The following is a 56048-nucleotide window of genomic DNA, read 5'->3' as shown; positions in this document are numbered from 1 at the left end:
GCGGCTTCAGCCTCTCCTCGCTGTTCTCCACCCACCCGCCGCTCGAGCAGCGACTCGACCGGCTCGGGATGCTGTCCCGCGAGCTGGGCGAGCAAGCTTAGAGCCATGGGCCTTCTTGACATCCTGCTCGGCCGGAGCAAAGCCGTCCCGCCGAACCTCGACCAGCTCTTCTCGCTGCCCTCGGCCGCGATCACCCTGGACACCGCGGCCGGATACCGGCCGACCGGCAGTGGTTCGGTCTGTTTCAAGGCGGCGGAGGGCGGTGGGTTCTCGACGCTGCGCGCGGAGGTCGACAAGTTGCTCGCCCTCGACAACGGCAAGTTCACCAGCCACACCGACTCGTACGGCTTCACCTGGCTGGTCCGGCAGACGTCCCCCGACGACGTCGAAGGGCTCGTCACCGACCTGCACGCGGTCAACACCTCGCTGGTCGACGCGGGCTTCGGCTCCGCGCTGCTGTGCACGCTGGTCGCGTTCACCAACGGCACCAGGTCACTGGGCCTCGTCTACCTGTACAAACGCGGTTCCTGGTACCCGTTCGTCCCGGTCGGGACGGACCGCCGCGACAACGCCACCGAACTCCAGATCAAGTCCGTCATCGGCACCGACCTGAACTTCGAGCCCGACCTGAGCCGCTGGTTCCCCGTCTACGGCGCCCCCGGCCTCTAACCCTCCGGGACAACCCCCCACAGGAAGGGATATCCCCGGACTTCGGGGGTTGCCCCTTCAAATTCCCAATGGGCAACCCCCCACCCGAGCAGGCAACCCCCGACCCGAGTGGGCAACCCCTGGACTGAGGGGTCATCCCCCGAGTTCGGGGGTTGCCCGTTCGGATTCTCGATGGGCAACCCCTCAGTTGAGGGGGCAAGCCTGGGAGTAAGGGTTGCCTTGCCGGACCTAGGTCACACGGACCGTGGTCGGTGGGGTTAGGTGGAGCACGTAGCCTTGGGGTATGCCTCCTACTGCTGATCAGGTCACCGCGGCGCTCGGTGGTGTGCTGGATCCGGAGATCAAGAAGCCGATCACGGAGCTCGGCATGGTCGAGTCCGTCGTCGTTCGTGACGACGGCGTGGTCGCGGTCCGGATCCTGCTGACCGTCGCGGGCTGTCCGATGAAGGACACGCTGCGGCGCGACACCACGGCCGCGGTCAGCAAACTCGACGGCGTCACCGGGGTCGAGATCGACCTCGGGGTGATGTCGGCCGAGCAGCGGGCCGCCCTGCAGACGCAGTTGCGCGGCGGGGTGGCGGAGAAGGAGATCCCGTTCTCCCGGCCGGACTCGCTGACCAAGGTGTTCGCGATCGCGTCCGGCAAGGGCGGTGTCGGCAAGTCGTCGGTGACGGTGAACCTCGCGGTCGCGATGGCCCGGCAGGGGCTGTCGGTCGGCGTCCTGGACGCGGACATCTACGGTCACTCGGTGCCAGCCATGCTCGGCGTTGCGGACGAGCGGCCGACCGCGGTGGACGACATGATCATGCCAGTGCCCGCGCACGGCCTGAAGGTGATCTCGATCGGCATGCTGAAGCCGAAGCGCGACCAGGTGGTCGCCTGGCGCGGGCCGATCCTGGACCGCGCGCTGGTGCAGATGCTCGCCGACGTGTACTGGGGCGACCTCGACGTCCTGCTGCTCGACCTGCCGCCCGGCACCGGGGACATCGCGATCTCGGTCGGCCAGCGGCTGACCAGCGCCGAGGTGATCGTGGTGACGACACCGCAGGAGGCCGCCGCCGAGGTGGCCGAGCGCGCCGGGACGATGGCGCAGATGGTGCACCAGCGAGTCGCCGGCGTGGTCGAGAACATGTCATTCCTGCCGTGCCCGCACTGCGGTCCGGAGCACCGGATCGAGATCTTCGGCACCGGCGGCGGGACGCGGGTGGCGGAGACGCTGTCCGCCCGGCTCGGGTACAACATCCCTCTGCTGGGCGAGATCCCGCTGGACGAGCGGCTGCGCAGCGGCGGCGACCTGGGCAACCCGCTGACTGCGGCGGCCCCGGACGCTCCGGCGGCGCAGGTCCTCGACCAGATCGCAGCCAAGCTCGGCGGACGCCCACGTGGCCTCCTCGGCCGCCAGCTCGGCCTCTCCCCCGTCGGCCGCTGACCGCCCTCCTGGTGTTGACTTGGCCGGGTGCCGATCCCTGCTGAACACCCGGTCCTGACCGACGGCGTCGTGACGCTGCGCGCTCCGCGGCCTGACGACGTCCACGGACAAATCGAACGCCACCGCGAGAAGCGTGGGTTCGACGAGCACGACGCGCGCCGCTGGATCGGCTACGGGATCACCGAAGCCTGGAAGACCGGCGAGCGGCTCGTGTTCGTGATCGAGTATCAGGGCCGGTACGCCGGTACTGCCGCACTCAAACCCGATGCCGACGGCACCGCGCGGCTGCACTACGGCCTGTCGCCATGGGCTCGTGGCGCCGGCGTGATGAGCCGGGCGGTGCGGATGCTGCTGGAGTTCGGGTTCGAGACGTGTGGCTTTCACGTCATCCACTGGTGGGCGCGGGTCGGGAACTGGCCGTCGCGGCGGGTGGCGTGGGCCACCGGGTTCCGGTTGGGCGAGACGATCCCTGGGCTGGCCGAGGAAGACGGCCGGCGGGTCGACGCCTGGACGGGGTGGATCGGGCCGTCGGATCCCCGCAAGCCTCGTACGCCGTGGTTCCTGCCACCGGTGCTGGAGACGCCACGGTTAAGGCTGCGCAGCTGGCGCGAGGACGAGATCCCGCGCATCATCACGGGCCGGACGAACCAGGCGACGGCTCACTTCCTGCCGTTCGTACCCCAGCCGTTCACCGCCGAGGACGCGCGCTTCTGGCTCAAAGACCTGGCCGAGCAGGCGGCAACCGGCCGGCGCATCAACTGGTGTCTGGCGGACGCTGAAACCGACCAGGGCCTCGGCAACCTCACCCTGTTCAACATCGACCGCGACGCGGTGCGCGCCGCCGAACTCGGCTACTGGGCCCACCCCGATGCCCAGGGCCGCGGCGTGATGACCGAGGCGATCGAGCGAGTGGCACGCTGGTACTTCGCCCCCGAGGCCGAGGGCGGACTGACCGGCCGCAAGCTGCTGATCCGCACCGCTGCCAGCAACACAGCCGCCCGCCGCGTCGCTGAAAAGGCAGGCTTCCAACTGGCCGGCACCGAACGCGAGGCCTTCCGCCTGGCGACCCACCTGGACGACAAGGTCACCTACGACCTGCTCGCCACAGACTTCTCCAGCTGAGAGTCAGGTCGACTCTGGGTCGAAGGGGGCTCGCTGGCCGGCGGGGAGGCGTTGGGGGGTGTCGGAGAAGTCGGGAGTGCTGAGGGGCTTGTCGTCGAAGTCGTCGGTGCCCTCGAGCAGGTGCTTGCGGACGAAGTTGCGCGGATTCAGGTCCTGGATGTCGAGGTCGGCGAACTCCGGGCCGAGCTCGTTGCGCAGGTCGTTCTGCGCGTTGGTGACCATCTGGCGGACCTGGCGCAGCAGCCGGCCCGCCGTCCGGGCGAACTCCGGCAGCCGATCCGGGCCGAAGACGAGCACGGCGACGATCCCGATCACCACCAGCTCGAGTGGCCCGATGCCGAACATGTCCCCACCTCTCTGCACGTCGTCTGCGACGGCGACCAGCGTAGCCGCACCTTGGTGACACCGCCTGCCGGGTCAGCCGAATCCGGACAGGTCCCGGTGTCTCGTCGTACCCGGGAAGTCAGCCGGTCTGCTGGCCGAGGGTGACGGTGGCCTGGCGGGCCTTGCCGCCGCGCTCGTAGACGAGCCGGACGTTCTCACCCGGCTGGTGGGTGCGGATCGCCACGATCAGCTCCTCGGCGCTGACGACCACCTGGTTGTTGATCGAGGTGATCACGTCACCGATGCGCAGCCCCGCGCGTAACGCCGGGGATCCGGCGTCCACCCGGCTCACCCGGGCGCCACCCTCGAACTGCATGTCGACCTGCGCGCCGATCACCGGGTACGTCGCCTGCCCGGTGGCGATCAGTTGTTGCGCGGTCCTCCGGGCCTGGTCGATCGGGATCGCGAACCCGAGCCCGATGTTGCCGCTCTGGCCCTCGGAGGTACCGCGGACGGTGGCGATCGCGGAGTTCACGCCGATCACCCGCGCGTTCATGTCGACCAGCGGTCCGCCGGAGTTCCCCGGGTTGATCGCGGCGTCGGTCTGCAACGCGCTGATGAACGACTCCTGGCCCGGTTCGTCGCCGTCGGTGGAGACGGGGCGATTCTTGGCCGAGATGATGCCCGAGGTGACCGTGCCGGCGAGGCCCAGTGGGGAACCGATCGCGACGACGTCCTGCCCGACGATCGCGACGTCGGAGCGGCCGAACTGGACCGACGGCGCGTCCAGGCCGACGACCTGGACGACGGCCAGGTCGTACACCGGTGAGCTGCCGACCAGCCGTGCGGTCGACGTCTTGCCCTTCTCGGTGACGATCTGGATCGATCCACCCTTGGCCGCGGCGGAGACGACGTGGTTGTTGGTCAGGATGTGGCCGGCGTTGTCGATGACGAAACCGGAGCCGGTCGCGTTCGTGTTGTCGGAACCCTCGACCTTCAGCTGGACGACGCTCGGCAGCAGGGTCGCGGCGACCGCGGAGACCGAGCCGCTGCGGATCTTCGGGTCCGCACCGGTGCCGACCGGTGGGCCGGGCTGCTCGGCGACCGGGCGGTTGTCGTCCAGCGCGACGATGGTCGCGGCCGCGCCGGCGCCGGCGATCAACCCGATGACGAGGGCCACGGCGGCCGCGATGGAGATGATCCGGTTGCTCTTCGGCGGCGGGGCCGGCGTGTACGCGCGGGCCTGCTGGTGGTGCCAGTCCATCGGCGGGGGCGGCGTGTACGCCGGCTGGTACGTCGGACGCTGGGTCGGCCAGGCCTGACCCGGGTACACCGGCCGGAAGCCCGGCTCCTGCGCCTGCGGCCGCCCGAAGCTCCGCTGCGTCACCGACCGCTGGTTGGCCGTCGGCCCGTGCGTCTGCCGGTACGCCGCATTCTCGCCGGGCGAGGGCAGCGGCGCACTCCCCCCGTCCACCGAAGGCGGCACCAGCGCGGTCAACGGAGCGTCGGCGCCGTTCGGAGAGGGGCCGCCGGCCGCGGTGGGCGAGCTCGACGTGCCGAGCGGGTCGGCCGAGGTCGTCGTACCAGCAGTGTCGGCCGGGAGAACGCGGGTGGGTTCCGCGCTGGGGGTCGGTACTGTCGGCTCGGCGTCGTCGCTGGTCACGGTGCCCGCCTCACGTCGTCGTGGTCATCGATCGGCGGCCGCCGCCCGGGTCGCGGGAGGGACTACCGGATTCGATTATCCCAGCTTCCCCGAAAGCGCACCCATCGGAGTGAGCCACGTCGCGATTTTCGCCAGCCCGGCGCCCACCCGCTGAACCGCGGTGAGCTTGACCGGTACGTCGTGCGGGAACGAGCGGACCACCTGGCCGAGCATGTCCGGGGGCAGGTCGCCGATCAGCGTGTAGACGATCCCGTCCGAGGACCAGACGACGTACGACGGCATCCCGTAGCGCAGGTAGACGCCCGGAGTCTCGGTGGTGCTGAACCCGGCGACCGCGGCCGGATCGAGCGCTCCACGCTGCTCGAAGAGCGAGACATTGAACAGCCCGTCGGAGTACGAGAACTGCAGCGACCCGTTGGCCGTGTCCTTGTGGACGTCGTACAGCTTGAGCGAAGCGGGCAACTCCGGCGCACAGACCCAGCCCTCTGAGCGCAACCCGCCGACCTTGCCGAGCCCCAGCGACTCGACCCCGCTCGGCGCCATCGGCGGGAGGTGCCCGAGGAACTCGGACTCCTCGATCTCCAGCTCGGTGAACACCGTGGCGCGGACCATCGTCTTGCCGTCCACACTGAAAAGCTGCCGCTGCAGCAGCAGTCCGGTCGCCTTGTCGATCCAGAATCGAGCCGCCAGCGTCTGGTCGTCCCGCAACGCCTCCACCAGTACGGCGGCCCGCCCGATGGTGTCCGTGCAGCACTTGTAGACGAGCTGGTACGTCGCCCGCAGCAACGTCAGCGGCCCACCGTCGACAGCGGCGCCCGCGTTCGTCGCGCGCTGCACGAACGCCTTCGCACCGGGTGACGACGAGGAGCCGACCACACTGATCTCGGAGCCTTGGGAGGCCGCGTGGACGACGTCCAGCATTGCCGAGCTCGCGCCCTGTGGTCCCCACGAGGTGATGATCTGCGTGCCGTGGTACGAGACGGTGTCGGGAGCCGCTGCGGCGCGCGCCAGCCAGCTGATCGCCAACGGTGAGTCCTCACGCGAGGCGGTGGGTGGCGCCGCGACAGCGGGTGCGGGCAGGCCGAAGCCGATCAGTGCGGTGCTGACCAGTACGGCGAGCCGGGACAGGCTCACGGGTCAACGTCCTGTCAGGGCCACCGGCTGCAGCGTCGGGCTCAGCCCTGCATACCCAGCCCCGTTGTATGCGTTCAGCAGCGCCACCGGGTCGGTGAACGGCGTGCCACTCGTCGTGGTCGCGTGGTCGGACGAGAAGCTCGCCACCGGCGGCTGCAGCCTCGGCGGCTGCTCCTCCCGAGCCGGATCGCCCACGATGAACGCCGTACCCAGCAGCGACGCGACGGCCGCTGCAGATCCAGCAGCCCCGAGTACGCCGGTCCGCCGCCGCGAACGCGTGGTCCGGGGAGCACCAGGACGAGTGGCACCTGTGCGGGCGGCAGGGAAGACGGACCGCTGTGGAAAGAGCGAGACAGCCGGTGTCAGCACCGGACGGATCTCCTCACGCGGCTCCGGCGAGAACGACGAGACTCCCATCAGCCGCTGCATCAAGTCGGTGGATGGCTCCGGAGACTCCAGGGCCGCCATCCGGGCCTTGAGCCGGCGCTGAGCGTCCACCTCGGCCCGGCACGTGTCACAACCGACCAGGTGGCTCAGAACCTTGTCCCGCGAGTCGTGGTCCAGGGCGCCGTCGACGACCGCGCTGAGCTTGTCCAGAGGGTGCTGCAGCGTCACCGGAACTCACCTCCGGCGCCGAGCCCGTCCGTGGGCGGACCGCCGACCCGCGTCTGCCCCGACCGCGGCGCGCGGTGCTCGAGGTGCTTGCGCAGCATCGAGCGGCCCCGGTGGATCCGGCTCCGCACCGTCCCGAGCTTCACTTCCAGCACGTCGGCGATCTCGTCGTACGTCATGCCCTCGATGTCGCAGAGCACCACGGCGGCGCGGAAGTCCTCCGGCAACGCGTCCAGCGCGTCCTGCACGTCGTGGTCGAACTGATCGGAGTCCAGCTTCTCGGCCGGGCCGACGCCCTTGGCCGGCAGCCGGTCGTGTGCGTCCTCCGGCAGCCCGTCGAACCGGATCCGCTGCTTGCGCCGGGCGCCGTCCAGGAACAGGTTCGTGGTGATCCGGTACAGCCAGCCCTCGAACGTGCCGGGGGTGTACGACGACAGCGAGCGGAAGACCCGGACGAAGACCTCCTGGGTCAGGTCCTCGGCGTCGTGCTTGTTCCCGGTCAGCCGGTACGCGAGCCGGTAGACGCGGGCGGAATGGGTCCGGACGATCTCGTCCCAGGACGGCAGCGCGTCCGGAACCGGCTGGAGCGCAGGCGCCACGGAGGTGTTGGCCGGCTTCACCGCAACGCCTCCCTGGGTCCTCTCGGCAATGAGCGTGAAGGCCATGGTGCCGCGGTCACCGTCCTCTGCGCACGTCGGGAACACCCGGGTTCAACCCTGAGATGCTGGTACGACGGCTCAACGCGGCGCCCCGGCCGGAAGTTCCCGGCCCGGTTGCCGGTCACAGCCTTCCAAGGACCAGACGCGTCGGCGACCACTTTTGTTGCAGCCCTACTTCTCCTCGATCACCGCGATGGGGTCGCCGTCACGGACGACCTCCCCCTCGACGACCTTCAGCTCGACGATGGTGCCGGCCACCTCGGCCAGCACCGGGATCTCCATCTTCATCGACTCCAGGATGACGAGGGTGTCGTCCGCCCCGACCGAGTCCCCGGCCCTGGCGGTGACCTTCAGCACATTCGCCACCAGTTCGGCCACCACGGTGTGACTCAAGTGCGCTCCTCAGTCCTGGATGTCTGCCTCGATCCTAGGCGGTCGGTTCCCGGCCTGCCGGGCGCGGTACGACGCGACCCGGGTGCGACTGGAGCAGGTCGGCGAGCAGAACCGCCGCGGCCGTCGCTCTGCCGCGTTCACGAACACACGCTCACAGTCGGCCGCCGCACACGTACCGATCGCCTCGAACCCGTGCCCAGCGGCGAAACCCGCCAGCCCGAGCGCGGCGGTCGCGGCCAGCCACTGACCCCACGTCGCACCCGGCTTGGCCACATGCAGGTGCCACGGCGATCCGTCGTGATCGGACAGATACGGGCGTACGGCGTACTCCGCCAGCAACTCGTTCAGGATCCGCGCGGCCTCGGCCGGGCCGGCGTGGAACACCGGCCGGAGCCGCTCCCGAACGGCTCGCACCTCGGCCAGGTCGCCCCCGTCCAGCGTGATCGGCTCGGACTCCCCGTGCTCGAGCAGGAACGTCCGGACGTCGCCGGGCTCCTTCAGTTGCTCGGGGTCGAGAGTCCGGGTGTTGACCAGATCCACCGCGAGCCGCACCAGCCGGTCCGGTGTCTGAATCTCCACGCCTCTCCTTCCGTAACGTATTTGATAGCGTAACGCGTAACATCCAATTTTGCGTTACAGGAGGTCTCGCGTGCCCAGCTACTACCTGGCAGCGACCCTCGCCAGGCTTGCCGACGAGATGGTCGCGTTCACGCTCGTCCTGCTCGTGTTGGAACGCACTGACAGTCCCACACTTGCGGGCGTCACCGGAGCCGCCTACGCCCTGCCTGCCGTAGTCACCGGGCCACTACTCGGTACTTGGCTCGACAGGACGCCGTACCGCCGGACCGCGCTCGCAGCCAATCAGGCCGTATTGGCCGTGGTCATGCTCAGCCTGCTGGCAGTGGTCGGCCACAGCGCGCACTGGATGACCCCAGCGCTCGCAGCCGTTGCCGGAGCGACTCTCCCGATGGTGAGCGGTGGTTTCACGAGCATGCTGCCCAGCCTGGTCCCGCAGGCACGGTTGGCTCGGGCCAACTCGTTGGAGGCGGCCAGCTTCGGCGCGGCGACCATCACCGGTCCAGCAGCCGCGGCCACGATCGCTGCGGTTGTGTCCGTGGAAGCCGCTACGCTGGTCATCGTCGTCGCAGCAGCCCTCAGCATCGTCGCCATCACCCGGCTGCCCGCTCTCCCGCCCGCACTGACCCAGCACGAGCCGTTCATGGCCTCCGTCGTCGGCGGCCTGACTCATCTGCTCCGCACGCCGCCACTCCGGGCTTCCACTGTCACGACCACGCTGCTCATGGGTGCTTCCGGCGTACTGCTGATCACCCTGCCACTGCACATGGCCGCGGTAGGCATGCCGAGGTCCGCAGCCGGTTACCTCTGGACCGCGCTGGAGATCGGCAGCGTCGCCACGGCTCTCCTACTCGGACGCCTCCAGACCCGCTGGCGGCCCGAGTACGTCGTCATCGTCACCGCAGCCGCCTCCGGCCTCGCCATGACGACCTGGCCGCTGGCCACGAGTTTCGTAGTCCTCCTGCTCCTCGCTGCCGCAACCGGACTGGTCGAGGGACCGATGCTGCCCGCCATGTTTGCTGCTCGTCAGCAGTACAGCCCCGAGTCTCTTCAGGGCCGAGTCAGCACCACAGCCGCCAGCCTCCGGGTAGGCGCCTCAGCACTGGGCCAGGCCACTGCGGGCCTCCTGGTCCCGGCTCTGGGCACTCACAACGCCCTCCTCGCTGTAGCCCTGACACTCATCGCCGCCGCGGGCCTGGGCCGCCTCGCTGCGCTCTCCAGGAATGTCCCTACGCATGCAAACGCCGCTTGACGCCTGGGTGCACGGCTGGGCCATCTCCCGCGCCACCGCCGCCCGCTGGGGCGGACGCTCAGCGCACCCGTTACCGACGCGGTCAGTCGAGGATGACGGAGCGGGTCAGGCTGCGGGGCTGGTCCGGGTTGAGGCCGAGGGCCAACGCCTTGGCGACGGCGACGCGCTGGGCCACCACCAGGGAGGCCATCGAGTCGAGGTCGGGGTGGTGGACGACCGTGGCGCCGGTGGCGGCGACATCGTGGAGCAGGCCGGCCGGCGGCTCACCGAACACCCAGACGCCGCGGCCGGGCTCAGCGATGGCGATCGGGCCGTGCCGGTAGTCCATCGCCGGATAGGCCTCGGTCCACGCTGACGCGGCCTCACGCTGCTTCAGTGCCGCCTCGTGGGCCAGGCCGACGGTCCAGCGCGTACCGACGTACGTGACCTGCTCCAGCTTCGCGAGCTCGTCCACGTCGACGGTAAGCGCGGTCTCCGCATCGGCAGCCGCCTGCTGGAGGTCCTCCCCCAGTGACGCCCGCAGCAGCGCCAGAGTGGTCGTCGCGAAGCGCGTCTGGACAACGGACTGCTCGTCGGCGAAGTCCAGCAGGATGGTGTGGTCGGCCAGCTCGCTGATCGGCGAGCCCGGGGTCGCGGTGATCGCCACAGTCGGCAGGTCGGTCGCCCGGATCAGGTCCAGCACCTCGGTCGTCGTACCGGACCGGCTGATCACCACCACGACGTCGTACGAACGTCCGGCCGGGAACTCCGAGCCCGCGAACGCGTCGGTCTCGCCCTGGCCGTTGTCCTCGCGCAGAGCGGCGTACGCCATCGCCATGAACCATGACGTGCCACAGCCGACCGCCGCGACCCGTTGACCGGGCTTCGGCAATGCGCCACCGTACTGCGCGAAACCGTCCGAGACCTGCCGCCAGAGGTCTGGCTGAGTGGCGATCTCAGTGCTCACGTAAGGCGTGTTGGTCATGTCGTCTCCGCACTTGTCATGGTCGAAACTGCTCAAAACGTGATCGAATGGTCCAACCGGCCGCCATCCGGCTGACCGATTGTGTGAAGGAGGAGCCCCGGGTGAAGCGTTATGAACGCCTGAACACCTTGCTCGAGTCGCTCGCCGAGAAGGGCGCCATCGACGTCGACGAGCTCGCCGAGCAGTTGCACGTGTCCGCGGCGACGATCCGGCGCGACCTGGACCACCTGGGCAAGCAGCAACTCCTCACCCGGACCCGCGGCGGCGCGGTCGCCAACGCGGTCTCCTACGATCTCCCGCTGCGCTACAAGACTGCTCGTTTCGCCTCGGAGAAGCAGCGGATCGCGCAGGCCGCGGCCACCCTGGTCCGGCGCGGCATGGTGATCGGGATGAACGGCGGCACCACCATCTCCGAGGTGGCGCGCACGCTGGCCACCCGGCCGGAGCTGTCCGCCGAGCACGGCGAGCCCGCGTTCACGCTCGTCACCAACGCGCTGAACATCGCCAACGAGCTGATCGTCCGGCCGCACGTGAAGATGGTGCTCACCGGCGGCGTCGCCCGGCCGCAGTCCTACGAGATGATCGGCCCGCTGTCGCACCGGATCCTGGCCGACCTGTCGCTGGACATCGCGTTCATCGGCGTCGACGGGATCGACGAGACCGGCGCCACCGCCCACCACGAGGGTGAGGCGAACATCAACCAGCTGATCGTCAGCCGGGCCGCCAAGGTGGTCGTGGTCGCCGACTCGTCCAAGCTGGGCCAGCGCGCCTTCGCCCGGATCTGCGAGCTGAGCGAGATCGACACGCTCGTCACCGACGCCCAGGCCGACGAGTCCCAACTGGCCGTCTTCAAGGAAGCCGGCATCGACGTCATCCGGTCCTGAGCCGGTACGACGTAGGTCTGCCTGACGCCGCATTTGTGCCGTACCTCCGCTCCGGGGACGAGTTTGCCTGCTGCGGTCGATCATATCTGACTCAAGGCGCAGAGTTATGAGCAAGAGTGCGCAGTCTCCGCGCGGGAGACACCGAAACCGAACCTTGTGCCGCTAGGCTTCGGGTCAGGATGAGTAGCGCAGCGCCAGCACAATGGGCAGAACACTCCGCAGAGCTTCGGGAGGGCATCATCGCCACCGGCATCGACCCGACGTCCTGGGCGTACGCCGAGGACTACACCGGTGAGGACGAAGTCGTCACCGGTGCACGGGCGAGCGCCCAGGACAGCGGCGTCGCCGCGATCGGGCCCGGCACGGCCGCCGCGCTGAGCCTGCTCGCCGCCAGCGTCGGCGCCAAGGCGGTCGTCGAGATCGGCACCGGCACCGGTGTGTCCGGGCTGGCGCTGCTGCGCGGCATGCGCACCGACGGCACCCTCACCACGGTCGATATCGACGCGGAGAACCAGCGACTGGCCCGCAAGACGTTCCTTGACGCCGGCGTCCCGTCGAACCGGTTCCGCCTGATCGCCGGCGCCGGACTGGACGTGGTCACCCGGCTCACCGACGGCCACTACGACCTGGTCTTCTGCGACGCCGACCGGCGCGAGAACACGGCGTACCTGCATGAAGCCCTCCGACTGCTCCGCCCCGGCGGTGTGGTCGCCTTCGCCGGCATCCTGACCGGCGGCCGCGTCGCCGACCCGGCCCACCGCGACCCCGACACCACCGCCCTGCGAGACCTCATCCGCGCCGTCCGCGACGACGACGACCTGGTCTCCGCCCTCCTCCCCACCTCCGAAGGCCTCCTCACCGCCGCCAAGCGCCTCGGCTGACCGCTCCTACGCCGGGTTGTGCCAGGGGCGAGGGTCGTCCCGCAGCAGCGAGTAGACCAGCACGTCTCCGATGGCCATCGTGCTCTCGACCGGCAGTCACACGCCAGCGCTTGGGACGCGCCGGCCACGGATCGGCTGTACCCGGAATCGTCGACCAGGCGGTCCTGAACTGGTGTGATGGGCCGTCAGGTCTGGTGGCCGGTCAGGCGGGTCAGTTCGGCGGTGAGGTCGTGCCAGGCGTCGGTCAGGGGGTCGATGAGTTCGTAGTGGCCGGCGCCCTCGACGCGGATGAAGCGGGCGGTGGGGTGGGCGGTGAAGTACGACTCGGTGATGGTGATGGGGACCCGGGTGTCGGCGGTGCCGTGGATGACGGAGACCGGAGCGATCGAGGGTGGGAGGTGGACCGGGTCGAGGTCGTTGCGGACGCCGCTGCCGATGAAGTCCTGTACTGCGCCGTCGTCCAGGCCCATCCGGTCGGCCATCAGCAGGTCGGCGACCGGGGCCAGCGCGATCACGCCGCGCAGGCGGACCGGGTTGAGCGTCGCGGCTGCCCACAGCACGAGCTGGCCGCCGGCGGAGTGCCCCACCAGCACGTAGCCGGCGTGGACGTCGACCAGGCCGGGCAGGCTGTCGAGCGCCGTACGGATGTCTGACGTGGTGACGTCGGGATCGCCCGGCTCCCGGCGGTACTCCAGGGACAGCACCGGCCAGCCGAGGTCGGAGAGCGCCTCACCGAGCGGCCGGGCATGCATCCGGTCGTACTCCGGCCGCCAGAAACCGCCGTGCACGTAGACGACCAGCGGGCGGTACTCCTTGGCGTGCCAGTAGTCGATCACCTGGTCGGGGTGGTCGCCGTACCGCAACTCCTCATCGGGGTCCCGCGCTTCGCGTGACAGAACCGATCGGTCTTCACTCATCAGACCTCCCGAGATAACGCAGGGCGTTCGTCGACAACAGCTTGTGCTGCTGGTCCGCGGTCAGGAAGCCGGCTTTCCGTACCACCTCCCCGACCGGCCGTTCACCCAGTGGATAGGGATAGTCACTGCCGACCAGAACGCGGTCTTCCCCCACGGTATCCACAAGAAGCCGCAATGGCGCTGATTCGAACACCACTGTGTCGACGAAGAACCGATCCAGATAGTGCGACGGTGGGTGCTCCGAGCAACCACGCACGATGTCGCCGCGCCGGTGCCAGGCGTTCTCCACCCGGCCCAGCCAGAACGCGAAACTCCCGCCCCCGTGGGCGAAACAGATCCTCAGGTACGGCGGCAGCGCGTCGAAGGCACCGCCCAGGATCATGGCCAGCAGCGACAAATGGGTCTCGGCCGGCATGCCGGTCAGCCAGCGGGCCATCCAGCGGTCGAGTCGCGGGCCGCCCGGCATGTCCCACGGGTGCACCAGAACCGGCGTACCGGTCTCGGCGCAGTGGTTGAGAAAGGCAACGATCCCGGCATCGTCGAGATCCTTGTCACCGACGTGGTTGCCGATCTCGACCCCCACATGCCCGGCCGCCAGACACCGGTCCAGCTCGACGCAGGCCGCGTCCGGGTCCTGCAGCGGGACCTGGCAGAACGGGACGAAACGGTTGTCACCGGCAAGCGTCTCCAGGGTGAGGTCGTTGAAGATCCGGGACACCTTGACCGCCTGGTCGGCCGGCCGGTCGTAGGCGAAGAACACCGGCGTCGGCGAGACCACCTGGAGTTCGATGCCGTCGGCATCCATATCGGAGCGCCGGACAGCCGGATCCCACGTCTGCGAGCCGATCGGACGGAACTCCGAATCCCCCACCATGATCATGGCGGACCGCTCGGAGTCGATCCGCAGCCACGGCCACTCCGACCCGCCGCACACTACCGAAAGATCCGGCCACCCCTTCGGCACCAGGTGCGTGTGAACATCAACAGCCATCAGCCTTTACCGCGGTGCAGGGTGCCGCACTTCGGGCAGGTGCGGGCTTCTTCGCTTTCGTAGAAGGCCTTGAAGACCGGTGGCAGGTCGGCGACGATGTCGTTCACCTGCAACTCCACCTCGTGCACGATCGCGTTGCAGCTCTCGCAGTACCAGCGGAACTTCTCCAGCGTGCCCTGCTCCCGGACCCGCTCGATCACCAGGCCGATCGAGTCCGCGTCGCGCTGCGGTGAGTGCGGCATGTTCCGCGGCAGCACCCACATCTCGCCCTCGTTGATGTCCACCCGGGCCGGGCCGTCGTCGGTCATCAGGTCGACGTGCATGGTGCCCTTGATCTGGTAGAAGAACTCCTCGTACGGATCGACGTGGAAGTCGGTGCGCTGGTTCGGCCCGCCGACCACCATGGTGATGAAGTCGTCACCGGTCGGGAACATCTGCTTGTTGCCGACCGGCGGTTTCAGCAGGTGCTTGTTCTCCTCGATCCACTGCGGAAAGTTCGTCGACTCCAGGTTGACCATCACACTCACCTCTCCGTTGAAGCGCGCGGACTGCGTCTGTCAGGGATGGCGGCGACCGCCTGTATTTCGATCAGCAGCTGGGGATGTGGCAACTGATGGACCGCGACGGTGGTCCGGGCCGGCCCGGACTCGTCGAAGAATTCGCCATACACCTCGTTGTACCCCCCGAAGTCGTTCATCGACACCAGGTACGTCGTCACGCTGACCAGGTCCTCGAGCCCGGCGCCGACCGCGCCCAGGATGTCCCGGATGTTCTCCAGTACGGCGCGCGTCTGCTCGCGGATGTCGAGCGACACCGTCCCGAACTCGTCCACCGACGCACCGGCGATCGAGTTGTCCGGCCGCCGGCTCGACGTACCCGACACATAGGCGAACCCGTGAGCGACCTTCACATGCGGAAACCGCCCCCGCGGCACCGCCTTCCCCGCCACCACCTTCGCGTCAGCCACGGGAACACCTTGCCGCACAGCCCGGCACCCGCCAAGTACCTGCGGCGCGGCACACCGGTTTCACCGGCCGCGCCGGTACGGCTCCGATAACATCGGACGCTCGCGGAGTGGGAGCGACGGAAGGCCGGGGGCTGAAGGTGACCGAGAACGACGTCTCCCTGCAGGACCTGATCCGGATCCGGCAGGCCGGAGACTTCGTCGGACGGGCCGAGCCGCTGCGCCTCTTCGAGCAGAACCTGGCCCTGCCGCTGGACGACCCGCGACGCCGGTTCATCTTCACGCTGTACGGCGACGCCGGCATCGGCAAGACGTCGCTCGTCCGCCAGTGGCAACGGGTCGCCCGCAGCCGTGACTACGTCACCGGGTACGTCGACGAGGCGGCGCTGGACGTACCGTCGGCGATCGACCTGCTCGCCCGCAGCCTGGCGGACTGCGATGCCGAGTGCCCGAACTTCACCGGCAAGCTGACGCAGTACCACAAGCACCGGCACGCGGTGGACTCCGCGCCGGACGCGCCGTCAGGGATCTCATCGCTGCTGACCAGGTCCGCGGTGCGGATCGGGTTGCGCGCGGCCGAGGAGATCCCGCTGGTCGGTGCGCTCACCGGCGAGATCGACAAGGACGAGGCCGCGCTGCAAGCCGATCAGGCTCGGGCCTTCCTGGCCCGCAGATTCGCCAAGCATCAGGACGTCGAGCTGCTGTTGTCGCCGGTGGACGTGCTCACCGCCGCGTTCGTGACCGATCTGCAGGCGATCGGGAAGCGCCGGCCGATCGCGCTGTTCGTCGACACGTTCGAGCGGACCGGGCGGTTTCTCAACGACTGGCTGCTGGAACTGCTGGCCGGCCGGCATGGCAACCTGCCGCCGAACATCATCCTCGCGATCTCCGGCCAGCGCCCGCTGGACGCCAACCTCTGGGCCGATTACCTGGGCATCCGGACAGATGTCGGGCTCGAGGTGTTCACCGCCGCCGAGGCGCGTCAACTGCTCGCGACGCGCGGGATCGACGACAACCCGACCGTGGACGTGATCCTGGAACTGTCCGGCTGCCTGCCGGTCCTGGTCGCCACGCTGGCGGAGTCGTCGGCCACGCACGGGACGGCCGAGCTCGGTGATCCGAGCGAGACCGCGGTCGACCGGTTCCTGAAGTGGGAGCCGGATCGGAAGCGGCGCGCAACCGCGCTGTCCGGCGCGTTGCCACGTCGACTGGACCGTGAGGTCCTGGCCGTCACGGGCGGGACCGACGACGACTTCGACTGGCTCCGACGTCTGCCGTTCGTCGTGAGCCAGACCGACGGCTACCGCTACCACGACGTCGTACGAACTCCCATGCTGCGCTCGATCCGCCGGGAGGCGCCGAACGACTGGACCACCCGCCACCACGCCTTGACCGCCTACTACCGGACTCGCCGGGAAGAGCTCGATCTCCAGGACCGCAACGGCTGGAAGGACAGCCGCTGGCGCGACCTCAAGCTGGAGGAGGAGTATCACAAGCTCTGTGCCGTGGGTACGCCGTCACTGCCCAGTGCATTGTTCGGCCTCATCGACGGCTACGGCCGCACCAGCGACACCGCCGCCAAGTGGGCGCAGATGATCACCCAGGCCGGCCAGGACGCAGGCCTGCCCGACGTCCAGAGCCGTGGCGAGCAGCTGACGACGTGGCTCCAGGGCGGCCCGACCGACGAACTCCTGCTGCTGTCCAGCCTCGCCGGAGATCCGTCCCTCGACGATGCCCACCGGGCTGCTGCCCTGGCCGAACGTAGCCAGGTGCACGAACGGCTCGGCGACTACGCAGCCGCCCTGAAGGATCTCGACAAGGCGGACTCGCTCCGCCCTGACGTCCACTGGATCATCGGCTGGCGCGGCGGCGTCCACTACGAGATGCGCAACTACGACCAGGCCCTCGCGGACCTCGACCGCGCCATCGAGCTCGACCCCGGCTACGAATGGGCCATCAGCACCCGCAGCGGGGTCCACCAGGACCTGAGGCAGTACGACGCCGCCCTCGAGGACATCAACCGCGCGGTGGAGATCGATCCGGCCGATGCCTGGTACCTCACGGGCCGCGGTTCCATCCACCACGAACTCGGACGCTACGCCGACGCGCTGGCGGACTACGACCGGGCGCTGGAGCTGAAGCCGGGCGACGCGTGGTTCCTGACGTCGCGCGCCGCCGTCCTTCAGGATCTCAAGAAGTACCCCGAGGCACTCGCCGATCTCGGCCGCGCGCTCGAGGTCGACCCGCAGTACACCTGGGCACTGGCGGAACGAGCCAACCTCTACCGGATGCTGAAGCGCTACCCCGAGGCACTCGCCGACGTCGACCGCGCGCTCGAGAACGATCCGCGGTACACCTGGGCTCTGACCGTTCGCGCGATGATCCATACCGCGACCGACGACCTTCCGCGGGCGCTGGCGGACCTGTCGAGCCTGCTCGCCGACGATCCCGACAACCCCTACCTTCTCGGTCGGCGCGGGGACGTCTACCGGCTCGCGGAGCGGTTCGACGAGGCGTTGCACGATCTGGATCGCGCAGTCGAGCTGGACCCCGACGACGCGTGGACCCTCGGAACGCGCGGACAGGTCCACCAGGCGCTGGGCAGGAGCACCGAAGCGCTCGCGGACCTCGACCGCGCGATCGAGCTCGAACCCACGGCCGGGTGGACCCTGGTGCACCGGGCCCAGCTCAGGCAGGACGCCGGCCGGCTCGACGAAGCGGCCGCCGACCTCGATCGCGCGATCGAACTGGACCCGTCGTCGGCCCTCGCGCTCGCCACCCGCGGAGCGGTGCACCACGATTCCGGGGATCTCGGCCGGGCCCTTGCGGACTTCGACCAGGCCGTCGGCCTCGACCCCGGCTACGCCTACCCGCTGGCCCGCCGGGCAGAGATCCACAGTCTTGACGGCCGGTACACCCAAGCCCTCGCGGACCTGGACCGTGCGATCGAATCCGTGCCGGACTACGCCTGGGCCATCGCCCAGCGCGCGATCCTGCACGAGCGGCTCGGCGATCACACCGCCGCCCGGCTCGACCACGATCGCGCCGTCGAACTGGACCCGCAGAACACCTGGATTCGCGGCATCCGGGCCGAGTTCTTCCGCCGGATCGGCCGCTACCAGGCGGCCATCGCCGATTTCTCCGGCATCATCGAGGAGGAGCCCGACGACCCTTGGCCCTGGATCGGCCGGGGTGAGACCTATCAGGCGATGGGAGACGACCAGGCGGCGTTCGCGGACTTCGAGCGCGTCGGTGAGATCGATCCCGGCGACGACTGGTGCCTGTACCGGCGTGCGCTGACGTTCCTGCGGCAGGGGCAGGCGGCTGAGGCGGAGAGCTTGCTGAGAACGGCGATCTCACGGGTGGACGGTTATCCGGTCGACATCAGCCGCCGCCCGCGCGACGCGTTCAACCGAGCGGTCTACCTGACCGCTCTCGGAGAGCAGGACGCCGCACGTGAGCAGTTCGGGAACCTCCTGGCGGCCGGGCCGCTCGCGGAGCTGGTCCGGGAGGCGATCGGAGATCTCACCGAGCTGAGCACGGCGATCGGACCGGAGCGCGTCGCCGACGTTCGGAGTCTGTTGACCGACTACTGGGCGACGCTCGAGCACTGACGTCAGGTCAGTTCCACGCAGACGTTGGTGGGTTCGGAGTAGAAGTCGAGGGAGTGGCGGCCGCCTTCGCGGCCGACGCCGGAGAGCTTCATGCCGCCGAAGGGGGTGCGCAGGTCGCGCAGGAACCAGGTGTTGATCCAGACGAGGCCAACCTCCAGTGCGGCGCCCGCCCGGTGCGCGCGGCCGACGTCGCGGGTCCAGACGGTTCCCGCGAGCCCATAGTCGGATCCGTTGGCCAGTGCGTACGCCTCCTCCTCGGTGTCGAAGGGGGCGAGATGGCAGATCGGCCCGAAGATCTCCTCGGTGTTCGTCCGGGCGTCCGGCGGCAGGCCAGTGACCACGGTCGGTTGCACGTAGCAACCACCGTCCCGGGCATCACCAAAGCTCGGTACGCCGCCACCGGTCAGAACCTGTGCGCCTTCGGCCCGGGCCAGGTCGTAGTACGAGAGCACCTTGTCGCGGTGCTGTTTCGAGATCAGCGGCATGTTCATCGTCGCCTCGTCGGAGGGCCAGCCGTAGGTCAGCTCGGAGGCACGCTGGGCCAGGCGAGTGCAGAACTCGTCGAACACAGGCCGTTCGACGTACAGCCGCTCGGTGCAGAGGCAGACCTGGCCGCCGTTGGTGAAGACGGACCGGACCGAGCCCTCGACCGCGGCGTCGAGATCCGCATCGGCGAAGATCAGCCCGGCGTTCTTCCCGCCCAGCTCGAACGACACCGATTTCACCCGGTCCGCGGCCACCTTGGCGATCGCCGTACCGGTCGCGGACTCGCCGGTGAAGGTGATCGCGTCGACTCCTGGATGCCGGGTCAGGTACTCCCCCGCCGACGACGGCCCGAACCCGTGCACCAGGTTGAACACCCCGGCGGGTACGCCGGCGTCGGCCATTACCTCGGCCAGCACGGTCGCCGACGCGGGTGTCTCCTCGGACGGTTTGACCACCACAGCGTTGCCGCAGGCGAGCGCCGGCGCGACCTTCCAGGTGAGCAGCAGCAACGGCAGGTTCCAGGGCACGATGATCGCGACCACACCGACGGGCTTGCGTACGGCGTAGTTCAGCGCGCGGCGGCCGTCCGGCAACACGGTCGTGTACGACTCGGTCGGTACGGTCGTGGCAAAGTCGGCGAAGGCCCGGAAGTTCGCCGCGCCACGGGGAATGTCGAGCGTCCGGGCCTGGCTGATCGACTTGCCGGTGTCCCCGACCTCGGCCGCGACCAGGTCGGCGAAGCGACGCTCGAGCCCGTCCGCGACCCGCCGCAGTACGACCGCCCGCTCCTGCTCGCTCATCCGTCCCCACGGACCACGCAACGCGGCACGAGCCGCCTGCACGGCAGCGTCCACGGTCGCTTCGGACGCCTCGCAGACGTCGAAGATCTGCTCGCCGGTGACCGGGCTGAGTTTGGCGAACGTCGACCCGCCCGCCACGAACTCGCCGCCGACGAAGTTCCTCAACAGGCCGACGGAGCTTGGCTGGCCGGTCAGGAGTTCCGGCGACCACAGACTCATCGCCGCCTCCTGCCTGCCAGCCCGACGAGCAGGCCCGCCACGACCGCCGCTCCCGCCCCCAGCACCTGCTGCTGACGCCGTACCCGCCGCTGGACTTCGGCGTACGGCGTGGTGGAGAACGACACGAGCTCGTAGCGCGAGAAGTACCTGCCCGGGAAGGCCCGCTCAAGGGTGTGCTCGATCCGCTTGGTCAGCCGGAACACCGGGGATGCCACCTTGTCCCGCATCTCGACGAAGTTCGCCAGCGCCATCTCCGCGATCGCCTCGGTGTTCTCCCGCCGGCGCGCCTCGAACAGCGGTAGTGCCCGGGCCCACGAACCGCCGGTGTCGTCGAGGGAGCGATCCAGCTCGACCACGTCCTCGAAGGCACAGTTCGCGCCCTGGCCGTAGAACGGGACGATCGCGTGGGCGGCGTCACCGATCAGCGCCGTTCGCCCGTGTGCCTGCCACGGCAGGGTGTGCACCGTGCCGAGCACGCCGACCGGGTTGTTCAGATAGTCGTCCACCAGGTTCGGTGCCAGCGGCAACAGATCCGGGTAGTGCCCGGCGAAGTGCCGCTCGATCTCGGTAGGTGAGGTCAGGGCGTCGAAGGAGCCGGAGGGCCAGAACAGCGTGCAGGTGAACGACCGGTCCGGATTCGGCAGCGCGATCATCATCGACGTACCGCGTGGCCAGATGTGCAGCGCGCCCGGATCCAGCGCGTACTGCCCCTCGGCGGCCGGGATCGACAGCTCCTTGTACCCGTAGTCGAGGAAGTCGACGTCCTCGGCCACGATGCCCTCGGCAAGCAACTGTTCGCGCACCGCCGAGCCGGCGCCGTCGGCACCGAGGACCACATCGGCCTCGGCCGAGACCTTTCCGGACGGCGTCGCGAACACCATCCGCCCGGCGGCCGAGTCGAGCTCCACCAGCCTGTGCTCGAACAGCACGGACACGCCGGGCGCATCCGACGCAGCGGACAGCAGCGCGTTGTTCAGCGCACCGCGGCTGATCGAGTTGATCGCCCGGTCGCCGCCGGCCGAGTAGGCCTGGAAGTCCAGCGGGCCTTCGACGGGATGGATCATCCGTCCCCTCATCGGCAGCGCGTCCGCCATCACCTGGTCGACCAGCCCGATCCGCCGCAACGCGTCCAGCCCGCGCTCGGAGATCGCCAGGTTGATCGACCGGCCGCGTTCGGCCGGCCCGGTCCGCGGATCCGGCCGGCGCTCGTACAGCGTGACCTCCAGCCCGCGCCGGGCCAGGAAACAGGCGAGCAGGCTGCCGGTCAGCCCTGCCCCGACGATCGCGATCTTCACGCCGGCACCACCTCGGTCAGTGCCGACGCCGCGCGCCAGCAGTCGTGGTACGTCGAGTACAGCGGCACCGGAGCCAGTCGCAGTACGTCGGGCTCACGGGCGTCCGCGATCACGCCGTACTCGAAGCGGAGCCGCCTCGCCAGCTCACCGGCCCGCAGCGTGCCCGCGATCCGCAGCGACAACTGCGCGCCGCGCCGGTCGGGATCGGCCGGCGTGATGATGCGCCCGACCTTCACCTCGGCCAGCAATTTCTCCAGGTACGCCGTCAGTCGCAGACTGCGTTCGCGCAGCACATCCATGCCGATCCGGTCGAAGATCTCCAGCGACGTACGGACCGGGCTCATCGAGAAGATCGGTGGATTCGAGACCTGCCAGGCGTCGGCGGACGCGGGCGGGCGCGGTTCCGGCGCCATTTCGAACCGTGTCGACGCCTCGGTGCTCCACCAGCCTTCGAAGCGCGGCAGCTCACCACCGAGGTGCCGCTCGTGCACGAAGGCACCGGCCAGCGCACCCGGTCCGGCGTTCAGGTACTTGTACGAGCACCAGGCGGCGAAGTCCACACCCCAGTCGTGCAACGACAGGGGCACGTTCCCGGCCGCGTGAGCAAGGTCCCAGCCGACGACCGCTCCGGCCGCGTGACCGGCCTCGGTGATCGTCGGGATGTCCATCAGCTCGCCGGTCAGGTAGTTCACCCCGCCGAGCAGGACGAGGGCCACATCGCCACCCAGTTGCTCGACGACGTCCGCCGTACGCAGGCAGTCCTCACCGGGTCGGGGCCGGAGGCGGATGATCGCGTCCTCAGCGTCGTACCCGTGGAAGCGGGCCTGCGAACGCACCGCGTAGCTGTCGGACGGGAAGGCCGAGTCCTCGATCACGATCCGGTGCCGCGACCGGGTCGGGCGGTAGAACGAGACCATCAGCAGGTGCAGGTTGACCGTCAGCGAGTTCATCACCACGGTCTCGGTCGGCAGTGCACCGACCAGACGGGCGGCCGGGCCGGTCAGCAGCTCGTGGTACGGCAGCCACGGCCGGCCGGCCTCGAGGTGTCCCTCGACCCCGAGCGCGGCCCAGGCGTCCAGATCCTCGAGGAGCTCCGTCCTGGTCGCCTTCGGGCGCAGGCCGAGCGAGTTGCCGGCGAAGTACGCGACCTCGGGACAGTCGCCGCCCTGGGCCGGCGGTACGTCGAACAGGTCCCGGTGCCCGGGGTCCGCGGCATCGAGTTTCAGCGCCTCCTCCTCCAGCGCGGTCACGCCTCGGCGACCTGGCCCTTCGTCCGGGCGGGCTCGATCACCTGACCCTTGCCGAGGACGGTCACGCCGCCCTTGGACACGGTGAACCCGCGCTCGCGGTCGTAATCGGGGTCGACGCCGATCTCGACGCCGTCCGGGACGACCACGTTCTTGTCCAGGATGACGTTCCGCAGTACGGCGTTCGCGCCGATCTTGCAGTTGTCCATGATCACCGAGCGTTCGATCGTCGCACCCGAGCTGACGATGACGTTGGCGCCGATCACGGAATGGTCCACGCAGGCGCCGGAGACGATCGAACCCTGGCAGATGATCGACTCGCCGACGGTCGCGTTGTCGGTGAACTTCGCGCCCGGCAGCTGCGGGTGCGAGGTGAAGATGGGCCAGTCGGAGTTGTAGAGGTTGAACACCGGCTGGATCGAGACCAGATCCATGTGCGCCTCGTGGTAGGAGTCCAGCGATCCGACATCGCGCCAGTAGGAGCGGTCCCGATCCAGCGCACCCGGTACGTCGTTCTCCTTGAAGTCGTAGACGCCGGCCTTGCCCTCGGCAACCAGCAGCGGGACGATGTCACCGCCCATGTCGTGCCGCGACGACGGGTTGGCCGCGTCCCGGCGCAGCGCGTCCACCAGGACGTCGGCGCTGAACACGTAGTTGCCCATCGACGCGAACGTCTCGTCCGGCGAGTCCGGCAGCCCGGGCGGATCGGCCGGCTTCTCCAGGAAGTCCTCGATGACGTGGCCGTCCGCACCGGTCTTGATCACGCCGAACTCGGTGGCCTCCACCCGCGGCACCCGGATCCCGGCCACCGTGACGCCGTTCCCGCGCTCGAGATGCGCCGCCACCATCTGGGAGGCGTCCATCCGGTACACGTGGTCGGCGCCGAACACCACGATGATGTCGGGCCTGAAGTCGTCGATCAGGTTCATCGACTGGTAGATCGCGTCCGCGCTGCCCTGGTACCACTGCGGCCCGAGCCGCTGCTGGGCAGGCACGCAACTGACGAAGTTGCCCAACAGGGTGGACATCCGCCAGGTGATGGTCACGTGCCGGTCCAGCGAGTGCGACTTGTACTGGGTCAGCACGAACAGGTTGCGATACCCGGCGTTGACCAGGTTGGACAGGACGAAATCGATCAGGCGATAACTGCCCCCGAACGGCACGGCCGGTTTGGCCCGGTCCGCCGTCAGCGGCATCAACCGCTTCCCTTCGCCGCCGGCCAGCACGATTCCGAGAACTTTGGGTGCCTTCGCCATGTCCGCACCTTAGTCCTCGAAGCCTCGTCGCATAAGACGCTTGCGAGTGTCGCCACACTGAGTGCATGCCGATCCTCACCGAACCCACCGTTTCCGTGCACCGTTCGTTCCTCGCCGCGTGGGACGAGATGGGGCCGGACGACGGGCACTGGATGGGGGTTCACGCCTACGCGGGCGGCGAGCAGGAGTGGTCGCGCGAGCAGGCCGAGGATCCGGCCGAGTTCGCCCGGCTGGTCGAGGCGCTCAAGGCCGACGCCCGGCCGGAGTCGGTGATGCCGCCGGACATCGTGCACCAGACCATGCTCTGGTTCGTCGACGGCATCGAGTGGCTCGGCCGGCTGGCGATCCGGCACCGGCTCACCCCGGCCCTGCTGGAGCTCGGCGGCCACATCGGGTACGTCGTACGCCCGTCGGCCCGGCGCCGGGGCTACGCGAGCGAGATGCTGGCCCAGTCCCTCCCGATCGCGGCCGGCCTCGGCATCGACCCGGCCCTGCTCACCTGCGACACCGACAACATCCCGTCCCGCCGCGTGATCCAGGCCGCCGGCGGCGAACTGGAGGACGAACGACACGGAAAGCTCCGCTTCTGGGTACCGACACGGACGTCGTGATGTCCTGGAGCATGTCTGCCGGCCCCGCGCAGTCGCGAGCAGGTGCTCGGTGCGGTAGCTCGGTGTGCTGGAGTGAAGGCCTCGATGTGGTTTCCATCGTGGCCTTTGCTCCAGTGCGGCGAGATGCCGTGCCGAGTGCCGCGCAGCACGCGCGGGGCCGGTAGACATGCTCTAGGGTCGGGCTCATGAAGGTCGCCATCTTGACGCGTGAGTTTCCTCCGGACGTGTACGGCGGGGCGGGGGTGCACGTGGATTTCCTGGTCCGCGAGCTGCGCCGCCTGCTCGACGTGGACGTGCACTGCATGGGCGAGCCACGCCACGGCGCGACCGCCCATTCCGAGGACGACCCGCGCCTGCCGCAGGCAAACGCGGCCCTGCGCATCCTCTCCACCGACCTCACCATGACCGCCGCGGTCGGTGACGCGCAGCTCGTGCACTCCCACACCTGGTACGCCAACATGGCCGGCCACTGGGCCAAGCTCCTGTACGGCGTACCGCACGTGGTGACCGCGCACTCGCTGGAGCCGCGCCGGCCGTGGAAGGCCGAGCAGCTCGGCGGCGGTTACCGGCTGTCCAGCTGGGCCGAGCGTACGGCGTACGAGGAGGCCGACGGCGTGGTCGCGGTCAGTCGCGGGATGCGGGACGACGTACTGGACTGTTATCCGGCGATCGACCCGGACAAGGTGCACGTGATCTCGAACGGGATCGACGCCGACTTCTACCGCCCGGACCCGGCGACCCACGTGCTGGAGCGGCTCGGGGTCGACCTGAACCGGCCGTACGTGACGTTCGTGGGCCGGATCACCCGGCAGAAGGGCGTCCCGCACCTGCTCCGGGCCGGTCTGCGGCTGGACCCGTCGGTCCAGCTGGTGCTGCTGGCCGGCGCCGCCGACACGGTCGAGCTGAAGGCGGAGACGGACGCGCTGATCGACGACCTGAAGGCGGCCCGCGACGGCGTCTTCGTGGTCTCCGAGATGCTGCCGCGCGAGGACGTCCGGCAGGTGCTGACCCATGCGCTCGCCTTCTGCTGCCCGTCGGTCTACGAGCCGCTCGGCATCGTCAACCTGGAGGCGATGGCGTGCGAGACGGCGGTCGTCGCGAGCGCGGTCGGCGGCATCCCCGAGGTCGTCGACGACGGCGTCACCGGCACGCTGGTTCCGTACGACGAGAACGACATCGACGCGTTCGAACGCGGGCTGGCCGCAGGGATCAACGAGCTGGTCGACAACCCGGCGAAGGCCGCCGCGATGGGGAAGGCAGGCCGCGAGCGCGCCGTCTCCCAGTTCGGCTGGGACGCCGTCGCCGACCGCACCATCCAGCTCTACACCTCCCTGCTCGGCTAGGCCGATCCGTCCGCTCTGGTCGCCCTGTCCTGAGCGCTTTCGCGGGCTAGTCCGTTGGCTGGTTGCTCCGCTCCGGCACCTCCTCGCTGGACGCGGTGAGGCTGCCCAGCAGGGCGAGCAGCTCGGCGTCGCGGGTGCCTGGGGTGGCGTGGTAGACGACCAGCGTCATGGTGTCGGTGCCGCCGATGGTGAGTTTGTTCTTCTGCAGCTCGATGTCGCCGACCTGCGGATGGGTGAGCAGGCTCGTCCGCCCGCGCCTCGGCCGCACGTCGTGGCGGGCCCACAGCTGCCGGAAGCGTTCGCTGCGGACCGACAGGTCACCGACCAGTTCGACGAGTCGCGGATCGTCCACGTCCGCCCCGAGTTCTGCCCGCAGTACGGCGACGCCTTCCTCGGTCAGGTCCTCCCAGTCCCGGTGCAGAGCCCGCTCCGCCGGGTCGAGGAGGATCGAGGACAGCAGGTTCATCCCCACCCGCAGGCTCGGCTTGATGGCCTGCCCGAGGGCGTTGACCGCCAGCACGTCGGTGTACTTGTTCTGCACGTACGCCGGATGATCCGTCCAGCTGTGGATCAGCTCGAGGATGCTCGGCGGCACCTGCTCGACCTTCGGCCGCTGGCGGGACTTCGGGACAGCCCGTGGACGCTCCTGGGCGAGCCCGATCAGGTACGCCGTGGCGTCCTGGTCAAGTCGCAGTACGTCGGCCAACGCGTCGAGCACCTGGACCGACGGGTTGCGGTCCCGCCCCTGCTCCAGCCGCAAGTAGTAATCCGCGCTGATGCCGGCCAGCATCGCGACCTCCTCGCGCCGCAGCCCCGGCACCCGCCGCAGCCCGATGCTGCGGATCCCGACGTCCTCCGGCTGGACCTGCTCGCGCCTGGCCCGGAGGAACTCACCGAGCGCGTTCGTGCTCTCCATGCCTTCCACCGTAGCCGCGGCCGCGGGGCGGTGACTGGGTCTGTCACTCCCAGGATCAGCAGGGCTCTCCCAGGCCTGCCGGGCCAGCGGAACAGTGGACGTCATGACAGCCAAAACCATCACCCTCGGCGGCGACCTCACCATCACCCGGATGGGGTACGGCGCCATGCAACTCGCGGGCCCGGGTGTCTTCGGACCGCCCAGGGATCGTGACCAGGCAATCGCCGTACTGCGGGAAGCCGTGGCACTGGGCATCACCCATATCGACACCAGCGACTTCTACGGCCCCACCGTCGTCAACGAACTGATCAAGGAAGCGCTCCACCCGTATCCGGAGGACCTGGTGCTGGTCACCAAGGTCGGCGCCCGGCGCGGCGACGACGCGAGCTGGATCCCGGCGCTCGAGCCGGACGAGCTCAAGGCCCAGGTCCACCAGAACCTCGACCACCTCGGCCGGGACGTCCTCGACGTCGTCAACCTGCGAGCCGCGGAACACGGCGGCAGCGAGGACTCGATCGAGAAGTCCTTCACCGCACTCGCCGAACTGCAGCAGGAAGGCCTGATCCGCCACCTCGGTCTAAGCGCCGTCACGATCCCGCAGATCCGCGAGGCCCAGGCCATTGCCCCGGTCGTCACCGTCCAGAACCTCTACAACCTGGTGCAGCGCGACGGCGACGACGTGGTCGACTTCTGCGCCACCGAGAACATCGCCTTCGCCTCCTTCTTCCCCCTCGGCGGCTTCACCCCACTGCAGTCCGAGACCCTGGCCAAGGTTGCCAGCCGCCTGAACGCCACCCCACAACAGGTCGCTCTGGCCTGGCTCCTCCAACGCTCCGCAACCAGCATCGTCATCCCGGGGACGTCGTCACTCGCCCACCTCCGAGAGAACACCGCAGCCGCCGATCTGCTCCTCCCCGACGAGGCAATCACGGAGCTCAACTCGATCGCGGCCTAGCCAGTGCTGACTCGATGCCAAACCCGTCGACCGTTCCTGCTCTCAGTCGCCTACCAGGCCGTCCCAGGACCAGCGTGGGATCGACAAGCCGGCCGGGACATCGGCTGCGGATCCGTGGTACTTCGACATCGCGACCGTCGTCGCCCAACTGAAGTAGTCATGCAGCACCCCGCGCAGCTTGTCGTCTGCGGCAAGATCCGTATCGATCAAGGCCTGGTCGAAGCAGGCGATGGCGCGACGATCCATCTCCTCATGCGGCCCGTTCCCACTGTGCATCCGGACGACGTACGACTCATCTCCGTAGATCTCGGAGTACACCGCCGGCCCACCCAGCGCCTCACCCCAGTACGCCGCCAACCGCTCCGTGTGATCCGCCCGAAACCCATGACTGAACGCGTGACTCACCACCTCGTCCGCCATCACCCGCTCATGCCAGGCCCGAGCCAGCCGCAGCACCCCTGCGGCCCCACCAACAGCCTCAAAAACCGTCCCCATCCCCCAACCCTCTCAGCCCAACCACCTCACGGCATAGCGTTTCACCCGGGTGGAGGTGGGTCTCGGCGAGCGTTCAGCCGCGGAGGACGGCCAGCCGTTGTTCCAGTGCGGCTCCGCATCGGCAGTCGCGGTCCTCGCACAGCAAAGCCGCCGGATCGGCCACGATGAGTCGGGTCGCGCAGCTCAGCACGTCTTCCACCGCGATCAGCCGAGCCCGGCAGTCGCCTATCCGCACCTCAGCCGTGACCGGGCGCAACTCCGGTTCGATCTCGTCGAATGTGTGGCTCGCGCCCGACACATTGGGCAGCTCTGCCCATGCCTGAGGTGCCACCTTGGCGTACCGATAGAAGCGCGACCGCCCCAGACGCTGTTCAGCCAGGTGAATCGTCGTATTCGACGTGTGCCCGACGCCGAGCAGCAGGACGTGCCCACCGAGCTCAGCAAGAGCATCAATCGGCCCGAGAGGCCATTCAAGCCGTTGCGCCTCGATCAACTGTCGCGCGTGCGTACCAACCGCCAGGAAAGAGAACAACGGATGCGTACTGCGCTCATGCGCAAACCCCAGCCGCATGACCTCGGCAATTCGTCCAAGCCACGGGTCGACAGGCAGGTCCGGTGTGAACGGGACCGCGTTCTCGAGCTCCTCGTCAAAGGCTGCCCAACTCGCTGCGTTGTAGTAGGTGTTCTGCGGCCGAACCAAACCCGGAGGAGCAGGCACCCCCGTCTGTTCCCACGTCCCCGAGACCATCATCACCGTCCCACAGGTCCCGAGCAGCGCACGACAGACGGCCTCAGGCCCGCCCTCAACCCGCCCGAACGACCGCAAGGACGCATGCACGAGCACCGACGACGTCGAGTCCAGCCCGAGCGAACCGAGGCCCTCGGCAATCTCAGCTTCCGTAACAACCCCAGTCATGGCACAGCGATAGAACCATTGGTGGAGATGTGAAGTCCACCGACTTTCTCTCGCCGGGCGAATAGATCCTCCCGGTGGTGTACCAATCGCCCACCTCGAATCCCCCCGATCGCAGGTTCAGGCGACACCACGGTGCCTTCGCTGAATGGACGCGTGGGACGGACTGGCCGGGCCCGTGCGGTTTAGCTGATTCCGGCAGTGGGGGATTCTGAGGTCAGCCAGGTGGTGAGGAGGCGGGCGCCGGCGCCGGTGGCGCCGTGGGTGTATTCGAAGCGGTCGGCCGGGGATTCCGCGATGGACGACAGGTCCAAATGGGCCCAGGGGATGCCCCCGGCGAAGGCCTTCAGGAAGAGGGCGGCGGTGATCGAGCCGGGGCCTTTGGAGCTGTTGACGGAGTCGGCGATCGGGGTCGCGATCAATTCCTGGTACTCGGCGGGCAGCGGCATCCGCCACAGTTCCTCGCCCGACACGCGGCCGGCGTCGGCCAGGTTGTCCGCGAGGGCGTCGTCGGTGGCGAACAGGCCGCCGTACAACATCGAGCCGAGGGAGACCTTGATCGCGCCGGTGAGGGTGGCGACGTCGACGATGACGTCGGGCTGGAGTTCCTTGGCCGCGTACGCGATCCCGTCGGCGAGGACGAGCCGGCCTTCGGCGTCGGTGTTCTTGACCTCGGTGGTGCGGCCGCCGTAGTGCCGGATCACGTCGTCGGGACGGTACGCCGTACCGGACGGCATGTTCTCCGCAGCGCAGACCAGTCCGGTCACGCGAACCTGCGCGCCGAGCTCGCGGAGCGCGGACATGGTGGCGATGACGGACCCGCCACCGGTCATGTCGCGCTTCATCGACACCATGCTTTCGCGCGGCTTCAGCGACAGCCCACCGGTGTCGAAGGTGATGCCTTTGCCGACCAGTACGACGTACGGCGTGTCGTCGCCGGCGCCGTCCGGGACATAGTCGAGCCGGATGAAGCGCGGCGGCCGCGCCGAACCCTTGCCGACGGCCAGGATGCCGCCGAACCCGTCCGCGGCCAGTCGCTTCTCGTCCCAGACCGTCACCTCGAGACCGGACGCGGCGGCCAGTTCGGTCGCCCGCGCGGCCAGCCAGGCCGGGTCCTTCTCGTTCGACGGTGTGGTGGCGAACTGGCGCGCCAGCCAGCCGGTCCGCCCGAGCACCACGCCGCGGTCCAGCACGGCCTGCCGGTCGGCGTCGGACCCGTCGGTCAGCGTCACCCGGGCGACCACCGGCTTACCCGGGTCGACCGTCTTCAGGGTGTAACTGAACGATCCCAGGACGACGCCTTCCGCGAGCGCCTGCAGGGTCGCGTCATCGATGCCATCGGCAACCACCGTGGTGAGCTCGTCCTTGCCGCGGCCGAATCTTGCGATCGCCGCTCCGGCGTGTCGCAGGTCCTTGGCGCTGCCGTCGCCCGCCCCGACCAGGAGGATCTCGGTCACTTCACCGGTCAGCAAGGGGTACGCCGCGGTCGCACCGGCGGTCGGGCTGAAGCCGGTCGCCTGCTGTGCCTCCAGCAGCCGGCCGAGGTCGACGCCGAGCCGCTCCCCGGCGTCCTTCGCGGCGGCGGGCAGGCCGCTGTCGGCGACCACGATCACCCAGGTGGGGGCGCCGTGCACCGGCAGACCGGGCTGCCAGGCCACGGCCGGAAAGGTGGGGAACGCGAACTTGCTGCTGCGGCGAGCCACTAGGAGGACCTCACTGTTTGATCAAAAGTTGCGGAGAAAGCGCCCGGCCCAACCGTAACGACCCCGGCCGGTGCCACCAAAGGCACCCACCGGGGTCGCGTAGATATGGAGGAGTGCGGGGGCACCCCGGGAGGATCCGCTCAGCCGACGACGGCCTTGAGCGCGTTGCCGAGCTCGGTCGCTTCGTCGGCGTTCAGCTCGACGACGAGCCGGCCGCCGCCCTCGAGCGGAACCCGCATCACGATCCCCCGCCCCTCCTTGGTGACCTCGAGCGGACCATCGCCCGTCCGCGGCTTCATCGCCGCCATGCGCGCACCCCTTCCCAGTGTCGGTGTTGAGCGACGACACCGCACTGGTACCGTCTCCGGCGCGTGCGGTGATGCGCCGTCGGCGCGTATCGCAGTGTGTATCAGAACCCATTATTCCCGATCACAGGCCAGAGCCGTGCACCATACGGCAGACTCAGGCACGTGCACGCCCGTTCAGCCCTCTTCGACCTGTACGGCGACCACCTGCGCGCGCGAGGTGGTCGAGCCCCGGTCGCGGCCCTGGTCCGGCTCCTCGCCCCGCTCGGCGTCCACCCTCCGGCGGTCCGCACCGCGGTGTCGCGGATGGTCCGCCAGGGGTGGCTGGAACCGGTGCGGATCGACGGCCAGCCCGGATACGCGCTGACATCCCGGGCGCGTCGCCGGCTGGACGACGCGGCGGCCCGGATCTATCGCACCACCCCCGAGGGCAACGGTTCCGGAGCCGAGGGCAACGGCTCAGGGGACTGGGACCGGCACTGGCATCTGTGCATCCTCCAGGACGTGCCGAACGCCCGTCGCCGCGAGCAACTAGCCAGCCAACTCGCCTTTCTGGGTTGGGCTCCGCTGTCCGACGGTGCCTGGGTGGGCCTGCGCAACGACGCCGAGGTCGACCAGATTCTCGGCCTGGAAGGCATCGCGGCCGACCGGTTCCGGGCCCCGGTCGACTCGCGAGCCGTCGAGTTCGCCCGCCGGGTCTGGAAACTGGACGAGCTCGGCGCGTCGTACGACGCCTGGCTGATCGAGGCGAAGGCGCTGGTCGAGACCGCCGGCGACGACACGACCGACGAGCAGGCGTTCGCCGTACGGTCCGAACTGGTGCACGAGTGGCGCAAGTTCCTGTTCCGGGATCCGGGGTTGCCGGCCGAGTTGCTGCCGGACGACTGGGCCGGCACCAGGGCGGCCGCGTTCTTCGATTTCCACGCCGAACGACTGAGCCCCGCGGCCGGGCGTTTCGTCGACAACTGCCTGATGCATCACTGAAATTTTTACCGATTGTCAAGGAGCTGACCACGATGAGTGACTCCGTCACCTACGCCGTGACCAATGGCGTGGCCACCATCACCCTGAACCGGCCCGACGCCATGAACGCGCTCGACACGCCGACCAAGGTCCTGCTCCGCGACAGCGTGCTGGCCGCCGCCGAGGACCAGGCGGTCCGCGTCGTCGTACTGACGGGGACCGGGCGGGCGTTCTGCGTCGGACAGGACCTGAAGGAGCACATCGGGCTGCTGGAGGCGAACGACACGGCCGCGCTGTGGAGCACAGTGCCGGACCACTTCGCGCCGATCGCACTGGCGTTGGCAGAGATGCCGAAGCCGGTGATCGCGGCGGTGAACGGCGTCGCGGCCGGCGCCGGCGCGTCGATGGCGTTCGCCTGCGATTTCCGGGTGGTGGCAGACACGGCCGGGTTCAACCTCGCCTTCACCGGGATCGCGCTGTCGTGCGACACCGGGGTGTCGTGGACGCTTCCCCGGCTGATCGGGCACGCCAAGGCGCTCGAGCTGCTGTACTTCCCGCGCACAGTTCCCGCCGACGAGGCGTTGGCCCTCGGCCTGGCGACGAGCGTCGTACCAGCGGCCGAGTTCTCATCCGCCGTCGACGACCTCGCCGCGAAGCTGGCAGCCGGGCCGACGGTCGCGTACGGCGCGGTGCGGCAGTCGCTCCGGTATTCCGCAACCCATACGCTGGCCGACTCGCTGGTCTTCGAGGCCGGCAAAATGGAACTCACCGGCGACACCGAAGACCACCGCAACGCAGTCGCCTCCTTCGTAGCCAAACAAAAGCCCACCTTCACCGGCCGCTAACCCCTCCCCTTGTTGCCTCCCCGGGCTGCCTCTCCCTTCCTTGCCCCCACTAGCTGGCTGGCGGGTTGTTTCACCGATGGCGTGCTGCAACGCGCCATCGGTGACATAACCCGTCATCGGCCCAGCCGTGAGGTCTTGTAATCGTTTACGTAAGCGATTACAAACTGGCTTGTGAGGAAACTGCTGCTGCCTGTCCTGACCGCCGCCACCTTGGTCGGGAGCTTCGTCGTACCCGGGTCCGCGGCTCAGCCGGCCGCGACCACGCAGCCCGGAGTGATCACCGCCGCGAGCGTGCGGTCGGCAACGCTGGGCGAGGACATCAACTACAACGTCTACCTACCGGCCGGGTACGGCGATTCCACGCGGCGCTACCCGGTGCTCTACCTCCTGCACGGGCGGGGCGACTCGATGGCTGCCTGGACGCAACTGAAGAGCCGGCTCGACGAATTGATCGGCTCGGGTGAGATCCCGCCGACCATCGCGGTCATGCCGGACGCCCCGTGGAGCAACCGCGCCAGCTATTACGTCGACTCGGCGTACACCGGCGCGGACCCCGGGCGGCCGGTCGAGACCGCGTTCTTCCGCGACCTGGTGCCGCACGTCGACGCGTCGTATCGGACGATCGCGGATCGGACCGGCCGGGCGATCGCCGGGTACTCGATGGGCGGCGCGGGCGCCCTGCGGTACGCGATGGTGCACCCGGAGGTGTTCGGCGCGTCGATCGTGCTCAGCCCGGCGGTGTACTTCCCACTGCCGCCGGCCGACTCGAGCGCGCGTGAGTTCGGTGCCTTCGGCAAGGGTAAGGATCCCTTCTCGGAAGCCGTCTACCTGCGGTCGAACTATCCGGCCGCGTTCAAGACCTTCGCCGCGAAGGGCCTGCCGTCGCAGCTCTACCTCGCGGTCGGTGACGACGAGTGGAGGAACCCGAAGCCGGCCGACTACACCCACGACCTGGACTTCGAGGCGCATGTCGTGTTCAACCAGGCGGTCCGGGTGCCGAACCTGACCTCGGAGTTCCGCGTCGTCGACGGCGGGCACGACTGGGATGTCTGGGGACCGACGTTCGTCGAGGGGGCGAAGTACATCTTCCAGTACGTCGGCAAGCCGCCCGCCGTACCGATGAAGGCGACGGTGACCGGTACGGCGGGTGAGGACCGGGCCGGTGGAATCGCTACCGATGCCTCAGGCAACGTTTATCAGGCGGTCGCGATCGAGGGGTCACTCGACGGTACGCCGTACGCGGGCGGCAAGGATGTCGTGCTGACCAAGTACGCGCCGGACGGGACCCGCGAGTGGACGCGCTCGATCGGGACGGCCGGGACGGAACGCGCGTACGGCGTGGCCGTGGACGCGCGGGGACGGATCGTGGTGACCGGCTACACGAACGGGGATCTCGACGGCTCGCATGCGGGAAACACGACGGATGACGCCTTCGTGGTGCAGTACGACGCGGCCGGGAATCAACGGTGGTTGAAGCAGTTCGGCGTACCGGGCGTCGCTGATCGGAGCTACTCGTTGGCTGTCGACGGAGAGGCGATCTATGCCGGCGGTTACACGAGGGGTGCGTTGGGCGGGGCGAATGCTGGGGACAAGGATGTGTTCCTTGCGCGGTTCGACGGCGACGGTCGGCAGGTCTGGCTTCGGCAAGTCGGGAGTACCGGCGAGGAGAAGGGCATGGCGGTCGCCGTGTCCGGTGGGGCGGTGTATGTCGCCGGTATGACGGCCGGCGCTTTGGGTACGCCGTCCGGCGGGGTCGATGGGTTCGTCACCCGCTACTCGCCCGATGGCGAGGCGGCGTGGCTGAAGCAGTTCGGGACGCCCGCGTCCGACGAGGCGTGGGGGCTGGCGGCCGATCCCGCTGGTGGTGCTTACCTGACGGGTTACACAGCAGGCGATTTCTCCGGGGCGCTGGCCGGTGACAAGGACGTCATGGTTGCACGCGTAGATGGTGATGGTGTGCTGACGTGGCGGGACCAGTTCGGTACGACGGGGAACGACAAGGGTGCTGCTGTCGCGGTCGACGAGTCGGGCAACGTGTACGTCGCCGGGTTCACCGATGGGGCGTTGGAGACGAGCATCGGCAAGTTCGACGGCGTACTGGCGAAGTACTCCCCGGATCGGGGCCGGATGTGGACCCGGCAGTTCGGTACGGCGGACGACGATGCCGCCGACCCCTTCGCGGAAGCCAACGTCTACCTGACCACCACGCAGACCGGCCCGCAGGTGTCAGGACTGACGAACACGGATGTCTTCCGCACCGCCTTCAGCCCCGACGGCGAGAACCACGCGCCATAGAACGTTTGGTGGGCTCCCCGGCCGCGTTCCGGCCGGGCGAGTCACGGCCGGACAACCACCTGACAGACGGGGAGCCCGGTGAATACCTCATCACGTTCCGTCCCCAGAGCACAACTCGTTCAGCCGTTTGTCTTCCCTTATTTTCAACATTCCTGAGTGCAAGAAGCAGATGCACAAGACCCCTGCACGTGCACCTTGTCAGCGACCCCCAAAACCGCCAAATCCCTGCCCCTTCGAGTCAACGGCCTATGCCACTCACCCCCACCGGCATGCCCGCACCAACCGCCGCGGACGGTCAGAAGGTCGGCACCTCGCCAACCCCGGCCAGCTCCATTCCCAACCACCGCAGCGCGTCAGCGGACCGCAGATCGCCTCCGACGCCACCTACTTTCCTCAGCCAGCGCGGCGGATCAGCGGACCGCAGGTCACCCCCAGCCCGCCTGCTTCTCCTCAGTGAGGGTCCGGGTTAGCGGGCTATGCAGGTGGAGAGGTGGTCGTTGACTATGCCTGTGGCCTGCATGAGGGCGTAGGCGGTGGTGGGTCCTACGAAGACGAAACCCTTCTTTTTCAGGGCTTTGGACATCGCGACGGACTCCGGCGTGGTGGCGGGAACGTCGGCGAGGGTCTTCGGGGCTTCGTGGTTGCGCGGCTGGAAGGACCAGAGCAGCTCGGTGAACTCGCCCTCCTCTAGCTCCAGCAAGGCGCGGGCGTTGTTGATGGTCGCGTTGATCTTCAAACGATTGCGGACGATGCCGGTATCCGACATCAAACGCTCGAAGTCGTCGGCGCCGTACTTCGCGATCACCGCCGGGTCGAAGTTCGCGAACGCGGCCCGGAAATTCTCCCGCTTGCGCAGGATCGTGATCCACGACAGCCCGGACTGGAACCCCTCCAGCGTCATCCGCTCGAACAACCCGATGTCGTCGCGGATCTCCCGACCCCACTCGTTGTCGTGGTACTCGACGTACTCAGGCGCTGAAGTCGCCCACCCGCACCGCGGCTGCCCGTCCGGCCCGATCACCGTCACCGCGCCATCTCCCGCACCAGCCGCCGCAACGACGCCCGCATCATCACCTCGAACCCCGGACGAACCACCGGCCACACAGCAGTCCCAAGCCTCCCCAGCGGCGGTACGACGTCCTCGGACCACGTGAACGTACTTCCACCCGGGGGTGCGGGAGTGATGGTGAAGGTGCCGGTGCCGCGGACGAGCTTGCCGAGGTGTTTCACCGTGCAGTCGCGCGGCGGATCCCAGTGCGTGATGACCATGTGATCAGTGAACCCGACAGCACCGACAGAAGTTCGCGCCGCGACGCCGCCGCCGACACCGATGCCGTCGTTGTCCGTCGCCCAGACGCGGGTGAGCACCATCCAGCGGGACTGCCGGTCCCAGTCCATCACCAAGTCCCAGGCCGCCTGTGGATCCAGCGGCAGGCCGATGGACGCCTCGGCGTGGCAGGTGCGCTCGGTGCTCATCAGCCGACCAATTCAGCTCGGCCGCTGATACGCACCCTGCTCAGGTGCCCGATACCCACCTTGCTCATAACCACCCTGCTCCGGTGCCCCCTGCTCCCCCTGGTACTCACCCGGCTGAGCCTGGTATTCACCCTGCTGAGCCTGGTATTCACCTTGCTCCTGCGCCGGGTATCCACCCTGCTGAGCCGCTGGGTACTCACCCTGGTGGGCCGTTTGGTGGCCGGCTTGCTGGGCCGCTCGATGCTCGCCTTGCTGGGACGCTTGGTGACCTGGCTGGGCGGCTCGATGCTCGCCTTGGTGCGCTGCCTGGTGACCCCCTTGGTCGGGGGCTGCGTAGCCAGCTTGGTCAGGTGCTGAGTAGCCGCGCTGCTCGGGCGTTGGGTGGCCGGCTTGCTGTGGGCTTTGCTCGTGCGGCTGGTAGCCACCTTGTTCGGGTGCGCCGTAACCGCCTTGCTGCTGTGCCTGCTGACCGGACTGCTCGGGGGTTGGATAACTGTTGTTCTGCGGTGCACCTGCGGGCGGCTGCCCCTGCGCGGGCCACTGCGGCGCGGCCGGCTGCTGGTCCGCCGGCGGCCAGAACTGCCACGCCTGCTGCTCTTGCTCCTGAGCATGCCCTTGCCCAAGCTCCTCCGAACGCTGATGCGTCCGCTCGGCCTGGTGCTGGCCCTGTCCGGGGTACTGCTGCTGAGCCTGGTGCTGGCCCTGTCCCGGGTACTGCTGCTGAGCCTGCTCCTGGTACTGCTGCTCCGGCTGCTGCATCTGCTGCTCGGCCCGGGGTTGAGCGGCCGGCCGCTGCTGGGCGTGCTCTGGCTGCTGAGCCTGCGGCATCTGCTCGGGCTGGTGCTGCTCCCGGTCTGAGAACTGCTGGGTCGGCTCCGAGTGCTGCTGGACCTGCACTGGCTGCTGGGATACCTGGTGTTGCTGGGTGGGCGGCAGAGGTACGTACGCGTCCTGGGCAGGCGAGGCCTGAGGCTGCCACTGCGGACCGGAGTCCTGCTGCGGGTACGCCGCCTGGCCGGCCGATTGCTGCTCCGAGTAGTCCTGGGCCGGCTGCTCGGCGTACGTCGCCTGCACGGGCGGGTGCTCGGAATAAGTCTGAGCTGGCGGCTGCTCGGAGTACGGCTGTGTGTCTGAGGGCTCTGTGGGCTCCGCTGACTGCTGTTGCCACTGGGGGGCTGGGGCAGGCAGTACCCACTGGGGTGTGGAGGTGGGTTGGGCGCTCTGCGGGGCCTGCTGTGCGCCCTGCGGTGGCGCTGGCGGGGTCTGCTGGGGCTCGGCCGGAGGGATTACCTGCTCGGTGCCTGCGGGGTCGGCCGGGAACCATGGCTCGGGCTGCTGTGCCGCATGCGAGTCGGCCTGCTGCTCGTACGGCTGCTCGGGGTGCGGCTGTTGAGCGGCGTCGCGGCCGGGTTGCTGCTGCGGCTCGTGAGAAGGCTGGGGGCCAGGCTGCTGTGGTGCGGCGTACGGGTCGGCCTGCTGCTCGTACGGCTGCTGCGAGTCAGGTTGCTGGGTGGCACTCGGATCCTGTGGGGCAGGCGAGGGCTCTGGTTGCTGCAGGGTGGGGGGTTGCTGGTTGGCTGGGGCGTCGGGGTGCTGGGTGGACTGCGCCTGCGGGGAGTCGTCCGCCGTGCGGGGGGTCTCTGCGGGGGTTCGGCGGGGAGGACCGGGGTGGGATTGGGCTTCCAGGAGGGCACGGGCCTCGGCCTGGAGGCGTTCGTACTCGTCGGCCGCGACGGCGGTCCCCGTCACCGGCACTTCCCGGGTGTCAGGCTCCTCCGACTCCTCCGCGGTCTCCTGCCCGGCACCACCCGAGTCAGCAGCCGAGTCCACAGCAGGGTCGGTGGGCTGTGGGACGGCGGGCTGTTCCGTGGTGTCGGGGTCGTCGGGCGGGTTTGGGAAGTCGCCACCGACCAGGATCGGTTGCTGGACGCCGGTGTCGTCGAACTCGGACGGGTCGTAGTCGGTGCCCGAGGAGAACCCGGGTCCGTCCATGATCGGCGAGACCGCGCGCTCGAGGTCGGCGATCCGCCGGTCCCGCTCCGCCACCTCGCGGGCGAGCCGCTCGAGCAGCGAGTCCACCTCGTCCATCCGGTAGCCGCGCAGGCCGACGCCGAACCGGGTCGCCTCGATATCCGCGGCGGTCAGTGCCTGCCGGGCCGGGACGCTGAGGTCGGGCCGGTCGTCGTACGCCGTACTCATGGCACCCCAACGACCCGAGGCCACCACCGCGACAGCCCCGATCAACAGCACCACGACCAGCCCGAAGAACCACATCACGGGACCGATCGTGCCATGCCGGTCGAGTCACCCGCACAATTGGAGCCGGATTAGGTCGTGGCTGGCGGGATCGTCAGGCACGGCCTAAGCCCTCTGCGGAGGGCTGCAGCCCCGGATTCAGCCTCAGCTGCCGTCGGAGCCGAGGCGGTGGGCCTCGCGGCGTTCGCGGGCCTCGGGGTGGTCCGCCTCGGCCACGTCCCGGGCGGCCGCCGCCGCGGCCTCCTCCGCCGCCGCGTCGGCCAGTTCACCGGACTTGACGATGTAGCTGATCGCCTCGGCCACGTCGTCGGTCACCACGAACATGTCCAGGTCGGCCGCCGAGATCTTCCCGTCCGCGAGCATCGTCTCGCTCAGCCAGTCGACCAGCCCGCTCCAGTACGACGTACCGAACAAGACGACCGGGAACGACGTGACCTTGCGCGTCTGCGCCAGCGTGAGCGCCTCGAACAGCTCGTCCAGCGTGCCGAACCCGCCCGGCATCACCACGAACCCCTGGGCGTACTTCACGAACATCGTCTTGCGGGTGAAGAAGTAGCGGAAGTTCATCCCGATGTCGACCCACTCGTTCAGGCCGTTCTCGAAGGGCAGCTCGATCCCGAGCCCGACCGACACGCCGCCGGCCTCGGAGGCACCCTTGTTCGCCGCCTCCATCACCCCCGGCCCACCGCCGGTGATCACCGCGTAACCGGCACCGACCAGTTTCCCGCCGAGCTCCTCCGCGGCGATGTACATCGGGTCGTCGGGCTTGGTCCGGGCCGAGCCGAACACGCTGATCGCGGGGCCGAGCTCGGCGAGCATGCCGAACCCCTCGATGAACTCCGACTGGATCCGCAGGACCCGCCACGGGTCGGTGTGCACCCAGTCGGACGGACCGCGGCTGTCCAGCAGCCGCTGCTCCGACGTCGACTGCTGCACCTGCTTGCGCCGCATCATGACCGGCCCGCGCTGCTGCTGGCCGATCGGGCGGTCGGGGTGGATCGAGGGTTCTGCCATGCGTCCAGGTTAGGACCTGAACCAATGCCGGGCTCGCCGACGCGAGGCCGGTTACGAGGAGTACCTACGCCGTCAACCAGGCTCTCAGTCGCTGTTCACACTGCTCGATCTCCGCCTCCGGGACGAACTCGTCCTGCTTGTGCGCGTACAGCGGGTCACCGGGCCCGTAGTTCACCGCCGGTACGCCGAGCATCGAGAACCGGGCCACGTCGGTCCATCCGAACTTCGGCTTGGGATCACCCCCGACCACCTGCAGGAACGCCGCCGCGGCCGGCCGCTCCAGCCCCGGCAACCCGCCCGGCGCCGAGTCGGTGACGACCACGTCGAACCCGTCGAACACCTCCCGCAGATGCGCCTCGGCCTCCGCCTCCGACCGGCTCGGCGCGAACCGGTAGTTGACCTCGACCGTGCACACATCCGGTACGACGTTGCCCGCGACGCCACCGTGGATGCCGACCGCGTTCAGCCCCTCGCGGTACTCCAGTCCGTCGATCGGCACCCGGCGCGGCTCGTACGCCGCCAGCCGGGCGAGGATCTCGCCCGCGGCGTGGATCGCGTTCACCCCCATCCAGGACCGGGCCGAGTGAGCCCGTTCGCCGCGGGTGGTGACCTCGACCCGCATCGTGCCCTGGCAGCCCGCCTCGACGACCGCGTTCGACGGCTCCATCACGACCGCGAAGACACCCTCGAGGAGCTCCGGGTTCGACCGGGTCAGCTTGAACAGGCCGTTCCGCTCGGCCTCGACCTCCTCGCAGTCGTAGAAGACATAGGTGACGTCCCGGTTGGGCTCGGGCAGCGTGGCCGCGAGCCGGAGCCCGACCGCGAGCCCACCCTTCATGTCGCACGCGCCGAGCCCGTGGATCAGGCCGTCCGCGCGCCGGGCCGGGAGGTTGTCGTTCACCGGCACGGTGTCGATGTGCCCGGCGACGACGATCCGCTCGTCCCGGCCGATGTCGGTCCGCGCGACCACGGTGTTGCCGTGCCGGAACACCTTCAGGTGCGGGTACGCCGCCAGCGCCGTCTCGATCGTGTCGGCGAGCTTCTCCTCGGTCCCGCTGACCGACTGCAGGTTGACCAGCGCCTCGGTCAAGTCGGGGCCGGACACAGTCAGATCAAGTTGGTCGGTCATCGGGCCTCCTGGCCTGGACTGAGGAGCGTAGAGAGCGAAGCGACTGGAGCGACGAGGGAAGGTCAGGAGCCAAAGCCCCATGACCACGCCGTGCCGGTGGCACATCCATCACTGTAGGAACACGCAGAACTCGTTGCCCTCGGGATCGGCGCAGACGTGCCAGCCGATCTCGTCGTCCTTGGGCCGCAGCAGTGTCGCACCGGCGTCCAGCACCGGCTGCAGGGCGGGCGCGGTGACATCCCAGTGGACTCTGTTCTTCACCGTCTTCGGCTCCGGCACCGGGACGAACACCCAGTACGGGAACGGCAGGCCCGGCACGTTCTCCAGCCAGTACCACGGCTTGTCCGGCGTACTCGCGACGTCGCCGCCGACCACCCCGGCCCACCAGCGCGCCTGCGCTTCCGCGTCGGTCGAGTCCACCACCAGCTCCATCAGCCGGTACGCCGGGACGGCGTCGCGGACGAATCCGCAGAACTCACCGCCCTCCGGGTCCTCCAACACGGTCCAGTGCTGCTCGTCCGTTGCAGGCGACTGGATCGTGGCACCCTCACGCAGCAGCTCGTCGATCGCGCCGGTGTGGACGTCCAGGTGGACCCGGTTCTTCACCGTCTTCGTCTCGGGGACCTGGCACATCCAGATGGTCTTCTCCGGGACGTCGCCGACCAGCACGTTCGGGTTGTCGGCCGGCGCGGTCAACCCGAGCACCCGCCCCCAGAACGCGACCATCTCACTCGGGCTCGCCACGTCCACGCACAAGTCTTTGAACCGGGCCGGATTCATGGCACCAACCCTAATCGGCGCGACCGACAAACACTTGCTTGGTTAGGGTGACGGTCATGCGCGACATCCGGCCCGAGGTGAAGGCAGCTGCTCAACGCGTCAACGACACGGTGGCGACGGCGGACGAGGCGGTCGTCCGTGCTCCGTCGGGCTTGCCCGGCTGGTCCCGCGGCCATGTCATCACGCACATCGCGAACTTCTCCGAGGCGATGACGCGTCAGGTCGAGGAGGCGCTCCAAGGCCGGGTGATCGAGGTGTACGACGGCGGCCGTCCAGCCCGCGACGCCGCGATCGAAGCCGGTGCGGGCCGCCCCGCCGCCGAGCTCGTCGACCACCTCCGCGAGGCGACGACCGCCCTCACCACCGCCTGGGACAAGGTCGGCCCCGGCGACTGGGACCGCCCGATCCTCCACCGCAACAGCAACCTGGCCGCCGGTATCTACGCCACCTGGCGCGAACTCGCCGTACACACCGTCGACCTGGCTCTGGAGCCGACCGCAGACAGCTGGTCCCGGGAGTTCTGCCTCCACCTCCTGGACTTCCTCCGCCCCCGCACCCCCGAAGGCATCCACCTGATCCTTCAGGCAGACGATGGCACGACGTGGGAGAACGGCACCGGCGACGACGTCGTAGTCACCGGCAAGCTGACCGACCTGACCGCCTGGTACGCCGGACGAGTCACCCCGGGACCGGTAACCGGCCCGACCCCGGAGCTCCTCCCCTGGCCATAGCTCACAGTGAAGTCGCCTACCTGGATCCAGGTGTCGACGTTGGGGGGCGCTGAAGCCGGCACCGCTCCTCATCGACCCGACCTGGTCACCACCCTTCGAGATCGTTGCCTCGGACAAGTTCCCGGGCAATCCGGTGATCTCGCTGATGGCCCGCTGACGTCGTGAGATCTTTCCCCGGACAGGAGTTAGAGTGCGATCCAGACGATCAACCGGACTCCAGCGGGGGCAGGCATGACGACGATCTACGACGTCGCGCGGAGATCCGGGGTGTCTCCGGCCACCGTTTCGCGAGTGCTGAGCGGCCGGCGTACCGTGGATCCGGAGCTGTCGGAGAAGGTGCGCGCCGCGGTGGCCGAGCTCGGCTACCGGCCGAACGGCGTGGCCAGAAACCTTCGCAAATCAAGAACGAACCTGTGGGCCGTTGTCATCTCCGACATCGAGAACCCGTTCTTCACCTCGCTGGTCCGCGGTCTCGAGGATGTCGCCCAGACCGAGGGCTACCACGTCGTCCTCTGCAACTCCGACGAGGACCCGGCCAAGGAAGCGGCGTACGCGACCGCGGTGCTGACCGAGCAGATGGCCGGCGTGGTCATCTCCCCGACCAGTACGGCGGACGGCGTACAGCAGCTCGCGGACGCGAAGATCCCGATGGTGCTGATCGACCGCCGCGTCGACGGCGTCGAGGCCGACACTGTGCTGGTCGACAACGAGCACGGCGCGACCGAAGCCGTCAGACACCTGATCGACAGCGGGTACCAGCGGATCGCGTGTATCACCGGACCGCGGAAGGTCAGTACGGCGATGGACCGGCTGGCCGGCTACCGGGCGGCGCTGCGGTCCGGCGGCCTCCGCTACCACAAGGACCTGGTCCGCCACGCCGACTTCCGCGAGGCCGGCGGGTACGCCGCGATGGAGAGCCTGCTCGAACTCCCCGAACCACCCGAGGCCCTGTTCGTCACCAACAACCTGATGACCGTCGGCGCGCTGGAATGCCTGGCCAAGAGGGGCGTCCGCGCCCCCGCCGACATCGCCGTCGTCGGCTTCGACGACATCCCCTGGGCCGACCTCGTCGTCCCCAGCCTCACCACCGTCGCCCAGCCCACCTACGACCTGGGCCGCACGGCCGGCCTGCTGCTGAAAGACCGCATCGCCTCCCCCGGCCGCCCACCCTCCACCGTCACCCTCCGCACCGAACTCCACATCCGAGCCACCTCAGCCCCCAAACACGGCAAGATCTAACTGGGGGAAGCTGCAAAGGACCCCGCCTCCGGCGGCGCGCGGACCTCGCTGTCGTGCTCAGGGCTCAACGACGTACAAGCCCTGAGCAGCGACTTCGAGCAGCGGAAGGCGATGGTCTCTCAATGCGGGGGTGGAGGTGGGATGTTGCCAGCCTTGATCCAGGTCACGTAGTCGTGGGCGATCTCTTGGTCAGGGCGAAGCTTCAGGCCCGCGGCGACGGCCCGGTTGTTGGTGAGTTGGAAGGTGCCGTCGTTGGTGCCGTCGGTCGGGAGGTGGAAGCGGTCCTCGGGTGGGGACCAGTTGATCGGGGGTGGGTTGGGTACGGCGGTGCGCCAAGCGTCGGCCAGGGTGGACATGGTGGTGGATGGGCCGACCGCGTTGAAGGGGCCGGGGATGCGGTTGGCCGTGAGGTGCAGGAGGAACGCGGCCAGGTCGCCGGCGTGGATGTACTGGATGGGTTGGTCGGGGCGGGCAGCGCACTCGAGAGGCTTGCCGTGGGCCAGGGCTTCGCCCCAGTTGCCGAAGTCGGGGTTGTAGGGGCCGACCACGAAGCCGGAGCGGACGGACGACGTGCGGTCGCCGAAGTGGGCCTTGAGCAACGATTCGCAGCGGGCCTTGGACGGGCCGTAGAGGTCCATGGTGAAGACGTCTTCCGGGGTGCCCTCCGGCCAGGGCAGCAGCGCGGCGTCCTCGTCCAGGTCCGGCGTCGTCTTGCTCGCGTAGACGGCGATCGACGACATGAAGGTGTAGTGCCCGACGCGATCCACGAGCAGCTCGGCACTCCGGCGTACGTCCTGCACCAGGAAGCCGGACATGTCGATTGCGCCATCCCACTCCCCCGTCGCCAGTGCGTCCGGCTGGGAGCGCGAGCCGGTCAGCCGGCGTACCGACGGGAACAAGCCTGGATTCGTCTGCCCGCGATTGAACAGCGTGACGTCGTGGCCAGCCAGGAGCGCGGCCTCGACCACGTGACGGCCGAGGTTCTTGGTGCCGCCGAGGACGAGCAGCTTCATGACAGCTGGCCGACCACGTCTTCGAGCTCGGCGAGCAGACCGTCGATCCAGTTCTTGGATTCCGGGATGGTCCGCAGGCCCTCCTCGGCGATGAACTTCAACGCCACCAGGTAGAAGCAGCCGCCACCCACCAGCAGCTGACGATCCACCAGGGCCCGATCGGTGCCGGTGGCATCGACGTAGCGGGCAACGATCGCTTCGCGGTCGTGGCCGAGAGCAACGGCATCGCGCAGCAAGGTGTAGAGGTCGCTGAGGTGCGGCGCCAGGTAGGCACCCGGCCAGTCGATCGCGGTCCAGCGGGACCCGTCGGTGACCAGGTTCTTCGGTACGAAATCACCATGGACCACCGCGACGGGCGCCTCCCGGTGCAGCCTGGCCAGCGCATCGGTGAGCGGCGCGAGGTCGAATCCGATCCGGCCTATCCGGTCCGCCATCTCCTTCACCCGCTCCGGCGGGAAGTCGCTGCTCCCCCGGACCGTTCGTCCACGGATGGTCGCCACCAGCTCGGCGGCCGCCAGGAAACCGTCGGCCGACGGCTCCTGCTCCAGCGTCGCTCGCCCGGCATCCGCCAGCACGAGTACGCCGTCCGCCGCGTGGATCAGCCGGGGAGCCGGCAACTCCAGCGGAATCACGAGGCGTTCGTAGACGTCTCCCTCGCCGTACTGACCATCGGTCCCTCGCTTCACGATCACGCTGCGCAGGCCATAGGAGAGCCGCCAGACCTCCGACGAGCCCCACTGCCGGAGCAGCTCTCCGTGCAGCGCCTCGAGCGATGACGCCTCCGTCGCCGCCAGCACTGGATCGGACACGGTCTCAAGCCAGGTCGGAAGCATCCGACGAGTCAATCACATGCGGCCGGACCGACGCCCTGGATTTAGCGTGCCCCGCACGCGGCCAGGATCCGGTCCACGATGCGCCGCGGGACCTGCTCGGTGTCGAGATCGGTGACGATGCGGTGCGGGCCGGCTCCGGGCGTGAATCGGGTGAAGCCGTCGCCGTCCACCTCGATCCGGCCGGTGGCGAACGTGAACAGCTCCGGGTCGGTGAGCATCAGTACGGCGGCCGGGTCGTGCGGGACGTTCGAGTCCGTCGCCATGAACTTCCAGAACTGCCGCATCTCCCCGGCGAGCAACCGGCCCAGCGGTCCGGCGCTTTCGATCGTCGCGACCACCTCACCGCCGAGCCGGATCCGGGTCGTCTGGTCGAGCCCGATCACGGTGGCGGGGACCTCACTGGCGAAGACTGCCACGGCCGCGTCGACATCGGACTTGATGTTGTGCTCGTCCTTGGCCAGGGAGAAGTCGCCACCCATGACGAAGCACTGCTCGATGGCGTGGCCCGGCAATTCGACGGCTTCGGCGAGGTTGGTCAGCGGGCCGACCGCGATCACCGTCGTGGAGCCGGCGAGCAGCTGGATCGGGTCCACCCCGGCGGTCACCTGCTCGCGGTCCAGCTCCGGCAACAGGACGCCTTCGTGTCCGGCCCACCAGACCTCGCGACCGGAGCGGGTTTCGGAGCGGCCGGCAACGATCGGCCCGGCCGACCGGCCGGCGACCGAGGTCACCCGCGCGACCATCCTCGCCCTGAGCACGTGTCGCCGTACACGGTGGTGACACCGGCGAGGTCGAGCTCGGGCGAGCCGAAGATCGTGGCCAGCGCGAGGACGTCGTCGACATCGGAACCGATATCGGTGTCGAAGGTCACAGTCATCGAAATCCTCCGTCGGTTCGTGCCGGGCGGCGGCGTCTCCCGGATGCCGGTCCCATTCAAGCGGAGGTGGCCCGGTCTGGCAGGCTTTGGGGTATGACCGTGAACGCCACCACGCATGCCTGGGGCTTCGGCCTCGCCACCGTCACCGCCGCCGGGACCGTCCTCGACGTCTGGTACCCGGCCCCCGAGCTCGGCACCAAGCCGGCCGACGCGAAGGCGCCCGCCGAGCTGATCGCCGCCGAGGGCAACGACGAGTTGCGGCAGGTACGGCGTGAGGTCGTCGCGGCCGAGATCGCCCTGGACCAGGCCCCGGACGGCAGCACCGCGGACGCGTACCTGCGGCTGCACCTGCTGTCGCACCGGCTCGTCCGCCCGCACGGCGTCAACCTGGACGGCATCTTCGCCGCCCTGCCGAACAACGCCTGGACGTCGCTCGGCCCGGTTCCGGTCGACGAGATCGAGCAGGTCCGGCTGCGGGCGCGCGCGGCCGGCCAGCACCTGACCGTGACGAGCGTCGACAAGTTCCCGCGGATGACGGACTACGTCGTACCGAGCGGGGTCCGGATCGCCGATGCCGACCGGGTCCGGCTGGGTGCGCACCTGGCCGCCGGGACGACGGTGATGCACGAGGGCTTCGTGAACTTCAACGCCGGCACCCTCGGTACGTCGATGGTCGAAGGCCGGATCGTGGCCGGAGTCGTGGTCGACGACGGCAGCGACATCGGCGCCGGTGCGTCGATCATGGGCACGCTGTCCGGCGGCGGCAAGCAGATCGTGTCGATCGGCAAGCGCTGCCTGCTCGGCGCGAACGGCGGCACCGGGATCTCGCTCGGTGACGACTGCGTGGTCGAGGCCGGCCTGTACGTGACCGCGGGCACCAAGGTCACCCTCCCGGACGGCAGCGTGGTCAAGGCGCGCGACCTGTCCGGCCAGCCGGGTCTGCTCTACCTTCGCAACTCGGTCACCGGCGCGGTCGAGGCCCGTCCCCGCAAGGGTGAGGGCATCGCGCTCAACGAAGCACTTCACGCCAACGCGTGAACCTGGGGCACGGTGAGCGCGTCAACCACTTCGTGACCCACAGACAGGAACCCAGGCCCCGCCCCCGAACGTTGGGAGCGGTATGCCGATGAAGCGGGGCGCCGTCGTGGCCTTGGGTGCCATAGGTGCGCTCGCCCTTGCCGTCGGCGCCGCGATCTGGTGGGTCGGCGACCAGGACCTCCCGTCGCTGCTGCCGCCCAAGGAGCAGTGCGCGGCCACGGTCAACGGCGCGACCGTCGTACTGGATCTGGAACAGGCCGAGTCGGCCGCGATCATCGCGGGAGTCGCTGTACGGCGGGGTCTGCCGGCGCGGGCGGCGACGATCGCGTTGGCCACGGCGTACCAGGAGTCAGGCCTGCGGAACCTGGCGCACGGGGACCGGGACTCGCTCGGGTTGTTCCAGCAGCGGCCTTCGCAGGGCTGGGGTACGGCGGCGCAGGTGCGGGACCCGCACTACGCGGCCGGGAAGTTCTACGACGCGCTGGTGAAGATCAGGAACTACCAGACGCTCGCGGTGACGGTGGCGGCCGACCGGGTCCAGCGGAGCGCGTTCCCGAACGCCTACGCGGACCACGAGGCCGACGCGCGCATCCTGGCGTCGGCCCTGACCGGGCAGTCGAAGGGCGTGTTCAGCTGCACCGTCGACCCGGAGTCGGTGGACGTGCAGACAATGGGCCGCAACGGGCTGACGCCGCGCGCGGACGCCGTACGGCGGGATCTGCTGGAGACGTTCGGGACGCTGTCGACCGGTGGGTACCAGCCGGGCGGGGTCCGCTCCGGGCACATGGAGGGCTCGGCGCACTACGAGGGCCGGGCCGTGGACGTCTTCGTACGGCCGATCTCGGCGGCCAACACGACCAAGGGCTGGGCGATGGCGCAGTACCTGGTCGCCCGGGCGGAGCTGCTGAACATCCGCACGGTCATCTTCAGCGACAAGATCTGGACCGCCGGCCGCCGCTCCGACAGCGGCTGGCGCGACTACACCCCACCCGCCCGCTCCGGCGACCCCACCATCCTCCGCCACCTCGACCACGTCCACGTCGACGTCCAGGAGCAGTAGGGCCGGATCCTGACGCGAGGCGGGACACCATTGGTGTGCCCGCCTCGATCAGTAATCAGGAAGTCACTCGCCGTGCTCCTGCTGCGGGAGAGCCGCGATGTCGCCGCGGTCCCCCGCCTTTCAGGCTTACTCGTCGTGTTCCTGCGGGGGCAGGGCCGCGATGAAGGGGTGGTCCTTGTCGATCTTGCCGAGTTTGGACGCGCCGCCCGGGGAGCCCAGGTCGTTGAAGAAGTCGACGTTCGCGGTGTAGTAGTCCTTCCACTGCTCCGGAGTGTCGTCCTCGTAGTAGATGGCCTCCACCGGGCAGACCGGCTCGCACGCGCCACAGTCGACGCACTCATCAGGGTGGATGTACAGCATCCGGTTGCCCTCGTAGATGCAGTCGACGGGGCATTCCTCGACACAGGCGAGGTCCTTCAGGTCAACACACGGCTGCGCGATGACGTAGGTCACTGCTACTCCTCCTATGGCAGGCAAGCGCAGCGCTGGTCTTGGGGTGCTGCGATGCTGTGATGCAGGTATCTAGTATCACGGTAGTACTTCGCCCACTCTGCCAGGAGTCCGCATCGTGTCAGGTCTTGGGGACCGTGATATCGGCCACCGTGTCGTCGTCCGGCACCGGATCCCCGACGGGCTCACCGACGTCATCGGCGTACTGCAGTCCTGGACCCCCGAGGGCCTGGTCGTTCGGCACGCGGACAGCAGTCTGCACGAGATCAGGGCAGACCAGGTCACCGCGGCCAAAACGATCCCCGAGATGCCGCTGCGGCCGGTGGACGTGGAGCAACTGTTCCTGACCACCGCACTCGGCCGGCCCGCGGTGGAGACGGCGTACGTCGGCGAGTGGTTGCTGCGGGCATCGGCGGGCTGGACCGGCCGGGCCAACTCGCTGCTGCCGGCGGGAAACCCCGGGATGCCCGTGCCCGAGGCCCTGAAGCACGCTGAGGCCTTCTACGACGAGCGGGGCCTGCCGCCACTCGCACTCGTCCGGCTGGGCAGTCCCGAGGAGGCCGAGCTGCGTGCCTGTGGGTGGATCGACGCCCGCCCCGGCCAATCCGACGTACTCGTCATGCACGCCACGCTGGACCACGTGAACGGTTCCCCGGCGTACGACGTACTGGTCGCGGAGCGGCCCGACCGGGCCTGGTACGCGGCCGCTTTCGACGGGCCGGTGCCCGAGCCCGCCCCGACCGTGCTGGAGGGCGCCCCGAAGGCGGTCTTCGCCTCGATCACCCTGGACGGCAAGGCGGTCGCCGTCGGACGCGGCTCGATGACCGGGCACTGGCTCGGAGTGGACGCCGTCCGGGTCGACCCGTCGTACCGCCGCCGTGGCCTCGGCACGGCCCTCCTGCAGGCCTTGGCGCGCTGGTCAGGCCCTCTGGGGGGCCGTCGCACGTACCTCGAGGTCCTCGAGGAGAACACCCCCGCCGTCACCACGTACCGCAACCTGGGCTACGCGCCCGCGTACCGCTACCGCTATCTGACGAGACGCCGACCCTAGCCGCTAGTCTCGGGTGGCATGGCGGATCACGTGGCCGAGCGGCCGGAGTACGCGGGGGACTTCGAGGGAACGGTGCACGTGGAGTACACGCCGCATCCGGACGACGGAGTGGCGGATCCTGGCGAGATCGTCTGGACCTGGGTGCCGTTCGAGGAGGACCACGACCGGGGCAAGGACCGGCCGGTGCTGGTGGTCGGGTCGGACGGGCCGTGGCTGCTGGCGCTGATCCTGACCAGCAAGGACCACGACCGCGACGCCGCCGACGAGGCTCGCTGGGGCCGCGTCTGGCTGGACATCGGCCGCGGCACCTGGGACCGGGACGGCCGCCGCAGCGAGGTCCGGCTGGACCGGGTGCTACGGATCGACCCGGCCCAGGTACGCCGCGAGGGCGCCGCGATCGGCGAGGACCTCTTCAACCAGGTCGCCGCCGAGCTCACCAAACTGCAGAACTAGGCCATCCACAGCGGCCGCGTGGTATCAGCCCGGCGGGCGGGTGGTCGTGGTCGGCTTGCTCAGGCCCGGTGGGGTGGAGGCGGGCGGCGGCGTCGTGCCGGGTTTGGGGCCGCAGCGGATGTCGTCGGCCGCGTTGTACTTCGTCGTGAACGACTCGGTCTTCACCCGGACGCCGTTCTTCGAGAAGTACCGGTAGATCGTGATGTCGAAACCGGCGGTCGGGGCCTGCGGCCGGCAATTCGCCTCGGTGCTGTACACGGTCTTCGGAGCACGGGGATTGGACCGCCCGGACTGCCCGGCCGTGATGTCCCACACCTTTGTGCCCCAGATGATCACTCGGATGCTGCCCTGGTTGCCCGGCGTAGACGCCCTGAAGATCGTCTGCACCAGGATCCCGTGCCCGGAGTCGTTCAGGAACTTCAGATCCACCGACGGCCAGGCGACAGTCGCCTCCCGGCCGACTGGATACCTGGGGATGTAGACGCTGTGCGCCTTGTGCTCGACGTCCTTCAGCCCGGCGAAGAACGCGGCGTTGAAGGTCGTGGTGGCCGACTGCGACACACCGCCGCCGAGGTCCAGGACGAACTTGCCGCCGTTGATGATGTTGCCCTCGGTGAACCCGTTCTCCTTGGTCCGCTCGCCGACGATCTTGTTCAGGCTGAACGTCTCACCCGGCTTCAGCAGCGTGCCGTTGATCTTGCGGGCCGCCGTCCCGATGTTGACATTGCGGTACGGCGCGTGCGGGAAGAAGGTGGTGAAGTCACCCATCTTCTCCTTGATCCCGAGCGCCTGGACCGCCTCGGTGGTCACCTTGGCCTTCGTGGGCGCGAGCCCGACCTGGGCCCGCCGCTCGCCGACCGGCTTGGGTAGCACCGACAGGATCGCCGGGCCCACCTTGGCCCGGTCCACCACCATGCCGTCGACGGCCGGGATCACCTTCGGGCCGGCACCGACGATCTGCACCGTCGCGTCCTTCGGCAGCGTCTCCAGCGCCTTGAACCGCTCCTGGAACAGCGGCTCGAGCAGCTTCGCGTTCAGCGACGGAGTGATGGCGCCGTCCTTGACGGTCACCGCCAGCGCCGGCGCGAGCTCACGCGGCTGCAGCTCGACCGACTTCGACCCGACGGTGAGCCGGATCGGGCCGGACATGGCCGGCTCGGCGAACTCCGCCATCGCCTTCGCCATCGCTTCCTTGTCGGCGTGCGGCTTGGTCACGCTGACCGCAAGCTCGGCCGGGGTGCTGTCGGCGGGGTAGGCGGCGAGCAGAGTGCCGGCCGCCTTCGCGTTGTCCAGCTGCAGTCCGTCGGCGGGAGCGTGCTGGACCGGTTCGGTGTCCTTGAAGGTGATGGTGCCGTCGGTGGCGGGCCGGTTCACCTGCTTCGCGAGCTTGGCGACGGCCGCCTGCAGCTTCGCGTCGTCCTTCGTGATCACCGGCTCAACGGCCTCGCCGCCGGTCAGGGCCTGCCAGATGTGACCCGGAGCCAGGCTGCGGCCGGCGCCGGCCGCGTCGACGGTGGCGGCCACGTCCAGGCTGAGCCCGGCCTCGCCCGGATCCACCCGGTACGACGACTCGCCCGACTTGAGCGTGATCGGCTGGGCCAGGCGGTCCTTCAGGCCGGCCTCGAGCTTGGTCTTGGCGTCCGCCTCGGACAGCCCGCCGACCGGGATGCCGAGCACGGTGGTGTCGGCCGGGATCTTGTCACCGGCGAACGCGAAGGCCGCCCCGTACCCCACCACGAGCACACCAAGCCCCGCCGCGGCGATGATCCCCGCGAGCTGCTTTCTCCCCACCGGACAGCGTCCTCCTGCTCGAGTGTTCGGGCCGCGCCCGCACGGGGCACAAGGGCACATCCTACGGGAAGGGGCGGGCCTGTCCGACCGTTGGGCCTGCCCCGGACTGCCCTTCCACGCTCACACGTCCGGCAGTTCCCGGTAACCGCCCGTGTAGTAGATCAACGCTGCGTGATCACTCGACTCGGGTACGCCAAGACTGAGCACTTCCCCGACCACGATCGTGTGATCGCCGCCGTCGTACGTCGCCCAGGTCCGGCACTCCAGCCAGGACAGCGAGTGTTCAATCACCGGACATCCGGTCTTCGGGCCGGTCGTCGTACCGATGCCGTCGAACTGGGTGTAGAGGTCCCGTCCGGACCGGGCGAACCGGTCCGCGATCGGCTGCTGGTCCCCGGCGAGCACCGACACCGCCCAGTACCCGCACTCGAGGACGGCGCCGTGCATCCGGACGCCCTTGTCGACGCAGACGAGCACCAGCGGCGGGTCGAGCGAGACGGAGGTGAACGCATTCGCCGTCATGGCGTGCGCGACGCCGTCCTGGAGGGTGCTCATGATCGTGATACCGGACGCGAAACGCCCCAGCGCCGCGCGGAACTCCGCGGGCGCCACACTCCCACTGGGCTCCGGCGACGACACCCCAGCAGACTATGCCCGCTCATAGGTTGACGCCTCAACAGAGCGTGTGGATCCCGTCACGTAATCGCGAGGTCTACCCGCGGAGCCTCCGGGTCAGAGGCCGGCGAACAGGTCGTCCTCCAGGCCGTCCGGGCCCGGTGCGGCCGTGCCCTTGACCAGGCGGTAGGCCTCCGAGCCCCAGATCTCGTTGCCGTTGTTGTTCGACAGAGCGAAGAACGGGCCGTCGACGGTGATCTGGGTCGCGTGCGCCTTCATCGCGTTCATCTTCTGGTCGACGAACTGCCCGGCCTCGATCACGCAGTCGATGTACTTGTCCGGCGTGACGAACGGCCCGAGCGGCCCGTCCGGGTCCATCCCCTCGAAGGTCGTCGTGTCCCCCGACTCGCGCAACTTCCGCAGGCTGTCCCGCAGCCCCGACTCGGCCATCGCGTTCCAGTAGATCTTCGGGATGTCCCACGCCTCGCCCAGATCCTCCCGGTACGACGGGACGGCAGCCAGCGCGGCCGCGTACGTCGCGACGCGGTGCGCCTGGATGTGGTCGGGATGGCCGTAGTTCCCGTACTGGTCGTACGTCACCAGCACCTGGGGACGGGTCTCGCGGATCACCGGGACCAGGTCGTTGGCCGCCTCGAGCAGATCGGCCTGCCAGAAGCTGTCCTTGCGGGTGTCCGGCGGGACGTCGGCGTTGCCCTCGTCGTTGTAGATCATCCCGGTGTCGCGGTACTTCCCGGGAGCGCCGAGGAACCGGTAGTCGGTGACGCCGAGCTCGGCCATCGCGGCGGCCAGCTCGCCGATCCGGTGCTCGCCGAGCTGGTCGGTCTGGTCCGCGGCCAGGTGCTCGAGCTCCGGCACCAGCACCTCACCCTCCTCGCCGAGGGTGCAGGTGATCAGTGTGACGCCGGCGCCCTCGGCCACATAGCGCGCCATCGTCACCCCGTTGTTGATCGTCTCGTCGTCCGGGTGGGCGTGCACCAGCAACAGCCGGCGATCAGGAAGCTCACTCATGCGGAAAAGCCTACGTCGCCGTACCGACAGAACTCAGCGTCGCACCTGGTCGCGGCCCGGGCGTTGCCGGGCCGTGACGGATCCGTGGTGCCTGGCCGGGAGTGTGCCGGCGGACGATCAGCCGAAGCGGCGGACGAGAAGGCAGCCGGCCTGGAAGCGAGACTTGGCCCCGAGACCGGCGATCAGGGCGCTGATCTCGGCCCGGATCGTCCGCAGCGACAACCCCAGCTCGCGGGCGATCGCCGCGTCCTTGGCGCCGGTGGACATCATCCGGCCGATCGTCACCTGACGACTGGTCAGCTCCTTCACCGCGACCGGCGTACGCCGCCGCGCACCCAGCTCGTAGACGTCGCAGACGATCTCCGGGGCGACGTCGTCCCGCCGTACCGCTGGGACGACCTGGTAGACCGGCATTGCTCGCTCCTCCCCACCTGGCTGAGGCTGAGATTCTTTCGCTCCGTCAGGAGGGTCACCAGGTACAACCCATACAGTTCACCCATACAACTTGGCTGGCCCCGGACAGCACGAGAGGGCGGCCACTCCAGGCACCGCCCTCTCCGGCTTACTGTTCAGTTGTCGACCTCAGGTGCCGGTCAGTTCGCCTTCTTCAGACCGATCTGGGTCAGGTCGGGCAGACCACCGGTGTTCGGGTCGGCCACGACGTTGTCGAGGTTCGAGCCCACGACGTACACGTTGAGGTCCTGAACGGTCGGCACCAGCGGCGCCGTCTTCATGATCTCGGTGTACAGGTCGGCGAGACCGCTCTCCACCTTCTGCTTGTCGGTCTCCTTGGCCAGCTCGGCCATCTTGTCCCAGCCGGCGTTGCTCCGCGCGTAGTTGTTCTGCGCGGCCTTGTTCGGAGCGGTGGTGTCCGGTCCGAGCACCGACGGAACGATGGTCGTCAGGCTCGCCCAGTCGTAGCACCAGCCCGCGGTGATCAGGTCGGTCGCGGACGAGTCCTGCTGCTGGGTCGAGTAGTAGTTGTCGCCCGGGATCTTCTGGATGTCGACGTTGACGCCGATAGCCTTCCAGGACGCCTGCGCGGCCTCGGCGGCCTTCACGGCCAGACCGGAGTCGGCGGTGCCGAGGACGAGCTTCTCGCCCTTGTAACCGGCCTCGGTCAGCAGCTGCTTGGCCTTCGCCTGGTCACCCTCCGGCGGAGCCTTGAAGTGCTCCTCCGCCTGGTAGCCCTCCATGTCCTGCGGAATGATCGAGTCGACCACCTTGGCGAGCCGCTCGCCACCACGGCCGTCGCGGTAGCTGTTCCGGTCCAAACCGTAGTACAGGGCCTCGCGCAGCTTCTGGTTCTTCATCAACGGCTTCTGCTGGTTGAACGCGATGTACCGGCGGCAGATGTCGGTGCCCTCGACCACGCGGTCCTTGACGTTCGCCTGGTTGGTCTTGGCGATGTTCTCCGGCTGCACGCCCGCGAAGCTCAGCGAGCTCTTGTCCGCCGTGCCGTCCGCGATCAGCCGCTGGTCGACCGTCGCCTCGGCGTCACCGAACTTGAAGATGAAC

At 69.0% G+C, this 56048-nt stretch carries 57 protein-coding genes (2 of these 57 running past the window's edge); 20 read left to right on the top strand and 37 right to left on the bottom strand.

All coding sequences use genetic code 11. From position 1 onward, the window contains the following. From htpX to AB0F43_RS15235, 4 genes are all read left to right on the top strand, one after another. Positions 1–101: the final stretch of a zinc metalloprotease HtpX gene (gene htpX, locus AB0F43_RS15250; protein ID WP_360475804.1), read on the top strand. The gene continues 802 nt to the left of window position 1, outside the view; 101 of the gene's 903 nt are visible here — the last part of the coding sequence; its start codon lies beyond the left edge, outside the window; its stop codon occupies positions 99–101. A 4-nt stretch (positions 102–105) separates the two neighbouring features. Beyond that, positions 106–669 (top strand): hypothetical protein, encoded by a 564-nt coding sequence (locus AB0F43_RS15245; protein WP_360475801.1) that lies wholly within the window; start codon positions 106–108, stop codon positions 667–669. 283 nt (positions 670–952) lie between these two features. After that, entirely contained in the window at positions 953–2098 is a 1146-nt protein-coding gene (locus AB0F43_RS15240; RefSeq protein ID WP_360475798.1) for an Mrp/NBP35 family ATP-binding protein, read from the top strand. Between the two features lie 27 nt (positions 2099–2125). Further along, complete coding sequence (locus AB0F43_RS15235; RefSeq protein WP_360475795.1) at positions 2126–3220, top strand: GNAT family N-acetyltransferase; 1095 nt, start codon at positions 2126–2128, stop codon at positions 3218–3220. A 3-nt stretch (positions 3221–3223) separates the two neighbouring features. On the opposite strand, the gene AB0F43_RS15230 is transcribed toward AB0F43_RS15235, so the two are convergent. The 7 genes from AB0F43_RS15230 to AB0F43_RS15200 form a co-directional block, all read right to left on the bottom strand. Beyond that, on the bottom strand, positions 3224–3565 hold the full coding sequence (locus AB0F43_RS15230; protein ID WP_360475792.1) for a sec-independent translocase: 342 nt from the start codon (positions 3563–3565) through the stop codon (positions 3224–3226). A gap of 118 nt (positions 3566–3683) precedes the next feature. Further along, on the bottom strand, positions 3684–5207 hold the full coding sequence (locus tag AB0F43_RS15225; protein ID WP_360475789.1) for a trypsin-like peptidase domain-containing protein: 1524 nt from the start codon (positions 5205–5207) through the stop codon (positions 3684–3686). Positions 5208–5282: 75 nt separating this feature from the next. Further along, complete coding sequence (locus tag AB0F43_RS15220) at positions 5283–6341, bottom strand: sigma-E factor regulatory protein RseB domain-containing protein (protein ID WP_360475786.1); 1059 nt, start codon at positions 6339–6341, stop codon at positions 5283–5285. A 3-nt stretch (positions 6342–6344) separates the two neighbouring features. Then, positions 6345–6956: a zf-HC2 domain-containing protein gene (locus tag AB0F43_RS15215; RefSeq protein ID WP_360475783.1), complete on the bottom strand. Its 612-nt coding sequence runs from the start codon at positions 6954–6956 to the stop codon at positions 6345–6347. Continuing rightward, positions 6953–7618 carry an RNA polymerase sigma factor SigE gene (gene sigE, locus AB0F43_RS15210; protein ID WP_360475780.1) on the bottom strand — a complete coding sequence of 222 codons (666 nt, stop codon included), beginning with the start codon at positions 7616–7618 and terminating at the stop codon, positions 6953–6955. Before sigE ends, AB0F43_RS15215 begins: the two co-directional genes overlap by 4 nt. 165 nt (positions 7619–7783) lie before the next feature. Further along, positions 7784–8005 carry a biotin/lipoyl-binding carrier protein gene (locus AB0F43_RS15205; RefSeq protein WP_360475778.1) on the bottom strand — a complete coding sequence of 74 codons (222 nt, stop codon included), beginning with the start codon at positions 8003–8005 and terminating at the stop codon, positions 7784–7786. Between the two features lie 9 nt (positions 8006–8014). Continuing rightward, positions 8015–8584 carry a CGNR zinc finger domain-containing protein gene (locus AB0F43_RS15200; protein ID WP_360475775.1) on the bottom strand — a complete coding sequence of 190 codons (570 nt, stop codon included), beginning with the start codon at positions 8582–8584 and terminating at the stop codon, positions 8015–8017. 70 nt (positions 8585–8654) lie between these two features. Here AB0F43_RS15200 and AB0F43_RS15195 point away from each other — a divergent pair, with 70 nt between their 5' ends. Then, the gene (locus AB0F43_RS15195; RefSeq protein WP_360475772.1) at positions 8655–9833 is read left to right on the top strand and encodes an MFS transporter; all 1179 of its coding nucleotides are present in this window, start codon (positions 8655–8657) and stop codon (positions 9831–9833) included. Positions 9834–9915: 82 nt separating this feature from the next. Here the strand turns inward: AB0F43_RS15195 and AB0F43_RS15190 are convergent, their stop codons facing one another. Continuing rightward, positions 9916–10797 (bottom strand): SIS domain-containing protein, encoded by an 882-nt coding sequence (locus AB0F43_RS15190; RefSeq protein ID WP_360475769.1) that lies wholly within the window; start codon positions 10795–10797, stop codon positions 9916–9918. Between the two features lie 101 nt (positions 10798–10898). On the opposite strand from AB0F43_RS15190, the gene AB0F43_RS15185 reads away from it, so the two are divergent. Beyond that, complete coding sequence (locus tag AB0F43_RS15185) at positions 10899–11681, top strand: DeoR/GlpR family DNA-binding transcription regulator (RefSeq protein WP_112244167.1); 783 nt, start codon at positions 10899–10901, stop codon at positions 11679–11681. 179 nt (positions 11682–11860) lie between these two features. Then, the gene (locus tag AB0F43_RS15180) at positions 11861–12562 is read left to right on the top strand and encodes an O-methyltransferase (RefSeq protein ID WP_360475766.1); all 702 of its coding nucleotides are present in this window, start codon (positions 11861–11863) and stop codon (positions 12560–12562) included. A 185-nt stretch (positions 12563–12747) separates the two neighbouring features. Here AB0F43_RS15180 and AB0F43_RS15175 read toward each other — a convergent pair whose 3' ends face one another. Genes AB0F43_RS15175 through AB0F43_RS15160 form a run of 4 tightly spaced genes read right to left on the bottom strand, consistent with a single transcriptional unit; the run spans position 12748 to position 15437 of the window. Beyond that, on the bottom strand, positions 12748–13479 hold the full coding sequence (locus tag AB0F43_RS15175) for an alpha/beta hydrolase (protein WP_360475763.1): 732 nt from the start codon (positions 13477–13479) through the stop codon (positions 12748–12750). Next, on the bottom strand, positions 13472–14470 hold the full coding sequence (locus AB0F43_RS15170; protein WP_360475760.1) for an amidohydrolase family protein: 999 nt from the start codon (positions 14468–14470) through the stop codon (positions 13472–13474). The genes AB0F43_RS15175 and AB0F43_RS15170 overlap by 8 nt, the downstream gene beginning before the upstream one ends. Beyond that, a complete protein-coding gene (locus AB0F43_RS15165; protein ID WP_360475758.1) occupies positions 14470–14988 on the bottom strand; it encodes a 3-hydroxyanthranilate 3,4-dioxygenase in 519 nt (172 codons plus the stop codon). The genes AB0F43_RS15170 and AB0F43_RS15165 overlap by 1 nt, the downstream gene beginning before the upstream one ends. A 5-nt stretch (positions 14989–14993) precedes the next feature. Continuing rightward, positions 14994–15437, bottom strand: coding sequence for a RidA family protein (locus AB0F43_RS15160; protein ID WP_360475755.1), 444 nt, complete (start codon positions 15435–15437; stop codon positions 14994–14996). A 107-nt stretch (positions 15438–15544) separates the two neighbouring features. Here AB0F43_RS15160 and AB0F43_RS15155 point away from each other — a divergent pair, with 107 nt between their 5' ends. Then, positions 15545–19048 carry a tetratricopeptide repeat protein gene (locus AB0F43_RS15155; RefSeq protein ID WP_360475752.1) on the top strand — a complete coding sequence of 1168 codons (3504 nt, stop codon included), beginning with the start codon at positions 15545–15547 and terminating at the stop codon, positions 19046–19048. A 2-nt stretch (positions 19049–19050) separates the two neighbouring features. Here the strand turns inward: AB0F43_RS15155 and AB0F43_RS15150 are convergent, their stop codons facing one another. Genes AB0F43_RS15150 through glgC form a run of 4 tightly spaced genes read right to left on the bottom strand, consistent with a single transcriptional unit; the run spans position 19051 to position 24351 of the window. Beyond that, positions 19051–20553, bottom strand: a complete 1503-nt coding sequence (locus AB0F43_RS15150) for a 2-hydroxymuconic semialdehyde dehydrogenase (protein ID WP_360475749.1) — start codon at positions 20551–20553, stop codon at positions 19051–19053. Then, positions 20550–21848, bottom strand: a complete 1299-nt coding sequence (locus tag AB0F43_RS15145) for an NAD(P)/FAD-dependent oxidoreductase (protein ID WP_360475746.1) — start codon at positions 21846–21848, stop codon at positions 20550–20552. Before AB0F43_RS15145 ends, AB0F43_RS15150 begins: the two co-directional genes overlap by 4 nt. Continuing rightward, entirely contained in the window at positions 21845–23098 is a 1254-nt protein-coding gene (gene kynU, locus AB0F43_RS15140; RefSeq protein WP_360475743.1) for a kynureninase, read from the bottom strand. Before kynU ends, AB0F43_RS15145 begins: the two co-directional genes overlap by 4 nt. Continuing rightward, positions 23095–24351: a glucose-1-phosphate adenylyltransferase gene (gene glgC / locus AB0F43_RS15135; protein WP_360475740.1), complete on the bottom strand. Its 1257-nt coding sequence runs from the start codon at positions 24349–24351 to the stop codon at positions 23095–23097. Before glgC ends, kynU begins: the two co-directional genes overlap by 4 nt. A gap of 65 nt (positions 24352–24416) precedes the next feature. Between glgC and AB0F43_RS15130 the strand changes: the two genes are divergently transcribed. Both AB0F43_RS15130 and glgA read left to right on the top strand, forming a co-directional pair. Beyond that, entirely contained in the window at positions 24417–24962 is a 546-nt protein-coding gene (locus tag AB0F43_RS15130; RefSeq protein ID WP_360475737.1) for a GNAT family N-acetyltransferase, read from the top strand. 185 nt (positions 24963–25147) lie between these two features. Further along, positions 25148–26305: a glycogen synthase gene (glgA, locus tag AB0F43_RS15125; protein WP_360475734.1), complete on the top strand. Its 1158-nt coding sequence runs from the start codon at positions 25148–25150 to the stop codon at positions 26303–26305. 46 nt (positions 26306–26351) lie between these two features. Here the strand turns inward: glgA and AB0F43_RS15120 are convergent, their stop codons facing one another. After that, positions 26352–27221, bottom strand: coding sequence for a helix-turn-helix transcriptional regulator (locus tag AB0F43_RS15120; RefSeq protein WP_360475731.1), 870 nt, complete (start codon positions 27219–27221; stop codon positions 26352–26354). Between the two features lie 103 nt (positions 27222–27324). On the opposite strand from AB0F43_RS15120, the gene AB0F43_RS15115 reads away from it, so the two are divergent. Then, the gene (locus AB0F43_RS15115) at positions 27325–28176 is read left to right on the top strand and encodes an oxidoreductase (RefSeq protein WP_360475728.1); all 852 of its coding nucleotides are present in this window, start codon (positions 27325–27327) and stop codon (positions 28174–28176) included. Between the two features lie 42 nt (positions 28177–28218). Here the strand turns inward: AB0F43_RS15115 and AB0F43_RS15110 are convergent, their stop codons facing one another. The 4 genes from AB0F43_RS15110 to AB0F43_RS15095 all read right to left on the bottom strand — a co-directional run bounded on the left by AB0F43_RS15110 (position 28219) and on the right by AB0F43_RS15095 (position 31595). Further along, entirely contained in the window at positions 28219–28671 is a 453-nt protein-coding gene (locus AB0F43_RS15110) for a group II truncated hemoglobin (RefSeq protein ID WP_360475725.1), read from the bottom strand. A gap of 73 nt (positions 28672–28744) precedes the next feature. Further along, a complete protein-coding gene (locus AB0F43_RS15105) occupies positions 28745–29587 on the bottom strand; it encodes an AAC(3) family N-acetyltransferase (RefSeq protein WP_360475722.1) in 843 nt (280 codons plus the stop codon). A gap of 182 nt (positions 29588–29769) precedes the next feature. Next, positions 29770–31287 (bottom strand): leucyl aminopeptidase family protein, encoded by a 1518-nt coding sequence (locus AB0F43_RS15100; protein ID WP_360475719.1) that lies wholly within the window; start codon positions 31285–31287, stop codon positions 29770–29772. Between the two features lie 140 nt (positions 31288–31427). Then, complete coding sequence (locus tag AB0F43_RS15095; RefSeq protein WP_012923066.1) at positions 31428–31595, bottom strand: DUF3117 domain-containing protein; 168 nt, start codon at positions 31593–31595, stop codon at positions 31428–31430. A 162-nt stretch (positions 31596–31757) separates the two neighbouring features. Between AB0F43_RS15095 and AB0F43_RS15090 the strand changes: the two genes are divergently transcribed. The 3 genes from AB0F43_RS15090 to AB0F43_RS15080 all read left to right on the top strand — a co-directional run bounded on the left by AB0F43_RS15090 (position 31758) and on the right by AB0F43_RS15080 (position 35695). Beyond that, complete coding sequence (locus tag AB0F43_RS15090; protein ID WP_360475716.1) at positions 31758–32576, top strand: PaaX family transcriptional regulator C-terminal domain-containing protein; 819 nt, start codon at positions 31758–31760, stop codon at positions 32574–32576. Positions 32577–32608: 32 nt separating this feature from the next. Beyond that, positions 32609–33400 carry an enoyl-CoA hydratase-related protein gene (locus AB0F43_RS15085; RefSeq protein ID WP_360475713.1) on the top strand — a complete coding sequence of 264 codons (792 nt, stop codon included), beginning with the start codon at positions 32609–32611 and terminating at the stop codon, positions 33398–33400. A 171-nt stretch (positions 33401–33571) separates the two neighbouring features. Then, positions 33572–35695 carry an alpha/beta hydrolase-fold protein gene (locus AB0F43_RS15080; RefSeq protein WP_360475710.1) on the top strand — a complete coding sequence of 708 codons (2124 nt, stop codon included), beginning with the start codon at positions 33572–33574 and terminating at the stop codon, positions 35693–35695. Positions 35696–36161: 466 nt separating this feature from the next. On the opposite strand, the gene AB0F43_RS15075 is transcribed toward AB0F43_RS15080, so the two are convergent. The 6 genes from AB0F43_RS15075 to AB0F43_RS15050 all read right to left on the bottom strand — a co-directional run bounded on the left by AB0F43_RS15075 (position 36162) and on the right by AB0F43_RS15050 (position 42350). Beyond that, positions 36162–36722, bottom strand: a complete 561-nt coding sequence (locus tag AB0F43_RS15075) for a DNA-3-methyladenine glycosylase I (RefSeq protein WP_360475707.1) — start codon at positions 36720–36722, stop codon at positions 36162–36164. Further along, the gene (locus AB0F43_RS15070) at positions 36719–37171 is read right to left on the bottom strand and encodes an SRPBCC family protein (protein WP_360475704.1); all 453 of its coding nucleotides are present in this window, start codon (positions 37169–37171) and stop codon (positions 36719–36721) included. The genes AB0F43_RS15075 and AB0F43_RS15070 overlap by 4 nt, the downstream gene beginning before the upstream one ends. 12 nt (positions 37172–37183) lie before the next feature. Further along, positions 37184–39445, bottom strand: a complete 2262-nt coding sequence (locus tag AB0F43_RS15065; protein WP_360476799.1) for a DivIVA domain-containing protein — start codon at positions 39443–39445, stop codon at positions 37184–37186. 126 nt (positions 39446–39571) lie between these two features. Next, a complete protein-coding gene (locus tag AB0F43_RS15060) occupies positions 39572–40441 on the bottom strand; it encodes a TIGR00730 family Rossman fold protein (protein WP_360475701.1) in 870 nt (289 codons plus the stop codon). 64 nt (positions 40442–40505) lie between these two features. Next, positions 40506–41570: a succinyl-diaminopimelate desuccinylase gene (gene dapE / locus AB0F43_RS15055; protein ID WP_360475698.1), complete on the bottom strand. Its 1065-nt coding sequence runs from the start codon at positions 41568–41570 to the stop codon at positions 40506–40508. A 108-nt stretch (positions 41571–41678) separates the two neighbouring features. After that, entirely contained in the window at positions 41679–42350 is a 672-nt protein-coding gene (locus AB0F43_RS15050) for a VOC family protein (RefSeq protein ID WP_360475695.1), read from the bottom strand. 56 nt (positions 42351–42406) lie between these two features. On the opposite strand from AB0F43_RS15050, the gene AB0F43_RS15045 reads away from it, so the two are divergent. Both AB0F43_RS15045 and AB0F43_RS15040 read left to right on the top strand, forming a co-directional pair. Beyond that, on the top strand, positions 42407–43081 hold the full coding sequence (locus AB0F43_RS15045; protein ID WP_360475692.1) for a maleylpyruvate isomerase family mycothiol-dependent enzyme: 675 nt from the start codon (positions 42407–42409) through the stop codon (positions 43079–43081). Between the two features lie 231 nt (positions 43082–43312). Continuing rightward, positions 43313–44320 carry a LacI family DNA-binding transcriptional regulator gene (locus AB0F43_RS15040; RefSeq protein WP_360475689.1) on the top strand — a complete coding sequence of 336 codons (1008 nt, stop codon included), beginning with the start codon at positions 43313–43315 and terminating at the stop codon, positions 44318–44320. 119 nt (positions 44321–44439) lie between these two features. Here the strand turns inward: AB0F43_RS15040 and AB0F43_RS15035 are convergent, their stop codons facing one another. The 4 genes from AB0F43_RS15035 to AB0F43_RS15020 are packed head-to-tail and all read right to left on the bottom strand — an operon-like array spanning position 44440 to position 47043. Then, positions 44440–45333, bottom strand: a complete 894-nt coding sequence (locus AB0F43_RS15035) for an NAD-dependent dehydratase (protein WP_360475686.1) — start codon at positions 45331–45333, stop codon at positions 44440–44442. Beyond that, complete coding sequence (locus AB0F43_RS15030) at positions 45330–46166, bottom strand: phosphotransferase (RefSeq protein WP_360475683.1); 837 nt, start codon at positions 46164–46166, stop codon at positions 45330–45332. The genes AB0F43_RS15035 and AB0F43_RS15030 overlap by 4 nt, the downstream gene beginning before the upstream one ends. Before the next feature lie 41 nt (positions 46167–46207). Next, positions 46208–46897: a nucleoside hydrolase gene (locus tag AB0F43_RS15025; protein ID WP_360475680.1), complete on the bottom strand. Its 690-nt coding sequence runs from the start codon at positions 46895–46897 to the stop codon at positions 46208–46210. Continuing rightward, complete coding sequence (locus AB0F43_RS15020; RefSeq protein ID WP_360475677.1) at positions 46894–47043, bottom strand: hypothetical protein; 150 nt, start codon at positions 47041–47043, stop codon at positions 46894–46896. The genes AB0F43_RS15025 and AB0F43_RS15020 overlap by 4 nt, the downstream gene beginning before the upstream one ends. A gap of 93 nt (positions 47044–47136) precedes the next feature. On the opposite strand from AB0F43_RS15020, the gene dapD reads away from it, so the two are divergent. After that, positions 47137–48081: a 2,3,4,5-tetrahydropyridine-2,6-dicarboxylate N-succinyltransferase gene (gene dapD / locus AB0F43_RS15015; RefSeq protein WP_360475674.1), complete on the top strand. Its 945-nt coding sequence runs from the start codon at positions 47137–47139 to the stop codon at positions 48079–48081. Positions 48082–48163: 82 nt separating this feature from the next. Beyond that, the gene (locus AB0F43_RS15010; RefSeq protein WP_360475671.1) at positions 48164–49141 is read left to right on the top strand and encodes a hypothetical protein; all 978 of its coding nucleotides are present in this window, start codon (positions 48164–48166) and stop codon (positions 49139–49141) included. 126 nt (positions 49142–49267) lie between these two features. Here AB0F43_RS15010 and fdxA read toward each other — a convergent pair whose 3' ends face one another. Next, positions 49268–49594: a ferredoxin gene (gene fdxA / locus AB0F43_RS15005; RefSeq protein ID WP_012923087.1), complete on the bottom strand. Its 327-nt coding sequence runs from the start codon at positions 49592–49594 to the stop codon at positions 49268–49270. 115 nt (positions 49595–49709) lie between these two features. Between fdxA and AB0F43_RS15000 the strand changes: the two genes are divergently transcribed. Both AB0F43_RS15000 and AB0F43_RS14995 read left to right on the top strand, forming a co-directional pair. Continuing rightward, a complete protein-coding gene (locus AB0F43_RS15000) occupies positions 49710–50642 on the top strand; it encodes a GNAT family N-acetyltransferase (RefSeq protein ID WP_360475668.1) in 933 nt (310 codons plus the stop codon). Positions 50643–50660: 18 nt separating this feature from the next. After that, the gene (locus AB0F43_RS14995) at positions 50661–51095 is read left to right on the top strand and encodes a type II toxin-antitoxin system PemK/MazF family toxin (protein ID WP_360475665.1); all 435 of its coding nucleotides are present in this window, start codon (positions 50661–50663) and stop codon (positions 51093–51095) included. Positions 51096–51119: 24 nt separating this feature from the next. On the opposite strand, the gene AB0F43_RS14990 is transcribed toward AB0F43_RS14995, so the two are convergent. The 5 genes from AB0F43_RS14990 to AB0F43_RS14970 form a co-directional block, all read right to left on the bottom strand. Then, positions 51120–52886 (bottom strand): VanW family protein, encoded by a 1767-nt coding sequence (locus AB0F43_RS14990; RefSeq protein ID WP_360475662.1) that lies wholly within the window; start codon positions 52884–52886, stop codon positions 51120–51122. A 120-nt stretch (positions 52887–53006) separates the two neighbouring features. Continuing rightward, entirely contained in the window at positions 53007–53525 is a 519-nt protein-coding gene (locus AB0F43_RS14985) for a flavin reductase family protein (RefSeq protein ID WP_360475659.1), read from the bottom strand. A gap of 93 nt (positions 53526–53618) precedes the next feature. Next, positions 53619–54530, bottom strand: coding sequence for an N-acetyl-1-D-myo-inositol-2-amino-2-deoxy-alpha-D-glucopyranoside deacetylase (mshB, locus tag AB0F43_RS14980; protein WP_360475656.1), 912 nt, complete (start codon positions 54528–54530; stop codon positions 53619–53621). A 117-nt stretch (positions 54531–54647) separates the two neighbouring features. Then, positions 54648–54944: a LuxR C-terminal-related transcriptional regulator gene (locus tag AB0F43_RS14975; RefSeq protein ID WP_360475653.1), complete on the bottom strand. Its 297-nt coding sequence runs from the start codon at positions 54942–54944 to the stop codon at positions 54648–54650. 179 nt (positions 54945–55123) lie between these two features. Further along, positions 55124–56048 carry the 3' portion of an ABC transporter substrate-binding protein gene (locus AB0F43_RS14970; RefSeq protein WP_360475650.1) on the bottom strand. The gene runs 773 nt beyond the window's last position, so 925 of the gene's 1698 nt are visible here — the last part of the coding sequence; the start codon falls outside the window, past its right edge; it ends in the stop codon at positions 55124–55126.

The sequence above is a fragment of the Kribbella sp. NPDC023972 genome (assembly GCF_040639075.1).
Lineage (GTDB): Bacteria > Actinomycetota > Actinomycetes > Propionibacteriales > Kribbellaceae > Kribbella.
This window is presented reverse-complemented; position numbering and strand designations above follow the sequence as displayed.

Bases quoted from the DNA above. Each gene is read 5' to 3' on its own strand.
- AB0F43_RS15165 (WP_360475758.1), bottom strand. From the start codon at position 14,988: ATGGTCAACCTGGAGTCGACGAACTTTCCGCAGTGGATCGAGGAGAAC.
- AB0F43_RS15050 (WP_360475695.1), bottom strand. From the start codon at position 42,350: ATGAATCCGGCCCGGTTCAAAGACTTGTGCGTGGACGTGGCGAGCCCG.
- dapD (WP_360475674.1), top strand. From the start codon at position 47,137: ATGACCGTGAACGCCACCACGCATGCCTGGGGCTTCGGCCTCGCCACC.
- glgC (WP_360475740.1), bottom strand. From the start codon at position 24,351: ATGGCGAAGGCACCCAAAGTTCTCGGAATCGTGCTGGCCGGCGGCGAA.
- AB0F43_RS15190 (WP_360475769.1), bottom strand. From the start codon at position 10,797: ATGACCAACACGCCTTACGTGAGCACTGAGATCGCCACTCAGCCAGAC.
- AB0F43_RS15035 (WP_360475686.1), bottom strand. From the start codon at position 45,333: ATGAAGCTGCTCGTCCTCGGCGGCACCAAGAACCTCGGCCGTCACGTG.
- AB0F43_RS15170 (WP_360475760.1), bottom strand. From the start codon at position 14,470: ATGGCTGTTGATGTTCACACGCACCTGGTGCCGAAGGGGTGGCCGGAT.
- mshB (WP_360475656.1), bottom strand. From the start codon at position 54,530: ATGAGTGAGCTTCCTGATCGCCGGCTGTTGCTGGTGCACGCCCACCCG.
- AB0F43_RS15110 (WP_360475725.1), bottom strand. From the start codon at position 28,671: ATGGGGACGGTTTTTGAGGCTGTTGGTGGGGCCGCAGGGGTGCTGCGG.
- AB0F43_RS15175 (WP_360475763.1), bottom strand. From the start codon at position 13,479: ATGAGTGAAGACCGATCGGTTCTGTCACGCGAAGCGCGGGACCCCGAT.
- AB0F43_RS15060 (WP_360475701.1), bottom strand. From the start codon at position 40,441: ATGGCAGAACCCTCGATCCACCCCGACCGCCCGATCGGCCAGCAGCAG.
- AB0F43_RS14975 (WP_360475653.1), bottom strand. From the start codon at position 54,944: ATGCCGGTCTACCAGGTCGTCCCAGCGGTACGGCGGGACGACGTCGCC.
- AB0F43_RS15150 (WP_360475749.1), bottom strand. From the start codon at position 20,553: ATGAGTCTGTGGTCGCCGGAACTCCTGACCGGCCAGCCAAGCTCCGTC.
- AB0F43_RS15095 (WP_012923066.1), bottom strand. From the start codon at position 31,595: ATGGCGGCGATGAAGCCGCGGACGGGCGATGGTCCGCTCGAGGTCACC.
- dapE (WP_360475698.1), bottom strand. From the start codon at position 41,570: ATGACCGACCAACTTGATCTGACTGTGTCCGGCCCCGACTTGACCGAG.
- AB0F43_RS15240 (WP_360475798.1), top strand. From the start codon at position 953: ATGCCTCCTACTGCTGATCAGGTCACCGCGGCGCTCGGTGGTGTGCTG.
- AB0F43_RS15065 (WP_360476799.1), bottom strand. From the start codon at position 39,445: ATGTGGTTCTTCGGGCTGGTCGTGGTGCTGTTGATCGGGGCTGTCGCG.
- AB0F43_RS14995 (WP_360475665.1), top strand. From the start codon at position 50,661: ATGGCGGATCACGTGGCCGAGCGGCCGGAGTACGCGGGGGACTTCGAG.
- AB0F43_RS15030 (WP_360475683.1), bottom strand. From the start codon at position 46,166: ATGCTTCCGACCTGGCTTGAGACCGTGTCCGATCCAGTGCTGGCGGCG.
- AB0F43_RS15130 (WP_360475737.1), top strand. From the start codon at position 24,417: ATGCCGATCCTCACCGAACCCACCGTTTCCGTGCACCGTTCGTTCCTC.
- AB0F43_RS15085 (WP_360475713.1), top strand. From the start codon at position 32,609: ATGAGTGACTCCGTCACCTACGCCGTGACCAATGGCGTGGCCACCATC.
- AB0F43_RS15230 (WP_360475792.1), bottom strand. From the start codon at position 3,565: ATGTTCGGCATCGGGCCACTCGAGCTGGTGGTGATCGGGATCGTCGCC.
- AB0F43_RS15245 (WP_360475801.1), top strand. From the start codon at position 106: ATGGGCCTTCTTGACATCCTGCTCGGCCGGAGCAAAGCCGTCCCGCCG.
- AB0F43_RS15180 (WP_360475766.1), top strand. From the start codon at position 11,861: ATGAGTAGCGCAGCGCCAGCACAATGGGCAGAACACTCCGCAGAGCTT.
- AB0F43_RS15010 (WP_360475671.1), top strand. From the start codon at position 48,164: ATGCCGATGAAGCGGGGCGCCGTCGTGGCCTTGGGTGCCATAGGTGCG.
- AB0F43_RS15070 (WP_360475704.1), bottom strand. From the start codon at position 37,171: ATGAGCACCGAGCGCACCTGCCACGCCGAGGCGTCCATCGGCCTGCCG.
- AB0F43_RS15045 (WP_360475692.1), top strand. From the start codon at position 42,407: ATGCGCGACATCCGGCCCGAGGTGAAGGCAGCTGCTCAACGCGTCAAC.
- AB0F43_RS15020 (WP_360475677.1), bottom strand. From the start codon at position 47,043: ATGACTGTGACCTTCGACACCGATATCGGTTCCGATGTCGACGACGTC.
- AB0F43_RS15040 (WP_360475689.1), top strand. From the start codon at position 43,313: ATGACGACGATCTACGACGTCGCGCGGAGATCCGGGGTGTCTCCGGCC.
- AB0F43_RS15105 (WP_360475722.1), bottom strand. From the start codon at position 29,587: ATGACTGGGGTTGTTACGGAAGCTGAGATTGCCGAGGGCCTCGGTTCG.
- AB0F43_RS15115 (WP_360475728.1), top strand. From the start codon at position 27,325: ATGACAGCCAAAACCATCACCCTCGGCGGCGACCTCACCATCACCCGG.
- glgA (WP_360475734.1), top strand. From the start codon at position 25,148: ATGAAGGTCGCCATCTTGACGCGTGAGTTTCCTCCGGACGTGTACGGC.
- sigE (WP_360475780.1), bottom strand. From the start codon at position 7,618: ATGGCCTTCACGCTCATTGCCGAGAGGACCCAGGGAGGCGTTGCGGTG.
- AB0F43_RS15120 (WP_360475731.1), bottom strand. From the start codon at position 27,221: ATGGAGAGCACGAACGCGCTCGGTGAGTTCCTCCGGGCCAGGCGCGAG.